Origin of the sequence: Streptomyces racemochromogenes (assembly GCF_044129415.1) — a bacterium.
In the GTDB taxonomy this organism is placed as follows: domain Bacteria; phylum Actinomycetota; class Actinomycetes; order Streptomycetales; family Streptomycetaceae; genus Streptomyces; species Streptomyces racemochromogenes_A.
This window is the reverse complement of the sequence record NZ_JBBDHD010000059.1, coordinates 1-44,179: the sequence shown is the minus strand read 5'-3', so window position 1 is coordinate 44,179 and position 44,179 is coordinate 1. Positions and strand designations below refer to the sequence as shown.

The 44,179-nt window shown below is 73.6% G+C and carries 40 protein-coding genes; 20 read left to right on the top strand and 20 right to left on the bottom strand.

Annotated features, from left to right (window positions below; genetic code table 11):
• Positions 1-107: 107 nt before the first annotated feature.
• Positions 108-623, top strand: coding sequence for a VWA domain-containing protein (locus tag WDV06_RS21830; protein ID WP_395511450.1), 516 nt, complete (start codon positions 108-110; stop codon positions 621-623).
• A gap of 72 nt (positions 624-695) precedes the next feature.
• Here the strand turns inward: WDV06_RS21830 and aspS are convergent, their stop codons facing one another.
• Positions 696-2,513, bottom strand: a complete 1,818-nt coding sequence (gene aspS / locus WDV06_RS21825) for an aspartate--tRNA ligase (RefSeq protein ID WP_395511449.1) — start codon at positions 2,511-2,513, stop codon at positions 696-698.
• Positions 2,514-2,660: 147 nt separating this feature from the next.
• Here aspS and WDV06_RS21820 point away from each other — a divergent pair, with 147 nt between their 5' ends.
• Positions 2,661-4,895 carry a SpoIIE family protein phosphatase gene (locus tag WDV06_RS21820; RefSeq protein ID WP_395511452.1) on the top strand — a complete coding sequence of 745 codons (2,235 nt, stop codon included), beginning with the start codon at positions 2,661-2,663 and terminating at the stop codon, positions 4,893-4,895.
• Positions 4,896-4,945: 50 nt separating this feature from the next.
• Positions 4,946-6,022, top strand: coding sequence for an AI-2E family transporter (locus WDV06_RS21815; protein ID WP_395511448.1), 1,077 nt, complete (start codon positions 4,946-4,948; stop codon positions 6,020-6,022).
• 39 nt (positions 6,023-6,061) lie between these two features.
• Here the strand turns inward: WDV06_RS21815 and WDV06_RS21810 are convergent, their stop codons facing one another.
• From WDV06_RS21810 to WDV06_RS21800, 3 genes are all read right to left on the bottom strand, one after another.
• Complete coding sequence (locus WDV06_RS21810; RefSeq protein WP_395511447.1) at positions 6,062-7,069, bottom strand: pirin family protein; 1,008 nt, start codon at positions 7,067-7,069, stop codon at positions 6,062-6,064.
• 169 nt (positions 7,070-7,238) lie between these two features.
• Positions 7,239-7,493 (bottom strand): hypothetical protein, encoded by a 255-nt coding sequence (locus WDV06_RS21805; protein WP_395511446.1) that lies wholly within the window; start codon positions 7,491-7,493, stop codon positions 7,239-7,241.
• Positions 7,494-7,775: 282 nt separating this feature from the next.
• A complete protein-coding gene (locus tag WDV06_RS21800; RefSeq protein ID WP_042815576.1) occupies positions 7,776-8,237 on the bottom strand; it encodes an SseB family protein in 462 nt (153 codons plus the stop codon).
• A gap of 176 nt (positions 8,238-8,413) precedes the next feature.
• Between WDV06_RS21800 and WDV06_RS21795 the strand changes: the two genes are divergently transcribed.
• From WDV06_RS21795 to WDV06_RS21785, 3 genes are all read left to right on the top strand, one after another.
• Complete coding sequence (locus WDV06_RS21795; protein WP_395511451.1) at positions 8,414-10,240, top strand: acyl-CoA dehydrogenase; 1,827 nt, start codon at positions 8,414-8,416, stop codon at positions 10,238-10,240.
• Between the two features lie 150 nt (positions 10,241-10,390).
• A complete protein-coding gene (locus WDV06_RS21790; RefSeq protein ID WP_395511445.1) occupies positions 10,391-11,125 on the top strand; it encodes a hypothetical protein in 735 nt (244 codons plus the stop codon).
• Positions 11,126-11,227: 102 nt separating this feature from the next.
• Positions 11,228-12,520 (top strand): M18 family aminopeptidase, encoded by a 1,293-nt coding sequence (locus tag WDV06_RS21785; protein WP_395511444.1) that lies wholly within the window; start codon positions 11,228-11,230, stop codon positions 12,518-12,520.
• Positions 12,521-12,562: 42 nt separating this feature from the next.
• Here WDV06_RS21785 and WDV06_RS21780 read toward each other — a convergent pair whose 3' ends face one another.
• Entirely contained in the window at positions 12,563-14,401 is a 1,839-nt protein-coding gene (locus WDV06_RS21780) for an NHL domain-containing thioredoxin family protein (RefSeq protein WP_395511443.1), read from the bottom strand.
• Positions 14,402-14,459: 58 nt separating this feature from the next.
• Here WDV06_RS21780 and WDV06_RS21775 point away from each other — a divergent pair, with 58 nt between their 5' ends.
• Positions 14,460-15,608: an acyltransferase family protein gene (locus tag WDV06_RS21775; protein WP_395511442.1), complete on the top strand. Its 1,149-nt coding sequence runs from the start codon at positions 14,460-14,462 to the stop codon at positions 15,606-15,608.
• Here WDV06_RS21775 and WDV06_RS21770 read toward each other — a convergent pair.
• Complete coding sequence (locus WDV06_RS21770; protein ID WP_395511441.1) at positions 15,571-16,380, bottom strand: hypothetical protein; 810 nt, start codon at positions 16,378-16,380, stop codon at positions 15,571-15,573. The genes WDV06_RS21775 and WDV06_RS21770 overlap by 38 nt on opposite strands.
• Before the next feature lie 31 nt (positions 16,381-16,411).
• On the opposite strand from WDV06_RS21770, the gene WDV06_RS21765 reads away from it, so the two are divergent.
• A complete protein-coding gene (locus WDV06_RS21765) occupies positions 16,412-16,930 on the top strand; it encodes an LURP-one-related/scramblase family protein (RefSeq protein WP_395511440.1) in 519 nt (172 codons plus the stop codon).
• A gap of 233 nt (positions 16,931-17,163) precedes the next feature.
• Here WDV06_RS21765 and WDV06_RS21760 read toward each other — a convergent pair whose 3' ends face one another.
• On the bottom strand, positions 17,164-17,955 hold the full coding sequence (locus WDV06_RS21760; protein WP_395511439.1) for a carbon-nitrogen family hydrolase: 792 nt from the start codon (positions 17,953-17,955) through the stop codon (positions 17,164-17,166).
• A gap of 139 nt (positions 17,956-18,094) precedes the next feature.
• On the opposite strand from WDV06_RS21760, the gene WDV06_RS21755 reads away from it, so the two are divergent.
• Positions 18,095-18,922, top strand: coding sequence for a maleylpyruvate isomerase family mycothiol-dependent enzyme (locus WDV06_RS21755; RefSeq protein WP_395511438.1), 828 nt, complete (start codon positions 18,095-18,097; stop codon positions 18,920-18,922).
• A 66-nt stretch (positions 18,923-18,988) separates the two neighbouring features.
• Here the strand turns inward: WDV06_RS21755 and WDV06_RS21750 are convergent, their stop codons facing one another.
• On the bottom strand, positions 18,989-20,350 hold the full coding sequence (locus tag WDV06_RS21750; RefSeq protein WP_395511437.1) for an MFS transporter: 1,362 nt from the start codon (positions 20,348-20,350) through the stop codon (positions 18,989-18,991).
• Positions 20,347-21,009 (bottom strand): GntR family transcriptional regulator, encoded by a 663-nt coding sequence (locus tag WDV06_RS21745; RefSeq protein ID WP_395511436.1) that lies wholly within the window; start codon positions 21,007-21,009, stop codon positions 20,347-20,349. Before WDV06_RS21745 ends, WDV06_RS21750 begins: the two co-directional genes overlap by 4 nt.
• A gap of 164 nt (positions 21,010-21,173) precedes the next feature.
• Between WDV06_RS21745 and WDV06_RS21740 the strand changes: the two genes are divergently transcribed.
• A complete protein-coding gene (locus WDV06_RS21740) occupies positions 21,174-22,349 on the top strand; it encodes a DUF418 domain-containing protein (RefSeq protein ID WP_395511435.1) in 1,176 nt (391 codons plus the stop codon).
• Here the strand turns inward: WDV06_RS21740 and WDV06_RS21735 are convergent.
• The 3 genes from WDV06_RS21735 to WDV06_RS21725 form a co-directional block, all read right to left on the bottom strand.
• Complete coding sequence (locus WDV06_RS21735; protein ID WP_395511434.1) at positions 22,333-22,674, bottom strand: protease inhibitor I42 family protein; 342 nt, start codon at positions 22,672-22,674, stop codon at positions 22,333-22,335. The genes WDV06_RS21740 and WDV06_RS21735 overlap by 17 nt on opposite strands.
• Before the next feature lie 19 nt (positions 22,675-22,693).
• Entirely contained in the window at positions 22,694-24,577 is a 1,884-nt protein-coding gene (locus WDV06_RS21730) for a C1 family peptidase (RefSeq protein WP_395511433.1), read from the bottom strand.
• Between the two features lie 132 nt (positions 24,578-24,709).
• Positions 24,710-25,924, bottom strand: coding sequence for an FAD-dependent monooxygenase (locus tag WDV06_RS21725; protein ID WP_395511432.1), 1,215 nt, complete (start codon positions 25,922-25,924; stop codon positions 24,710-24,712).
• A 167-nt stretch (positions 25,925-26,091) separates the two neighbouring features.
• Between WDV06_RS21725 and WDV06_RS21720 the strand changes: the two genes are divergently transcribed.
• The 4 genes from WDV06_RS21720 to WDV06_RS21705 all read left to right on the top strand — a co-directional run bounded on the left by WDV06_RS21720 (position 26,092) and on the right by WDV06_RS21705 (position 29,497).
• Positions 26,092-26,403 carry a hypothetical protein gene (locus WDV06_RS21720; RefSeq protein ID WP_395511431.1) on the top strand — a complete coding sequence of 104 codons (312 nt, stop codon included), beginning with the start codon at positions 26,092-26,094 and terminating at the stop codon, positions 26,401-26,403.
• A gap of 116 nt (positions 26,404-26,519) precedes the next feature.
• Positions 26,520-27,725, top strand: a complete 1,206-nt coding sequence (locus WDV06_RS21715; RefSeq protein ID WP_395511430.1) for a DUF1266 domain-containing protein — start codon at positions 26,520-26,522, stop codon at positions 27,723-27,725.
• A gap of 75 nt (positions 27,726-27,800) precedes the next feature.
• Positions 27,801-28,214: a PPOX class F420-dependent oxidoreductase gene (locus WDV06_RS21710; RefSeq protein WP_395511429.1), complete on the top strand. Its 414-nt coding sequence runs from the start codon at positions 27,801-27,803 to the stop codon at positions 28,212-28,214.
• Positions 28,215-28,354: 140 nt separating this feature from the next.
• Positions 28,355-29,497 (top strand): Vgb family protein, encoded by a 1,143-nt coding sequence (locus WDV06_RS21705; RefSeq protein WP_395511428.1) that lies wholly within the window; start codon positions 28,355-28,357, stop codon positions 29,495-29,497.
• A 6-nt stretch (positions 29,498-29,503) separates the two neighbouring features.
• Here the strand turns inward: WDV06_RS21705 and WDV06_RS21700 are convergent, their stop codons facing one another.
• Positions 29,504-30,916, bottom strand: coding sequence for a DHA2 family efflux MFS transporter permease subunit (locus WDV06_RS21700; protein WP_395511427.1), 1,413 nt, complete (start codon positions 30,914-30,916; stop codon positions 29,504-29,506).
• A gap of 13 nt (positions 30,917-30,929) precedes the next feature.
• A complete protein-coding gene (locus tag WDV06_RS21695) occupies positions 30,930-31,541 on the bottom strand; it encodes an NADPH-dependent FMN reductase (RefSeq protein ID WP_395511426.1) in 612 nt (203 codons plus the stop codon).
• A gap of 133 nt (positions 31,542-31,674) precedes the next feature.
• Between WDV06_RS21695 and WDV06_RS21690 the strand changes: the two genes are divergently transcribed.
• Positions 31,675-32,364, top strand: a complete 690-nt coding sequence (locus WDV06_RS21690) for a TetR/AcrR family transcriptional regulator C-terminal domain-containing protein (RefSeq protein WP_395511425.1) — start codon at positions 31,675-31,677, stop codon at positions 32,362-32,364.
• Positions 32,365-32,371: 7 nt separating this feature from the next.
• On the opposite strand, the gene WDV06_RS21685 is transcribed toward WDV06_RS21690, so the two are convergent.
• From WDV06_RS21685 to pdhA, 5 genes are all read right to left on the bottom strand, one after another.
• The gene (locus WDV06_RS21685; RefSeq protein ID WP_395511424.1) at positions 32,372-33,136 is read right to left on the bottom strand and encodes a hypothetical protein; all 765 of its coding nucleotides are present in this window, start codon (positions 33,134-33,136) and stop codon (positions 32,372-32,374) included.
• Between the two features lie 10 nt (positions 33,137-33,146).
• Positions 33,147-34,094, bottom strand: a complete 948-nt coding sequence (locus tag WDV06_RS21680) for a GNAT family N-acetyltransferase (RefSeq protein WP_395511423.1) — start codon at positions 34,092-34,094, stop codon at positions 33,147-33,149.
• Between the two features lie 121 nt (positions 34,095-34,215).
• Positions 34,216-35,673: a dihydrolipoamide acetyltransferase family protein gene (locus WDV06_RS21675; protein WP_395511422.1), complete on the bottom strand. Its 1,458-nt coding sequence runs from the start codon at positions 35,671-35,673 to the stop codon at positions 34,216-34,218.
• Between the two features lie 13 nt (positions 35,674-35,686).
• A complete protein-coding gene (locus WDV06_RS21670; RefSeq protein WP_395511421.1) occupies positions 35,687-36,667 on the bottom strand; it encodes an alpha-ketoacid dehydrogenase subunit beta in 981 nt (326 codons plus the stop codon).
• Positions 36,667-37,884 (bottom strand): pyruvate dehydrogenase (acetyl-transferring) E1 component subunit alpha, encoded by a 1,218-nt coding sequence (gene pdhA / locus WDV06_RS21665; protein ID WP_395511420.1) that lies wholly within the window; start codon positions 37,882-37,884, stop codon positions 36,667-36,669. The genes WDV06_RS21670 and pdhA overlap by 1 nt, the downstream gene beginning before the upstream one ends.
• 325 nt (positions 37,885-38,209) lie before the next feature.
• On the opposite strand from pdhA, the gene WDV06_RS21660 reads away from it, so the two are divergent.
• Together WDV06_RS21660 and WDV06_RS21655 are read left to right on the top strand one after the other, a co-directional pair.
• Entirely contained in the window at positions 38,210-38,869 is a 660-nt protein-coding gene (locus WDV06_RS21660; protein ID WP_395511419.1) for a response regulator, read from the top strand.
• A gap of 294 nt (positions 38,870-39,163) precedes the next feature.
• Positions 39,164-39,592: a pyridoxamine 5'-phosphate oxidase family protein gene (locus WDV06_RS21655; RefSeq protein ID WP_395511418.1), complete on the top strand. Its 429-nt coding sequence runs from the start codon at positions 39,164-39,166 to the stop codon at positions 39,590-39,592.
• 78 nt (positions 39,593-39,670) lie between these two features.
• Here the strand turns inward: WDV06_RS21655 and WDV06_RS21650 are convergent, their stop codons facing one another.
• On the bottom strand, positions 39,671-41,284 hold the full coding sequence (locus tag WDV06_RS21650; RefSeq protein WP_395511417.1) for a protein kinase domain-containing protein: 1,614 nt from the start codon (positions 41,282-41,284) through the stop codon (positions 39,671-39,673).
• A gap of 225 nt (positions 41,285-41,509) precedes the next feature.
• On the opposite strand from WDV06_RS21650, the gene WDV06_RS21645 reads away from it, so the two are divergent.
• The 3 genes from WDV06_RS21645 to WDV06_RS21635 all read left to right on the top strand — a co-directional run.
• Positions 41,510-43,177 carry a protein kinase domain-containing protein gene (locus WDV06_RS21645; RefSeq protein WP_395511416.1) on the top strand — a complete coding sequence of 556 codons (1,668 nt, stop codon included), beginning with the start codon at positions 41,510-41,512 and terminating at the stop codon, positions 43,175-43,177.
• 140 nt (positions 43,178-43,317) lie between these two features.
• On the top strand, positions 43,318-43,851 hold the full coding sequence (locus WDV06_RS21640) for a hypothetical protein (protein WP_395511415.1): 534 nt from the start codon (positions 43,318-43,320) through the stop codon (positions 43,849-43,851).
• A gap of 63 nt (positions 43,852-43,914) precedes the next feature.
• On the top strand, positions 43,915-44,179 hold a 265-nt coding region (locus tag WDV06_RS21635; RefSeq protein ID WP_395511414.1), incomplete at its 3' end, for a PadR family transcriptional regulator.

The window sequence follows — 44,179 nt, the reverse complement described above, 5'->3', positions numbered from 1 at the left end:
AGCCCGGCGGGCCGAAGGGGTCGAGGGGAAAGCGCTCGGCGGTCAGCGCGGGGCGCCGCAGGTAGCCGCGGGCCAGGGTGTACCTGGTCCTCGACCGGTCCGGTTCCATGCGCGGGTTCTACAAGGACGGCAGCGTCCAGTACCTCGCCGACCACGCCCTCGCCCTCGCCGCGCACCTGGACGAGGAGGCCACCGTCCACACGGTGTTCTTCTCCACCGAGCTCGACGGCACCGCCGAGCTGACCCTCGACCACCACGACGACGGCTGGGTCGAGGCCCGCCACGCGGAGCTCGGCCGGATGGGCCGCACCAGCTACCACGTCGCCGTCGAGGCCGTCGTCGAGCGGTACCTGAAGGACGGCGGCACGGGCCCGGCCCTGGTCGTCTTCCAGACGGACGGCGCCCCCGACAACGTCCGCCCCGCCCGACAGGCGATCGCGGACGCCGCCGCCACCGCCCCCGGCATCCACTGGCAGTTCGTCGCGTTCGGCGACCACGACGCCAAGGCCTTCGACTTCCTGCGCAAGCTGGACGCCGAGAACGCCGGCTTCTTCCACGCCGGCCCCGCCCCCGCGGAGCTGACCTCGTCCGCCCTCCTCAAGGGCCTCCTCGACCGGTTCTGACGGCAGACGGACACACGAAGGGCCCGGGATCCCCAAGGATCCCGGGCCCTTCCCGTCACAGGAGCGGCAGCGTTACCGCGCGGCGTCCGGGTGGACGGCCTCGGCGACCGGCTTCGCGTCCGCCGCCTTCGTCTCGACCGGCTTGCGCAGGGCGATGTTCAGCTCGCGCAGGCGGCTCTCCTCCAGCACCGTCGGCGCGCCCATCATCAGGTCCTGGGCGTTGCCGTTCAGCGGGAAGGCGATGGTCTCGCGGATGTTCGGCTCGTCGGCCAGCAGCATCACGATGCGGTCCACACCCGGGGCGATGCCACCGTGCGGCGGGGCGCCCAGGCGGAACGCGCGCAGCATGCCCGCGAACTCGCGCTCGACCGTCTCGGCCTCGTAACCGGCGATCTCGAAGGCCTTCAGCATGACCTCGGGCTCGTGGTTGCGGATGGCGCCGGAGGACAGCTCGATGCCGTTGCAGACGATGTCGTACTGCCAGGCCAGGATGTCGAGCGGGTCCTTCTCCTCCAGGTCCTTCATGCCGCCCTGCGGCATGGAGAACGGGTTGTGGGAGAAGTCGATCTTGCCGGTCTCCTCGTCCTTCTCGTACATCGGGAAGTCGACGATCCAGCAGAAGCGGAAGACGTTCTCCTCGAAGTGGCCGGCGCGCTTGGCGGCCTCGACCCGGACCGGGCCCATGATCTTCGAGACCTCGTCGAACTCGCCCGCGCCGAAGAACACGGCGTGCCCGGCGGCCAGGCCCAGACGCTCGGTGAGGACCTTGACGTTGTCCTCGGTGAGGAACTTGGCGATCGGACCGGTCAGCGCGCCGTCCTCGCCGACGCGCACCCACGCCAGGCCCTTCGCGCCCAGCGAGACCGCGTAGTCGCCGAGGCCGTCGAAGAACTTGCGCGGCTGGTCGGCGGTGTCCGGCACGGCCAGCGCACGCACGTGCTTGCCGGCGAACGCCTTGAACTCCGAGCCCTCGAAGACGTCGGTGATGTCGACGAGCTCCAGCTTGGCGCGCAGGTCGGGCTTGTCGTTGCCGTACTTGAGCATCGACTCGCGGAACGGGATCCGCGGGAACGGGGAGGTGACCTCGCGGCCGTTGCCGAACTCGGTGAAGAGCTCGGTCATCAGCTTCTCGATCGGCTGGAAGACGTCCTCCTGCTCGACGAAGGACATCTCGACGTCGAGCTGGTAGAACTCGCCCGGCGAACGGTCGGCGCGGGCGTCCTCGTCGCGGAAGCAGGGCGCGATCTGGAAGTACCGGTCGAAGCCGGAGATCATCAGCAGCTGCTTGAACTGCTGCGGGGCCTGCGGCAGGGCGTAGAACTTGCCCGGGTTCAGGCGGGACGGGACGACGAAGTCACGGGCGCCCTCGGGGGAGGTCGCGGTGAGGATCGGGGTCGCCATCTCGTTGAAGCCGAGGGCCACCATCTTCGAGCGGATCGAGGCGATCACGGCCGAGCGCAGCATGATGTTGCGGTGCATGCGCTCGCGGCGCAGGTCGAGGAAGCGGTACTCCAGGCGCCGCTCCTCGTTCACACCGTCGTCGGTGTTGATCGTGAAGGGCAGCGGGGCGGAGGCGCCGAGCACCTCGACCTCGGAGACCTCGATCTCGATCTCGCCGGTGGCGAGCTCGGGGTTCACGTTGTCGGCACCGCGGGAGACGACCTTGCCGTCGACACGGACGACGGTCTCCTTGGTGACGCTGCTGAGGGCCTCGTTCGCCGCGGTACCGGGGCGGGCCACGAGCTGCGTGATGCCGTAGTGGTCACGCAGATCGATGAAGAGGATGCCGCCCAGGTCTCGACGGTTGTGCACCCAGCCGCTCAGCCGGACGTCGGATGCGACGTCGGAGGCACGAAGCTCGCCGCACGTGTGGGACCTGTACCGATGCATCAGTCATCCAGTTCTACGCGATTTCAAGGTGGACTCAACCGTCCCAAGGTTACCGTCCGGGAGCAAGCCTCACCGGGCGCGCCCGGAGCGCGGCCGCGGACGGCGCCGGACGGGCGCCGTGGCCGCATGACCTGTAAAGATGGCCGGGTGCGCACCGAGGACGTCCTGACCGCCATCGCGACCGGCCTGTGGCGGTGGGACAACGCGTCCGGAACGGTCACCCTCGACGGCGAGGCCGCCCGGCTGCTCGGGCTGCCCGCGGAACCCGTGGTCCTGCCCGAGGCGGCCGCCCGCGCGCGGTTCCACCCCGTGGACTGGAACGAGATCAACGGCATCGTGAACCTCGCCGTGGCCGAGGGGACGCTCGCCGAGGCCCGGCTGCGGATCATGGACGAGGACGGACGGGTGCTGCGCACGGTCCGCAGCCGCTCCAAGCCGCTGGAGAACCGGACCGCCGACGGCCGCGTCGACTACGAGCTGATCGGCACCATCCAGGAGATCGCCGAGCCGCAGCCCGGCACCACGGCCGCGCACACCCCGATCACCGGCGACTGGCGGCGCTCCCGCGAGGCCTTCCTGCTGGACGCGGGCCGGGCGCTGGCCGAGGCCCGCTCGACGGCCGAGGTGCTGCGGGTGGCGGCCTCGCTGTCCATGCCCGGCTTCAGCCCCGACGGGCTGGCCGTCTTCGGGACGGAGGGCGAGCGGCTGTCGGTCATCGGCCACCACGGGCACGCCCCGGGCGACGAGGGACCCTTCTCGGACATGCCCCTGGACACGGACTACCCGGCGGCCGAGGTCGTCCGGACCGGCCGGGCGATCTACCTGCCCACGCCGGAGGAGTACAAGCGGCGCTTCCCGGTCACCTGGCCGCTCGCCCGGGACTTCGGCCGGGCCTCCTGGGCCTTCCTGCCGCTGATCGTGGCCGGCCGGACGCTGGGGGCCTGGATGGCCGCGTTCAAGCACCCGGTGAGCTTCTCCCCGGACGAGCGGTCGGTGCTGACGACGGTGGCCCGGATGCTGGCCCAGGCACTCCAGCGGGCCGGGGTGGCCGAGTCGGAGCGGGAGCTGACCACCGGCCTCCAGCGGTCGATGATGCCCCAGCTCGGCCCCGACATCCCCGGCATGACCATCGCCGCCCGCTACGTCCCCACCGGCGGCGGGCTCCAGGTCGGCGGCGACTGGTACGACGTGATCCCGCTGCCCTCGGGCCGGTTCGCCCTGGTCATCGGCGACGTCCAGGGGCACGACGTACGGGCCGCGGGACTGATGGGCCAGCTGAGGATCGCCGTACGGGCGTACGCCTCCGAGGGTCACCGGCCCGACGCGGTGCTCTCCCGCGCCTCCCGCTTCCTGGCCGGGCTGTGTTCCGCTCCCGCCGCGGACGAGGACCCCGCCGCCGGACCCGGCGACGGACCCGACGACGACTTCGGCAGCCCGCGCTTCGCGACCTGCCTGTACGTGGAGTGCGACCCGCGGACCGGCACGCTGGAGATCGCCCGGGCCGGGCACCCGGACCCGGTGGTGCGGATGGCCGACGGCACGGTGCTGATGCGGCCGACGGCCGGCGGGCTGCCGCTCGGCATCGTCCCCGACACCGACTACCCCACGACCCGGTTCGCGCTGGAGCCCGGCGAGACGCTGATGCTGTGCACCGACGGGCTCATCGAGACCGGCGGGCACGACCTCGACACGGGCTGGGCCCGGCTGCGCGCCATCCTGGAGACCGACGCGCACGACCGCACCGCCGCCGCCGCGGGCGGCGGGGACGCGGAAAACCACCTCGAACGCCTCGCCGACCTGCTGGTCCAGGCCGTGCACGGGCCGTCCTCGCACCACACCACCGGGCCACTGGCCGACCGCCGCGAGGACGACATCGCCGTGGTGCTGCTGTGCCGCGAGAGCCCGAGCTGCGGCTGCGGGACCGTCGCGGCGCATCCCGTACGGCCCGTCCGGCGCACGGTGCTGACCGTGGCCCAGGCCGAGCCGGCCCGGATCGCCGGCGCCCGCCGGCAGGTCCGCGAGCTGCTGCACGACTGGGCGGACCCGGAGCAGGTGGACTCGGCGGTGCTGATGGTCTCCGAGATGGTGACGAACGTCCTGGTCCACACCGACGGCGACGCGCTGCTGGTCGTGGAGGCGGCGGGCGAGCCGGGAGCGCGGCGGCTGCGCGTGGAGGTGGCCGACGCGAGCGACGAGCTGCCGCACAAGCGCCACCCCGGTGAGATGGCCTCAAGCGGGCGGGGCGTCCTGCTGATGGAGATGCTGGCCGACGTCTGGGGAGTGGACCCGCGCGGCGAGGGCAAGTCGATCTGGTTCGAGCTGTACGAACGGTCCAAACCGAAGGGCGACGAGGACCGGGAGTCACCCCGGCCCGCCACCTGACCACCCGCCCCGGGCCTCCGGGGCCGCGCCACCGAAAGGCGGACCGGGTCATGCCGAACCCGACGACCCCTCTCCTCCCCGAACCGGTCCGGCGGCTGGCCGCCTGGTGCGCCGTGGTCCTGCTGGCGGCCGGCGTGGTCGGGATCGGCGTCTGGCTCTGCGTGGTGTTCAGGACGGCCGTCACTCCGGTCCTGCTCGCCCTGCTGGGGACCGCCCTGCTCGGCCCGCTGCACCGGCGGCTGGTCCGGATGGGGATGCGGCGCTCCCTCGCCGCCGTACTGACCTGCCTGGCCGTGGTGGTCGTCGCCGGCGGGGCCGCGTACATCGTGGCGACCGCGCTGGTCAAAACCGGCGACCAGATCCTCGGCGCCCTCAAGCAGGCCGGCGAGGAGCTCGCCGAGCGCTTCGGGGCCGCCGGAGCCTCCGTGCGGGACCTGGCCGCACACGCCCAGGGGTTTCTCGCCGACCTCGGCGGTACGGTTGCCTCCGGTTTCCTCGGCGGCCTCGGGGCCGTCGGCGCGATGACCGCGACCTCGGTGCTCGCGCTCCTGCTGATGTTCTTCTTCCTGCGGGACTCCGACCGCGCCGCGGACGCCCTGCGCTCCCTCGCCCCGCGCTCCGCCGGGGACGTCGTCGAGGCCATGGCCCGCCGTGCCTACGGGGCCGTCGAGGGGTTCATGCGCGGCACGACCTTCATCGCCGCGATCGACGCGGTCTGCATCACCGCGGGGCTGCTGGTGCTGCGCGTACCGGGCGCGGTCGGGCTGGGCGCCCTGGTGTTCGTGGGGGCGTACATCCCGTACCTGGGGGCCTTCGTCTCCGGCTCCGTCGCCGTGCTGGTGGCCCTCGCCGACCGGGGGTGGGCCGTGGCGCTCTGGACGCTGGGCGTGGTGCTGGCCGTGCAGATGCTGGAGGGGCACGTCCTGTTGCCCATGGTCCAGAGCCGGACGGTACAGATGCACCCGGCCACGGTGATGGTGGCGATCACCGCCGGGGCGGGCGTCGCCGGGGTCCTCGGGATGCTGTTCGCCGTGCCGCTGACGGCCGCGGTGTCCGGCGTCGTGTCGGAGATCCGGGCCCGGTACGCCGAGCCGGCCGCGGGGCCCGGGCCCGGGAGCCCCGCGTGAGGGGTGCGCCGGGCCCGGTGTTCCGGGCCCTCGGGCCGGTCAGGCCGTCTCCTCCGGGTCGGCCTGCCCGGCGCCGCGGTGGCCGAGGCCGGTCACGTCGGTGCTGGGGATGACGCCCAGGCGGCCCGCCTGGAAGTCGTCGAAGGCCTGCTGGAGTTCCGCGTGGCTGTTCATGACGAACGGCCCGTAGTGCGCCATCGGCTCGCGGATCGGGAGACCGCCGAGGATGACCACTTCGAAGGTCTCGCTGCGCGAGTCCTGCGCGGCGTCCGCCCGGACCGTCAGCTCGTCGCCGGAGCCGAAGACCACGGTCTGGCCCATCCGGAACGGGCGGCGCTCGGAGCCCGCCGCACCGCTGCCGGCGAGGCCGTAGGCGAGGGCGTTGAAGTCGGGCCGCCAGGGCAGCGTGACCTCGGCGCCGGGGCTGACCGTCAGGTGGATCATCGTGATCGGCGTGTGCGTGGCGCCCGGGCCGGCGTGGCCCGCGAGGTCGCCCGCGATCAGGCGGATCAGGGCGCCGCCGTCCTGAGAGGCGAGCAGCTTCACGGTGCCGCCGCGGATGTCCTGGTACTTGGGCGCCAGCATCTTGTCCTTGGCGGGCAGGTTCACCCACAGCTGGAGGCCGTGGAAGAGGCCGCCGGACATGACGAGTTCCTCGGGCGGGGTCTCGATGTGCAGCAGGCCCGAGCCCGCCGTCATCCACTGGGTGTCGCCGTTGGTGATGACTCCGCCGCCGCCGTGGGAGTCACGGTGGATGAAGGTGCCGTCGATGATGTACGTGACGGTCTCGAAGCCGCGGTGCGGGTGCCAGGGGGTGCCCTTGGGCTCTCCGGCCGCGTAGTCCACCTCGCCCATCTGGTCCATCATGATGAACGGGTCGAGGTACTCGTACTTGATCCCGGCGAACGCGCGGCGCACCGGGAAGCCCTCGCCCTCGAACCCGGAGGGCGCGTCCACCACCCCGAGCACGGGTCGGGCCTGGGCGCCTTCGGCGGGGGTGATGACGCGCGGGAGCGCGAGCGGGTTCTGAGCAGTCACTGCGGGCATGGTCAGGACCTCCTTCTTGCGAGAAGTTTAGTTGAATCTCGAACTTCCTGCCACCCGCACAGAACGGAAGGGGCCCCGGAGTAATTCCCCCGGGGCCCACGACCCTCTCGGACCACCCCCCGTCCGGGCGCCCCGACGGCACCTCCCCGCCGTCCCGGCGGCGTGGCGATCAGGACCGCCGCGCGCTGCCGCACCGGCAGCCGGAGGCCGGCCACCCGGGCCCGCCGGCGGAAGGGGCGGCGCGGGCGGGGTGGACCGGGACGTGCGAGCGGTCGGGGCGCCCGGCGAGCAGCGGGCACTCGAAGCCCGGCGGCCCGCCCCGCCACGGAGGCCGTCCCGGCCAGAAGGCGTCCGGGAGGAGGGCGGCGAGGATCGCCTTGATGCCGGGCGCGGCCACCATCCGGGCGGGCCGGGCGACGGCCACATGGAAGCACCGCCGCACGGGCGGCCGTACGCCGAGCGGAGGGCGCCGTCCGGGCGGCCCCACGTCTCACGGTCCCGGCGTCTCGGCGCACGGCCGGGAGTCCGGCCCGGGGCCCGGGCGGCGGGGCCGCGGGGTCCCGCGCGGTCCCTCAGCGGGCTCGGCGAACGGCGCCACGTCGCCGTCGGGGCGCGGCGGGCCGAACGGCGGCCGGGCCGCGGGCGAAAGCTCCCGCAGGGCCCGCGCGATGCCGGCGCCCGACGCCCGCCCGCGCGGCGAGGAGGTCTAGCCGTACATGCGGCGCATCGCGAAGTCGACCATCTGCTCGACCGCCTTCGCGTCGAAGACCATCCGGTGGTCGCCCTCCATGTCCAGGACGAAGCCGTAGCCGGTCGGCAGCAGGTCGATCACCTCGGCGCCGGTGATCACGAAGTACTTGGACTCCTTGCCGGCGTACCGGCGCAGCTCCTTGAGGGTGGTGAACATCGGGATGACCGGCTGCTGCGTGTTGTGCAGGGCCAGGAACCCGGGGGTCTCGCCGCGCGGGCAGTAGACCTTCGAGGTGGCGAAGATCTGCTGGAAGTCCTCGGCGGACAGCGACCCGGTGGTGAAGGCCCGTACCGCGTCGGCGAGCGACGGCGGCGAGGGCTCGGGGTAGAGCGGCTGCTCGCCGTACCCGCCGGCCATCTGCTGCGGTGCGGCGTACTGCTGCTGTCCCGCGCTCACGTTCTGGTCGTAGCCGTACATGGGCCGAAGCCTACCGAGCGGCCCCGGCCCCCAGGCACCCTCCAGCGGGACCCGCTTGACGCTGGTCACAGTCGCCGCAGAAGGGTTGCGTCTTATTACTGGTGGGTAGCATCATGAGGTTACCGATTGGTATGTACGAGGAACCTGTCTCCCCGAGCCTTAACGGAGCCGTCGCCATGGGGCACTACAAGTCGAATCTCCGCGACATCGAGTTCAACCTCTTCGAGGTGCTCGGCCGCGAAAAGCTGTACGGCACCGGCCCGTTCGGCGAGATGGACACCGAGACCGCCAAGAGCATCCTGTCCGAGCTGACCCGCCTCGCGGAGAACGAGCTCGCGGAGTCCTTCGCGGACGCCGACCGCAACCCCCCGGTCTTCGACCCGGCCACCAACACCGCCCCGGTCCCGGCCTCCTTCAAGAAGTCCTACGAGGCCTTCATGGACTCGGAGTACTGGCGCCTGGGCCTGCCCGAGGAGATCGGCGGCACCACCTCCCCGCGCTCCCTGATCTGGGCCTACGCGGAGCTGCTGCTCGGCTCGAACCCGGCCATCTGGATGTACTCCTCCGGCCCGGCGTTCGCCGGCATCCTGCACGCCGAGGGCAACGAGGCGCAGAAGAAGATCGCCCAGATCGCGGTCGAGAAGCGCTGGGGCTCCACCATGGTCCTCACCGAGCCCGACGCCGGCTCGGACGTCGGCGCCGGCCGCACCAAGGCCGTCCAGCAGGAGGACGGCTCCTGGCACATCGAGGGCGTGAAGCGCTTCATCACCTCCGGTGAGCACGACATGGAGGAGAACATCCTCCACTACGTCCTCGCCCGCCCCGAGGGCCACGGCCCGGGCACCAAGGGCCTGTCCCTCTTCCTCGTCCCGAAGTTCCACTTCGACTGGGAGACCGGCGAGCTGGGCGAGCGCAACGGCGTCTACGCGACGAACGTCGAGCACAAGATGGGCCTCAAGGCCTCCAACACGTGCGAGATGACCTTCGGCGACCGGCACCCCGCCAAGGGCTGGCTGATCGGCGACAAGCACGACGGCATCCGCCAGATGTTCATGATCATCGAGTTCGCCCGCATGATGGTCGGCACGAAGGCCATCGCCACCCTCTCCACCGGCTACCTCAACGCACTGGAGTACGCCAAGGAGCGCGTGCAGGGCCCGGACCTGGCCAACTTCATGGACAAGACCGCGCCCAAGGTCACCATCACGCACCACCCCGACGTGCGCCGCTCGCTCATGACGCAGAAGGCCTACGCCGAGGGCATGCGCGCCCTCGTGCTGTACACCGCCTCCGTCCAGGACGCGATCCAGCTCAAGGAGGCCGCCGGCGAGGACGCCTCCGCCGAGATCGGCCTCAACGACCTGCTCCTGCCGATCGTCAAGGGCTACGGCTCGGAGAAGTCGTACGCGCTGCTCGCCGAGTCCCTGCAGACCTTCGGCGGTTCCGGTTACCTCCAGGAATACCCGATCGAGCAGTACATCCGGGACGCCAAGATCGACACCCTCTACGAGGGCACCACGGCCATCCAGGGCCAGGACTTCTTCTTCCGCAAGATCGTCCGCGACCAGGGCGCCTCGCTGAACGTCCTCTCCGAGACGATCAAGAAGTTCCTCGCCGAGGGCGTGGGCGGCGAGGAGCTGGCCCCGGCCCGCGACGCGCTGGCCAAGGCCGCCGTCGACCTGGAGGCCATCGTCGGCCAGATGATCGTCGACCTCACCGCCACCGGCGAGGACGTCAAGAACATCTACAAGGTCGGCCAGAACACCACCCGCCTGCTGATGGCCTCCGGTGACGTCGTCGTCGGATACCTGCTGCTCAAGGGCGCCGCCGTGGCCGCCGAGAAGCTTCCGACCGCCTCCGCCAAGGACGTGCCCTTCTACACCGGCAAGATCGCCGCCGCGAAGTTCTTCGCCGCCCAGGTCCTGCCGGGCGTCTCGGTCCAGCGCGCGCTGGCCGAGGCCGTCGACAACTCCCTCATGGAGCTCGACGAGGCCGCCTTCTGAGGCAGCCCCCCTGCTGTACGCGGTGTACGTACGCACCGGTGGCCGGACCCCTCCTGTCGAGGGTCCGGCCGCCGGTGCGTCCGGGGCCGCCGGCGACCGCGCGGCGGCCGGGTTCCCCGGTTGTCGGTGGTTCGTGGGACGCTCGTAGGCATGAGTCCACAGGAGCAGCACAGCGGCAGGGGGTACACGGTCCCCACCGGGCGCCCGTACGCCCTCAAGGAGCTCCAGGCCAACGTGGGCGCCCTCGGCGACCGGATCAAGGACCTCTACGAAGGGGCCCACCCCGCCGAGTACGACCCCGTGGCCGACGCCCTCTACGTGGCCTTCCAGACGGCCGCCGGCCTCGCCCCCGCCAAGAGCTACACCGGCTGCCCCGAGCACCCCAACGGCGCCCTCGACCCCGAGGCACCCGAGGGCTGGGGCCGCTGCCTCATCTGCAACGACCGCCGCCGCCTCGGCCGGCGCCTGCGCGGCGGACCCCCGGCCGCCCCCGCCGCCCCCGTGGAGCAGCGGCGCCTGGGCTACCCCGTCCCCGATCCCCCGTACACCCTCGACGTGCTGCGGCGGTACCTGCGCGGCATCGACGAGCAGCGCTTCCACCTCACGCTCGGCTCCCCCGACCAGGACTTCGTACGCCTCGCCGACGACCTCCACCGGGCGTTCATCGTGGCCCGCGAGCTCTCGCGCCCGCGCAACGCCTCGGGCTGCTCCGAGCACCCCGGCGCGCCGATCGACCCCGATGCCCCGCCCGGCGAGGCCTGTATCTTCTGCGCCGGACGCAAAAGACGTGCTCAGCGCCCGCCGCAGACCCCCGAGATGCTCCCGCGCATCCGGCGGGGCGAGCGCCGGCAGCTGCAGCGCCGATTCGAGCGTCCGCCGGGCTGAGACCGACCGGACCGCGGGCCACGCACCCCTCGGCCCTCCGACCCCTCGGCTATCCGCCGCAGTCCGGCCATGGCGAACACGACCGTCGTTAAGGTGAACCACATGAGCTCTCCCGCCCGCTTCGACCGCGGCCACACCGACGATCTGATGACCTTCCTGACGGCCAGTCCGTCGCCGTACCACGCCGTGGCCAACGCGGCCGAGCGGCTGGAAAAGGCAGGCTTCAGGCAGTTGTCGGAATCGGACGCCTGGGACTCGGGCACGGGAGGCCGGTTCGTCCTGCGCGGCGGCGCGCTCATCGCCTGGTACGTGCCCGAGGGCGCGGCCGCGCACACCCCCTTCCGCATCATCGGCGCGCACACCGACTCCCCCAACCTGCGCGTCAAGCCCGTCCCGGACACGGGCTCGCAGGGCTGGCGGCAGGTCGCCGTCGAGATCTACGGCGGCACCCTCCTCAACACCTGGCTCGACCGCGACCTGGGCCTCGCCGGCCGGCTCTCGCTGCGCGACGGCACCGACCGGCTGGTCAACGTGGACCGCCCGCTGCTGCGCGTCCCGCAGCTCGCCGTGCACCTGGACCGCTCGGTCAACTCCGACGGCCTCAAGCTCGACAAGCAGCGCCACATGCAGCCGATCTGGGGCCTGGGCGACGCCCGCGAGGGCGACCTGATCGCCTTCCTGGAGGAGGAAGAGGGCCTGCCCCAGGGCTCGGTGGCCGGATGGGACCTGATGGTCCACTCGATCGAGCCGCCCGCCTACCTCGGCCGCGACCGCGAACTCCTCGCCGGCCCCCGCATGGACAACCTCCTGTCGGTGCACGCGGGCGTCGCGGCGCTCGCCGCCGTCTCCGCGTCCGGCAAGCCGGACCACATCCCCGTGCTGGCCGCCTTCGACCACGAGGAGAACGGCTCCCAGTCCGACACCGGCGCCGACGGGCCGCTCCTGGGCAACGTGCTGGAACGTTCAGTCTTCTCCCGCGGCGGCACCTACGAGGACAAGGCCCGCGCCTTCGCCGGCACCATCTGCCTCTCCTCGGACACCGGGCACGCGGTCCACCCCAACTATGCGGAACGCCACGACCCTTCACACCACCCGCGCGCCAACGGCGGCCCCATCCTGAAGGTCAACGTCAACCAGCGCTACGCCACCGACGGCAGCGGCCGCGCCGTCTTCGCCGCGGCCTGCGAGCGGGCCGGGGTGCCGTGGCAGACGTTCGTCTCCAACAACTCGATGCCGTGCGGCACGACGATCGGCCCGATCACCGCGGCCCGCCACGGCATCCAGACGGTCGACATCGGCGTGGCGATCCTCTCGATGCACTCGGCCCGCGAACTCTGCGGTTCCGACGACCCGTTCCTCCTCGCGAACGCCCTCCTGTCCTTCCTGGAGGGCTGACCCCCCGGGAAGGACAGGAGCCCTCCGGCCCTGCGGCCCCGGTCAGCCGTCCATGCCCGCCAGCACCAGCGGCAGGCGGGCGGCGCCGCCGGCGGCGACGACGACGACCGGGACGCCCCAGTCCTGCTGGTGGACGTGGCAGGCCGGGTACTCGTTCGCCGGGTCGTCGTCGCAGGACGCGGCCATCGCCGAGACGTGCAGGACCCCTTCGGTGACGTCGGGGTTCAGCACCAGCTCCCGGAAGAGGTCCGTGCCCGCGCCCTCGCCCGCCGCGAGGAGCTCCGGCGGGGTGGAGGAGACCAGCAGGCGGGTGGAGGGCCCGTACCGGGTGTCGAGCTTCTGGCCCTGGGGCGCCTGGAAGACCACGTCCAGCCGGAGCGTGCCCGGAGCCACCTCGGTGGCGGCCCGCTGGGTGCGGTGGGCGACCGCGTCGACCCGTACGGCCTCCTCCGGCAGCCGCAGCCGGGTCAGCCGGTGCCGGGCGGACTCCACGACCACGATGTCCTCGCCCACCAGCACCGCGTCGCTGGGCTCGCGCAGGTCGGTGGCGAGGGTGGTGACCTGGCCCGTGGCCGGGTCGAAGCGCCTCAGGGCGTGGTTGTACGTGTCGCAGACCGCGACCGAGCCGTCCGGCAGGGCCGTCACCCCGAGGGGGTGCTGGAGCAGCGCCTGGGCGGCGTCCCCGTCCCGGTGCCCGAAGTCGAACAGCCCCGTCCCGACGGCGGACCGGACGGCGTACCCGTCCCCGTCCGGCTCCACGTACCGCAGGGCGCTGGTCTCCGAGTCGGCGATCCACAGCCGGTCGCCGGCGGCCGCGAGACCGGACGGCTGCGCGAACCAGGCCTCGGCGGCGGGCCCGTCGACCAGGCCCTCGTTCGTGGTCCCGGCGGCCACCCGGACGGTGCCGTCCTCCGGGTCCCAGGTCCACAGCTGGTGCACGCCGGCCATGGCGATCCACACCCGGCCCTGCCACCAGGCCACGTCCCACGGCGAGGACAGGTCCACCTCCAGGGCCGGCCCGGACGTCGGGGACCCCTGCCACCACTGCCGCCCGGTCCCGGCGACGGTCTCCACCGCCCCCGTGGCGGGGTCGAAGACCCGCAGCGCGTGGTTGACGGTGTCGGCCACCACGACCCGCCCGTCGGGCAGCAGCGCCAGCCCCTGAGGCTCGCTGAAGGCCTCCGGCCCGAAGCCGCGCTCCCCGCTGCCGATCCGCCGCACGACGCTCTCCCCGTCGGCGGCGAGCTCCACCAGCTGGTGCCGCGTGGAGTCGGACACGAGCAGGTTCCCGGACGGCAGCACCACCGCCTTCCCGGGGAACCGCAGGTCGGTCGCGACGGGCTCGGGCGCCACGTAGGGCCCGTCCCCGCGCCGCAGCGTCCCCTTGGCCGCGTGCTCGGCCTCCAGCTCCTCCACGAGCCGCTCGATGGCGTGCGCGTGCCCCTCACCGGCGTGCTGCGCGACGACGTACCCCTCGGGGTCGATCACCACGAGCGTGGGCCAGGCCCGCACGGCGTACTGCTTCCAGGTGGCCAGCTCGGGGTCGTCGAGCACGGGGTGGTGCACCTCGTACCGCTCGACGGCGTCGACGACGGCGGCGTGCTCGGCCTCGTGCACGAACTTCGGCGAGTGCACCCCGACGATCACCACGGTGTCCCGGTGCTTCTCCTCCAGCTCCCGCAGCTCGTCGAGGACGTGCAGGCAGTTGATGCAGCAGAAGGTCCAGAAGTCCAGGATGACAATGCGTCCCCGCAGATCGGCGAGGGTGAGCTCCTTGCCTCCGGTGTTGAGCCAGCCCCCCTTGCCGATCAGCTCGGGGGCACGGACACGGGCACGGCGGGGTGCGGGCGCGGGGGTGGGCGCCGGGGCAGCATCGTTCATCCTTCAAGCTTGCCATTGGCTCAATCGATCAAGAATCGCGCGTGTTACGTTGCCGCGCATGTCGACGGCAGCGGTCATATCCAGGAGTGAAGGCGCGAAGACGTGCGGGGGCGCCGACGGGCGGCCCGTCGGGCTGCCCTCACTGACCGGGCTGCGGTGGACCGCCGCGCTGATGGTGTTCCTCTACCACGTGTACGTCGTGGAGTACTTCGGCGGGCGGGCTCAGGGGCTGGTGGGCGCCGCCTTCGGGGCGGGGAACACCGGCGTCTCGTTCTTCTTCGTCCTCTCCGGCTTCGTCCTCGCCTGGTCGACCGCGCGGACGCCCACCGGGCGGGGGATCGTGCGGTTCTGGCGGCGACGGTTCGCCCGCGTGTATCCGCTGCACCTGGTGACGGCCGGCGCGGCGCTGCTGCTGCTGTGGCTGCCGGGGGCCGGGGAGAAGCCGTCGGCCGGGCCGGTCGCCGCCAATCTGGCGCTGGTGCAGTCCTGGGTGCCGCAGGTGCGCTACTTCCAGGGGCTCAACCCCGTCAGCTGGTCGCTCGCCGCCGAGGCCTTCTTCTACCTCGCGTTCCCGCTGCTCGTGCGGCCGCTGCGGCGTACGGGGTGGCGGGGGAGCGCGGTGGTCGCCGTGGTGTGCCTGGCCGTCGTGATGGCCGTGCCCGCCTGGATGGAGCTCAGCGGGCTGCCCGACGGGACGATCTGGTCGAACTACTTCTTCCCGCTGTACCGGCTCCCCGAGTTCGTGCTCGGGATCGCCTGCGCCGAGCTGGTGCGGGCCGGCCGCTGGCGCGGGCCCGGGCTGACCGTGGCGGTGGCGGTGACCCTGGGCGGGTACTTCCTCGGCTCCCAGACCGACTACGCGTTCCACGCGGCCGCCTGCACGGTCGTCGGTTACACCACCCTCATCGCCGCCGCCGCGCAGGCGGACCTGCGCGGTGAGCCCTCGCCGTGGCGCGGGCGGCTCAGCGTCAGACTCGGCGAGGTCTCCTTCGCCTTCTACATGGTCCACATCCTGGTGATCCGGGCCGGCGAGAGCCTGTTCGGCGGACATCCGAAGCTGGGCCTGACGAACGGCGGACCGCTCGTGCTCGCCGCCTCCTTCTGCGTGTCGCTGGCCCTCGCCTGGGCCCTGCACGTCTGGGTGGAGGTGCCCGGGCGGCGGCTGCTGCTCAGGTCCCGGCGGCGAGGAACGACGTCAGTGAGCTGACCAGGGCTTCGACGAAGGAGTCCTGGACGGGGGTCGGGAGGAGGTCCAGGGAGAGGTACGGGTTGAGGTCCTCCAGTTCCACCAGGAGGAGTTCGCCCGACGGGGCCCGGCAGGCGTCCACGCGCTGGATGCCGTGGTCGAGGGTGTTCCAGTCGATGAAGCGGCGCGCGAAGGCCAGGTCCGCGGGGGTGGGCTCGTACGGGACGAGTTCCCAGCGGCGGGCCGGGTCGGGGGCGTGGAGGGCGTACTGGAAGGCGTCGTCCACGAAGTAGAAGGAGACCTCGTACGCGAAGTCGATCCGGGGCTGGATGAGGGCCTCGCCGGGGCGGGTGGCGGGGGCCCCGGTGAAGGTCAGGCCTATGGAGTCGGCGCCCTGCTTGGGCTTGACGGCGTACAGGTCCGTCGGGGGCAGGAGGCCGAGGTCCGCCGGGTCGTCGACGGTCGGGATGACGGGGAACCCGGCGGCCGTCAGGTCGAGGAGGTACTGCTTGCCCGCCATGTCGCCGCGGCCGGTGAGCGGGTTGTAGACGCGGGCCCCGGTGGCGAGGGCGGCCGCGCGGAAGGCTTCGTAGGCCTCCTGGTAGTGCAGCACGGGACCGCTGTTGCGGACGATCACCGCGTCGAAGCCGGGCATCAGGGCCCGCGCGTCCAGCGGATGGCACAGGGCGAGCGGGAAGTGCTCGCGCAGCCGGGCGGTGAGGAGGACGTCCTCGTCGCCGTAGCGGCGGCCGCGCGCCGGGTAGGCCAGGTCGGTCACGTAGAGAAGGGGCATGGCGGCAACCTATCCCGGGCAACGATCCCGCATGAAATACCTTGTTCGGGACAAACTGCTGGCCCTTGGGGACGACTACTGGATCGAGGACGAGGACGGCCGGCACGCCTTCCTCGTCGACGGGAAGGCGCTGCGGCTGCGCGACACCCTGGAGCTGGAGGATCCGGCCGGGCGGGTCCTGATCACGCTGCGGGAGCGGCTCTTCGGCGGGCTCGGGCTGCCGGGCCTGCGGGACGCGATGACCCTGGAGCGGGACGGGAAGCGGCTCGCGGTGATCCGCCGCAAGCGCTTGTCGCTGCTGCGCAACCACTTCCGCGTGACGATGTCCGAGGGGACGGAGCTCGACGTCAGCGGGCGGATCCTGGACCGGGAGTTCAAGGTCGAGTACGAGGGCGAGCTGCTCGCCCTCGTCTCCCGGCAGTGGTACCGGATCCGCGAGACGTACGCGGTGGACGTGGTCCGGGAGGAGGCGGACGCGGCGCTGATGGTCGCGGTCGCGGTGTGCGTGATCCGCATGGCGGAGCGGGAGCGGGAGGAAGACGACGCCTGAGGGGACCGCCGGCAGCCCGGGGGCGGCGGATGGGCCCGGGTCGGCGGCGGGCCCGGGTCGGCGGTGGGCCTGGCTCGGTCGGTGGGCCCGGGCCGGCTGGGGCCGGGGGCCGGCGGGTGGGCCGGGGTCGGTGGGGGCCGCTGTGCGGAGCGGCCCCCGGCTGCGGGTCGGCGCGACGGGGGGCGCCGTGCGACGCGGCCCCCGGGGGCGGGTCGGGGGGCGGAGGGGGGCGGTCAGCGGCCCGGTCGGCGGCCCAGGGTGCGGTCCTTCAGGGCCGGGAACTGCTCCCGGGTCTCGGCCACCTTCGCCGGGTCCAGGTCCACCGTCAGGACGGTCTCGCCCGGCCCCGCCTCCGCCAGGACCTCGCCCCAGGGGTCCACCACCAGGCTGTGCCCGGACTGTTCGACGCCGGCGTGGGTGCCCGCGGTCGCACAGGCCAGGACGTACGCCTGGTCCTCCACCGCCCGCGCCCGGTTGAGCAGGGTCCAGTGCTCGCGCCTCCGGGCGGGCCAGCCGGCCGAGACGACCATCGTCGTGGCCCCCGCGTCGACCAGGCCCCGGAACAGCTCGGGGAAGCGCAGGTCGTAGCAGGTGGCGAGGCCCAGGGTCTGCTCGGGCAGGGTCACGGTGGTCAGGGTGTCGCCGGCGGACATCAGCACCGCCTCGCCCTGGTCGAAGCCGAACCGGTGGATCTTGCGGTAGGTCGCGGCGAGTTCGCCCGCGGGGGAGAGGACGAGCGCGGTGTTGTAGAGCGAGCCGTCGCCCGCGCGCTCCACGACCGAGCCGGCGTGCAGCCAGACCCCGGCGTCGCGCGCGGCCTTGGACATGGCCTCGAACGTCGGCCCGTCCAGCGGCTCGGCCTCCGTCTCGAACTGCTCGTAGGCGAAGGCGCCCACCGTCCACAGTTCGGGCAGCACGACGAGGTCGGAGCCGCTCTGCTCCCGTACGAGTTCGGCGGCGCGGGTCCGCCGGGAAGCCACCGACTCCCCCTCATTCACCGCGATTTGGATCAGCGAGGCGCGCACGTTACCACCGTCCTGGCATGTCAGCCGGTCAACTCAAGGCCTACGATCGTCACACGAAAGCGCTGTCGGGGTGCTCATCGGCAGCGTAGTTTTGGGAATAGTCCACAACGCGCCACTGAACAGCCAGCGAGGGGTCCCGTTGACCGTCCATCCCACCCTTGAGCCCTACGTCGACGCGTGGACACACTCGATCGAGGCGATAACCGAGCTGGTCCTCCCCCTGACGGAGGGCCAGTGGAACCTGCCGACGCCGTGCCCGGGCTGGTCCGTCCGCGACGTGGTCTCCCACGTCATCGGCCTGGAGCTGGAGCAGCTCGGCGACCCGAGGCCGATCCACACGCTGCCGCGCGACCTGCGGCACGTGGTGGACGAGTTCACCCGCTACATGGAGGTTCCGGTTGACGTCCGCCGGCACCACACCGCCCTTGAGATGACCTCCGAGCTGGAGTACACCGTCATCCGCCGCCAGCGCCAGCTGCGCAATGACAAGCGGGATCCGGCCACGACGCTGGTGCGCGGGCCGAAGGGCGACCAGATCCCGCTGGAGCTGTCGCTGCGGCTGCGGGCGTTCGACGTGTGGATCCACGAGCAGGACCTGCGGGCGGCGCTGGGCGCGCCGGGCAACTGGGACGCCCCGGGGGCGCACGTGGCGCGGGACATCCTGCTGTCCGGGCTGCCGAAGGTGGTGGCGAAGGGCGCGGGCGCGCCGCCGCACACGGCGGTGGTGCTGGACGTGCACGGCGAGCTGGAGTTCCTGCGGACGGTACGGGTGGACGCGGCGGGGCGGGCCACCCTCGACGCGACACCCTCGCTGGGCCCGGCGGTGTCGCTGTCGCTGGACTGGCCGACGTACGTCCGTCTCGCGGCGGGGCGGGTGCGGCCGCGCACGGTCGCGGACCGGGTGAAGGTGGACGGCGACGCGGAGCTGGCGGACGCGATCCTGGCGAACTTCGCCGTCACGCCGTAGCCCGGAGCCGGAGCCCCGGGCCCGGAGCCCGCGGGCGCGCCGCGGCCGCCCCGTGGGGCCGCCGGGTCAGCGCGGTGCCGAGGGGGCGGCCTTCCGGGGGCCTCCCCCGGCCGCGGCGGCGGGGACCGGGCACGCACGCTCCCGTTCGCGGGCGAGGGCCTCGGGGCGGAGGCGGAGGATCTGGGTGAGGCCCAGGAGCTCCACGGCGAACACCGAGGCGAAGGCGATCCGGTAGTCGTCGCCGGTGGCGTCCAGCAGGACGCCGACCGACAGCAGGGTGGTCATCGAGGCGAGGAACCCGCCCATGTTGGTGATTCCGGACGCGGTCCCCTGCCGTTCGGCGGGGTTGGCCGGGCGGGCGAAGTCGAAGCCGATCATCGAGGCCGGCCCGCAGGTTCCCAGCACCACGCACAGGGTGCCCAGCAGCCACATCGGGGCGTGCCGGCCCGGGTAGAGCAGGACCGAGGCCCACAGCAGTGCGGTGACCCCGACGGTGCCCAGCGCCAGCGGCAGCCGCGCGCCCTGGCGGCGGCCGATGACCTGCCCGTAGACCAGGCCCCAGCCCATGTTCGCGGCGACGATCAGGGTGAGCAGCCCGGCGGCGGCCGTCCGGTCCAGTCCCTGTGCCTCGACCAGGAACGGCATGCCCCACAGGAGCAGGAACACCATCGCCGGGAACTGGGTCGTGAAGTGGACCCACAGGCCCAGGCGGGTGCCGGGCTCGCGCCAGGAGTCGCGTATCTGGCGGCGTACGAACCCGCCCCCGCCCCTGGGCGCGGGCGGCAGGGCGTGCCCCTCGGGGTGGTCGCGCAGGAACAGGGTGAGCGGGACCAGGACGACCAGCCCGGCCAGCGCGCTGCCCGCGAAGGCCGGTACCCAGCCGGCGCCGTGCAGCACGGGCGCGAGGACCAGCGTGGAGACGAGGTTCCCCGCCATCCCCACCAGCCCGGCCAGCTGCGCCATCAGCGGTCCGCGCCGGGCGGGGAACCAGCGGGTGCCGAGCCGCAGGACGGAGATGAACGTCATCGCGTCCCCGCAGCCCAGCAGGGCGCGGGCGGCCAGCGCCATCGCGTAGGTCGGCGAGAGCGCGAAGCCGATCTGGCCGGCGGTGAACAGTACGGCGCCGAGCGTCAGCACCTTCTTGGTGCCGAGGCGGTCGACCATCAGCCCGACGGGTACCTGCATGCCGGCGTAGACGAGGAGCTGGAGGAGGGAGAACGTCGACAGGGCGGAGGCGTTCACGTGGAAGCGGTCGGCGGCCTCCAGCCCGGCCACGCCCAGGCTGGTACGGAAGATCACCGCGACGAAGTAGACGGCGACGCCGATGGACCAGACGGCCACGGCCCGCCGCCCGCCGGGCGGGTCCTGGAGGGCAGCGGCCGGCGGCGCCGCGGGGACGGCCGAGGGCACGGGCACGGCCGCGCTCATCGGTCCGCCCCCCGCACCAGCGCCTCGACCCTTCCGACGTGCCCGCGCACGGCGGCCGCGGCGGCCTCCCGGTCGCCGGCGCGCAGCGCGTCCAGGATCTCGGCGTGCTCGGCGAGGGTGCGCTCCACCCGCTCGGGGTGCGCGTGCAGCAGGGCCACGCCCATGCGCAGCTGGCGGTCGCGCAGCTGGTCGTAGAGGCGGGAGAGGATCTGGTTGCCGGCGTGCCGGACGATCTCGGCGTGGAAGCACCGGTCGGCGGCCGTCATCGCGGCGAGGTCGCCGCGGGCCGCGCAGCGTCTGAGCTCCTCCAGGAGCTGCGCGAGCCGCTCCAGCAGTGCGGGCGGCGCCGGGACGGCCTTGCGCACGGTGAACTCCTCCACCAGCAGCCGGGTCTCGACGACGTCGGCGATCTCCTGCGCGGAGACCGGCAGCACCAGTGCGCCCTTCTTCGGGTAGAGCTTCAGCAGCCCCTCGGTCTCCAGCCGCAGCAGGGCCTCGCGGACCGGGGTCCGGGAGACCCCGACGGCGACGGCGAGTTCGCCCTCGGTGAGCAGCACCCCACCCTCGTAGAGGCGGTCGAGCACGCCCTGCTTGACGTGCCGGTAGACGCGCTCGGCGGCGGTGGGAGGGGGCGTGGCGGCGGCGGTGGCGGGCGACATGCGCACAGGATAGATACATGAGGGATACACGCGTTCTCCTCGTCCGGGATGTGGACCTCGCCCCTGCCGTGGAGCGCACGCTCCCGGCGCTCCGCCGAAGGATGTAGCGCGACTTCGTCCGGCGGCAGGAGGTTCCGGGCCGGGACCGCCGGGAGGCTGGGGGAATGGCCCACACCACCCTCGTCGCCCCCGGGGTGACCGCGACCCGGCTCCCGCTCCTCGACGTCCTGCGCGGCGCCGCCATCCTCGGCACGCTGATGACCAACGTCTGGATCTTCACCTCGCCGGGCTCGGAGTGGAGCGTGCTCCAGGGCGGCCTCGGCTCACCCGACCCGCTCGCCGGCCCCTCGGCCGCAACCATCGCCGAGGCCCTGTTCCGCTTCCTGGCCGACGGGAAGTTCCTCTCCCTGCTCACCGTCCTGTTCGGGGTGGGCCTGGCCATCCAGTACGACTCCGCCGCCCGCCGGGGCGAGCGGTGGCCCGGCCGCTACCCGCGGCGGGCCGCGTTCCTCTTCCTGGAGGGCACCCTCCACTTCGTCCTCCTCTTCGCCTGGGACGTGCTGATGGGGTACGCCGTCACCGCCCTGCTGACGGCCTGGCTGCTGGCCCGCTCCGAGCGGGTGCGGCGGGCTGTCATGTGGGTCGCGGGCGGACTGCACCTGACCCTGATCGGCCTGGTCACCGTCGGCGGCCTGGTCACTCCCGACCCCGGGCCCCGAGCGCCCGACCCGGAGGCGGTCAGGCTGTACGCGCACGGAGGCTGGGGCGAGCAGATCGCCTTCCGGCTCGACCACGCCCTCGCCCTGCGCGTCGAACCGGTCTTCACCTTCGGCCTGCTGGTCTTCCTCTTCCTCCTCGGCGTCCGCCTCCACCGGGCCGGGGCCTTCGGCCCGACCACCGCCGGGCGCCGCATCCGCGTCCGGCTGGCGGCCTGGGGGCTCGGCCTGGGCCTGCCGCTCGGCGCGGCCGCGGCGCTCGGCGGCGACGACTTCTTCCTCCTCGGCCGCTACGTGCTCGCCCCGCTGATCGCCCTCGGCTACGCCGGGCTGATCGGGTGCGTCCTGGACCGCCGCACCGTCCCCGCGGCGGGCGCGCTGGCCTCCGTCGGGCGCACCGCCCTGACCTGCTACGTCGGCCAGAACCTGCTGTGCGTGCTGCTCTGCTACGGGATCGGGCTCGGCCTCGCCGAGCGGCTGGACGGGTCCGGGCCCTGGTGGGTGATGGGCCTGTGGGCGGCGGTGTCCCTGACCCTGGTGGCCGCGTCGACGCTGTGGCTGCGCCGCTTCGAGCGGGGCCCGCTGGAGACCGTGCAGCACCGGGTGCTCAGGCCCCGCCGGTGACCGCCTGCGCGGACTCCGCGCCCTGCGACACCTCCACGTCCACCACGGCCTCGTCGTACGGGGCCTCCTGCGGGTAGGGCGGCCGGACCTGCGCGAACCGGATCCGGGCCCGCCCGCCGGGGCGCAGGCCCCGGACCACGTACGTCCGCTCCACCGGCTCCCCCGGCACCGCGCGCCCCGCCCGGCCGGGCGGGGCCTCGCTCACGGAGACGGCGTCGGCGTCCCCCGAGATCTGCCAGGTCCACACGTACCCGCGCGCCCCGCGCCCGGTCAGCCGCAGCTCGTACGACTCGCCGGCGCCGAGGACGACGCCGCGCACCTCCACCCGCTGCCTCCCTCACGGTTCACGCCGGGCCGATGACCGCCCCTTCGTGCCATCCCGCGCCGTCGCGCCAGTAGTGCTGGAGCAGGCGGTCGGTGCGCAGGACGACGACTTCCAGGTTGAACCCGAAGCTGCCCTGGAGCATCCCGGTGACGGCGAGCACGTCGTGCCCGAAGACGGCGCCGCGGGTCCAGGGGGCGCCGGCGGCGTTCCCCCGCCACCAGTGCTCGATCCGCCCGCCGGCGACGGCCACGCACAGCTCGTAGTTCCCGGCGGTGTCCTCGTCCGCGGCCCCGTACTGTCCCTCGATCATGCAGGGCGCGGAGGTCGCCCCGCTGCCGAAGACCTCACCGGCCTTCCAGGCGAAGCCGTTGGCGTCGTCGCGCCACCACAGTTGCATGCGGCCGTCGGTGCGGGCGGCGACGAGGTCGAGGGTGCGGGCGCGGGTCTGGACGAGGGCGGGGCCGTAGTGGGCGATGCCGGAGCCGAAACGGCCGCCGTCGTTCCAGGTCCAGGGGGCGCCGTTGATCCGCCACCAGTGGTTGAGGCGGCCGTCGGCGGTGCGGACGACCACCTCGAAGTTGCCCGGCTTGCCGTAGTCGCTCTGGATGAAGGCGGGGGTCGATCCGATGGCGGCGTCGCCGGGGCCGAAGGCGCCGCCGTCGCGCCAGACGCCGACGGCCTGCTCGTAGTACCAGTGGCGCAGCCGGCCGCCGGTGGTGACGTGCAGGGTCTCCATGTTCCGGTTGTAGGTGGTGCCGGTGAAGGCGGGCTGGCCGGAGGCATCGTGGGCGAAGGTCTCGGCGCGGGACCAGGCGTGGGGGGCGTCGCCCTCGCGCCACCAGTGCTGGAGGCGGCCGCCGCCGGTGGTCGCGGCCATCTCGAAGTTGCGGTGGGCGCGGCCGTTGCCGCTCTCGTAGACGCTGCCGGCGTGCAGGCGGCGCTTGCTCCACGGGTCGATGTTGGTGCCGTGCAGGCCGCATTTGGCCCAGTAGTCGATGTTGACCTCGCCGTAGGCGATCCGGCCGTAGCCGCCGACGTGGTAGCCGGTGCCCCACGAGTTCTTGAACAGCCAGCAGCCCGCGGCGTCGTCGTAGCCGACCACCAGCACGCAGTGGCCGCCGGCGAGCCGGTCGCTGGTGCGGTGGTAGACCCCGGCGCCGAGTGCGAAGAAGTCGTCGTAGACGTCGAAGCAGGCGGTCAGCGGGCCGACGGTGTCCAGCCACACCTTCTGCTGCTCGACGTCGCCGAGCCGGACGTAGTCGGTGATCCGCACGGTCCGTCCCGAACGGTCCCAGCTCGGCGTGTACTCGGCCCGCCAGGCGTCGCGCCGCTCGGCGGGCAGACCGGGGGGCGGGGTGCTGTACGGCCAGCAGCCGGGGTCGGCGAGGCCGCCGTTGTCCCTGATCCAGTCCAGGGCGGTCTCGGGGTTCCCGCCCTGTCCGCAAGGGCACTTCAGCCCGTCGTGGACGTCCCCCTCGGAGCGGACCGCCCACACGTCGTGCTCGATCCGGGCCATCGACTCCACCAGCCCGGCCGCGCCGAACGCCCAGCAGGCCCCGCACGGGTTCTGGTCCTTGACCCGGGTCAGCCAGGGCCACCCCCACCGGCCGCGCCAGTCCACGGCGGCGGGCCGTCCGGCGCCCGCGACCGTCCCCGGCAGCAGCCCGTGGGCGGCCCGGCGCCTGCTGAGGTCCGGGTTCCCGCTCTCCCTCCCCACGAGCGCCCGCAGGTCCACCGTCCCCGCCTCGGCGGCGGGCGTCAGGTTCGGCCCCGGCTCCAGGCCGAGCGAGGCCCTCGGCAGGGGCTCCTCGTCGGCGAGGTGCTCGCTGACCGACCACCGCGCCCCGCGCGCCGCGAGCCGCGCCCGCAGTTCCCCCACCGTCTGGACCGACTCCTCCGGCATAACAGCCCCCCAGCTGCCCTCGGTTGTGAGCCCCGGGAGCGTCTCCCCGGAGCTGGGGACCGTCAAGGGGGTCCGTGCGGTCGCGCGGACGCACGGGGGTCGTACGGTTCCCCGGGCCGGCCGGCGGCGCCGCTACGAGGACAGGGCCTGCCCGCCGATGCCGGCCGCCCCCGCCAGCTGCGCCTGCCACCATCGCGCCACCTCGTCGGGACTCATCCGCGCCCACACCGGCGTCTCCTCCACCTGCGCCCGGCCCAGCCGCCGCGCCAGCGCGACCAGCTCGCGCCCGGCGCCGCCCCGCGCCGCCTCGTAGCCGGCGACGAGGTCCTCCCAGGAGCCCGCCCGCGCCCAGGCCGCGCCGAAGGCGGTGGCGTCCTGGAGGGCCTTCGCCGCCCCGCTCGTGTTGTGCGGCCGCACCACGCTCGCCGCGTCTCCGGCCAGCAGCAGCCGGCCCGCCGCCGCGGGTTCCGTCACCAGGTCGTAGATGGGCTGGACGAAGGTGTCCGCGGGCGCCGTCAGCGCCAGGGCCCGCCCCCAGTACTCCGGGAACTCCCGCTCCAGCAGCGCCCGCAGGTGGCCCGCGAGCTCCTCCCCCAGCGCGCCCGGCGGGAAGCTGGTCGGATCGTCGAAGCGCAGCCCCCCGTCGGCGGGCGGCGCCGCGTACAGCACCCAGTTCACCCGCAGCCCCTCCGGGCCGGGGATCCGGTAGATCACGCAGCTCCCGCCGGGGAAGCACACCGTGGTCACCGCCTCGGGATACGAGGGGGCGCCCCCGAGCCCGTCCAGCAGCCCGGCGTCGAAGTTCCCGCGCCAGCAGACGTACCCGGCGTAGTGCGGGACCGCCCCCGGGCTCACCGCCTCCCGCACCACCGACCGGTAGCCGTCGGCCCCGACGGCGAGGTCGAACCGCTCGGCGCCCCCGTCCGCGAACCGCACCCGGACCCCGTCCCCGGCCCCCTCCACCGCCTCGGCGGCCCGGCCCTGCCGGTAGTCCACCGACCCCGGCACCGCCTCCCGCAGCCCCCGCCACAGCAGCCCCCAGTGGTACGAGTGGAACGGGAACGGCTGCTCCCAGATCAGCCGTCCGCCCGCGCCCGCCGCGGCGTCCCGCACCACCCACCGGCGCCGCTCCAGCCGGTGCGCCGCGATCCCCGGCGGCAGCGCCCCGGCCGCCACCAGCTCCGCGGCCCGGTCGTCGTGCACGCACAGCCCGACCCCCCGGTCCGCGAGCCGTCCCCGGGTCCGCTCCAGGACGACGACCTCCCCGGCCCCCGCCCGCACCGCGGCCGAGGCGAACGCGCACCCGGCGATGCTGCCCCCGACCACCACGACCGTCCCACCACGCACAACGCCCTCCGCCCGCCGCCCGGTTGTCCGACCGGCCAGCCTACTGACGCGGCGGCCCCGGACCCGGCCGACGGGGCGGATCCGGCCACCACCCGCCGGCCCCGCGGGCCGGGGAGCCGACCCGGCGCCCCGCGCGTAGCGTGGGAGGGGGCGAGGAGGTGAGGACCGTGACCGGACAGGTACTGAGCGAGGTCAGCGGGGTCGTCGCGGCGGGCCGCGAGGACGGCCTCGTGGCCGCCTACCGCGAGCTCCTGGCCGGCCCGCTGCCCGACGGGCTGGTCCGCACGGAGCTGCTGGGCGGCCAGGACGGGCACTGGCGCATCCAGAGCCTGTGGCGGGACCGGGCCGCCCTGGAGGCCGTGCGCGCGGTTCCGGGCGGCGCCCCGGCCCCCCGCCTCTTCCGCGAGGCGGGCGCCGAACCGGCCCTGGCGGTGTTCGAGGTCGCGGTACGGCTCACGGCCCAGGTGGGCCCGGACTGACCGGCGCCCCGCCCCAGGGCGGCCCCGGCAGCTCCCGCACCGCCGGCGCCCCGGGCCGGGTGCGCCCCGCCCGGGCCCGTCCGGGGGTCCGCCCGGACCCCGTATAGGGTCCCCGTGTGGACGAGTGGACGGCGCCGAGTGCGATCGAGCGCGAGCTGTACGGCGCGAAGGCGCGCGGGGACTGGGGCGCCTACCTGGACGCCCTCGCCCGCGCCGAGCTGTTCCTCCCGCAGCCCCGCGCCCAGGTCGACGCCGACCCCCGCACGGCCCGGTTCCACCCGGCCGGCGACCACACCCTCGCGGTCTACACGCGGGGCATGCTGCCCGCCCCCGACGAGCACACCGTCTACCTCCGCCAGAGCCTCGCCTGGTTCGCCAACGCCTGGGACGCGCGGGACCCCTCCCACCTCGCCGTGAACCCCGGCAGCCCCGTCGAGGCGTACCTCTCCACCACCCCCGCCGACCTCGCCCGCTGGCGCGCCCACTGGGACGCGGCCGACTCCTGGGGGCTGGCACCCGGCGCCGTGCACGCCCTGCACACCGGCGGCCCGCTGCACGGCCCGGTGGCCCGGGGCCTGGCCGTCGGGGCCCATCTGGCGGTCTCCAACGGGGAGTTCTGGAACGCCCTCGCCTACCACGGCAACGGCTACACCCGTGAACGCGAGCGGCTGCGCTCGATGTGGGACATCACCGACACCGCCGGCTGGTTCGACGTGCTCCAGCGGATGCTGGAGGCCGACATCGTCAGTCCCGTCTGGGAGTTCGCGCTCCGCCTGCGCCGCGTCCTCGCCTCCGAGTTGGCCGGCCCGGTGGACGTCGAGCACTGGCGCCACGCCGCCGAGGCCGGACTGCGGCACAGCGCCGAGCTGGCCGCCCAGCCGCGGCTGACCCCCGACGGGGTCACCGTCGCCCGGCCGCGTCCGGCGGCCGAGGTGGAGGGCGAGATCGCCGGCGTCCGGCGGCTCATCGGCCGGATCACCCGCTACGAGCAGCGCTTCCGCGCCGACGGACTGCTCCCCGAGGACGGCTGGGTCCGCTCGGTGGTGGCGTGGGACCACGGGCGGGCCTCCCAGATGGCCCGCTGGGGCGTCGCCACCCGTTACGGCACCCTCCAGGACGCCGAGCGGGCCGTGCTCCGGGCGGGCGAGCAGGCCCGGGGGGCGTACGGCTCGTGGGCGGAGTTCTCCGCCGGGTACGCGCTCGCCCGCTGCCTGCACTTCGACGAGGAGGAGTTCGGCAGCTGGTACGCGTCCTCCCTCGCCACCCACCTGACCCTGACCACGGACCCGGCCAGCCCCTTCCTGAACCTTCCCTGGGAGTGACCGACTTCGGGTAGTAGGGGCCCGGCCTCCCCGGATCCGGCGGGACGGCCCGGGGCACGAACTAGCCTTCTGCGCATGACGATTGTGCTGAACGACGCCGTGCGACAGCTGCTCGACTTCCCCCACCCCGCCGTGCTCTCCACCCTCAACCCCGACGGCAGCCCCCAGAGCTCCGTGGTCTGGGTGACCCGCGACGGCGACGACGTCCTGGTCTCCACGGAGCGCGGCCGCCGCAAGGAGCGGAACCTGGCGCGCGACGGGCGGGTCGGGCTGACCGTGTTCGACCTGGCCAACCCCTACCTGTACGCCGAGATCCGCGGCACCGCCACCATCAGCGAGGACACCGGCCGGGCGGTGGCCGTCCGGATCGCCGAGGAGTACCTGGGGCCGGGCGCCGGCAAGGAGTACGGGAACGCCGCCGACGGGGCGGTACGGGTCGTGCTGCGGATCACCCCGTCCAAGGTGCTCGGCAACGCCGCCAAGGCGTAGGCCGCCCGGCGGGCACCGCGGTACGGCAGGCGGGCGGTTCCCGGGCGAGCCGGGCGGGCTGTGCGGCCGGACCGGGACCGGAATCTGATATTCCGCCCTGTGTCGCCCGTCTGCCGCCCACCCGAGAGGGACCCCGGCCCATGCCGTACCCGCCGAAGATCCGACGACGCCTGCGCACGCTGCTCACCGCCTCCCTGGGAGCCCTGCTCGCCTTCACCGCCGCCACCGCCCCGGCCCACGCCGGGGCGGCCCGGGTGGGGGAGGTGAAGGAGTTCCCGCTCACCACCCCCGACAGCTACCCCGCGGGCATCACGACGGGCCCGGACCGGGCCCTGTGGGTCGCCGAGTCCGGGGCCAACCGGATCGCCCGGGTGACGACGGGCGGCGCCGTCACCGAGTACCCGCTGCCGACCGCCGACAGCTTCCCCCAGGGCATCACCCAGGGCCCCGGCCGCGCCCTGTGGTTCACCGAGGGGTTCACCGACAGGATCGGCCGGATCACGACGACGGGCGCGATCACCGAGTTCGCGCTGCCCGGCACGGGCCGCCTCCCCCTGGGCATCGCGGTCGGCGGCGACCACGCCCTGTGGTTCACCGAGCCGGGGACGAACTCGATCGGACGGATGACGGCCGACGGCAGGGTGACCGAGTACCCGGTCCCCACCCCGGACAGCGTCCCCTACTCCATGGCCGCAGCGGCCGACGGCTCCCTGTGGTTCACCGAGCTGTACGCCGGCAAGATCGCCCGGATCAGCCTGGCCGGGCAGGTCACCGAGTACTCCCTGGGCAGCGACTCCTCCTACCCCTCCGGCATCGCGGCCGGGCCCGGCGGGATCTGGTTCGCCGCCGGCGGGCTGAACGCGGTCGGGCGCATCGGCCCGCGCGGTGCGATCGAACTCTTCCCGGTGCCCGTCCCCGACTACCAGGTCTACGACATCACCCGCGGCCCGGACGGCGCGATGTGGTACACCGAGCAGTCGGGCCGTATCGGCCGGGTCAGCCAGAGCGGTGCGATCACCGAGTACGAGGTCCCGGGCGGGGCCGACAAGGTGCCCTTCGACATCACCGCCGGTCCCGACCGGAACATCTGGTTCACGGAGCTGCTGGCGAGCGCCGTCGGGCGCGTCCGGGCCCTCCCGGGCCGGGGCTCGGACCACGTGACGCTCCCCGCCCCCGCGAAGACGCTCCCCGCTCCCGCCCGGCAGACGGCGCCCGCCACCGGACACCGCCCCCGCCTCACCCCCGCCCTGGAGCGGCTGCTCCGGAAGAAGGGCCGCCCGTAGCGCGCCCTACCCCCGCCGGTTTCCCGGCAGCCGCAGGGCCGGGAGCAGGGCCAGGGCGATCAGGGCCGCCGCCACCGCGTACGCGGTGCGGAAGCCGGCCGGGGTGGTGCCGGACGCGCCGAGGACCACCGAGGTCAGGGCCGTGCCGACCGAGGCACACAGCTGGGAGTTGATGCTGAGGGCCGTGCTCGCCGCCGCCATGCGGGCGGCGGGCAGGTCCCGGCCGGCGGTGGTCATCGTCGGCATCAGCACCATCCCGGCGCCGACGCCCATCACCATCAGGGACCCCACCGCCTGCCAGGCCGGCACCCCGGGGGCGCCGGTCCGCAGGCCGGCGAGCAGCATGCCGAGCGCCGCCACCGCCACCCCGGCGGGGATCATGCGGCGCGGGGCCACCCGGTCCACCCGGCGGGAGGCGATCTGCATCGTGGTCCCGACCGCGAGGCCCACCGGCGCCACCAGCAGCCCCGCCGCGGTCGCACTCAGCCCGCGGGCCTGCTGCCAGTACACCGGTGCCAGCAGCATCGAGCCGAAGTAGCCGCAGGTGAAGGGCGCGAGCGTGCCGATGGCGGCGGCGAACGTCCGGTCGCGCAGGAGCCGCAGGTCGAGCAGCGGCTCCGGGACGCGCAGTGCCCGCCGCACGAAGGCCGCGACGAGGACGGCGCCGCCCAGCAGGGGGAGCAGCACCCCGGCCGAGCCGAAGTCGCCGCCCTCCCCGCCCCGGGACAGCCCGTACAGCAGCAGCGCGAGGCCCGGGGAGAGGCTCAGCAGCCCCGGGAGGTCGAGCCGCGGCGAAGGCGCCGTGCCCGGGGGGGAATCCGGGCGCAGCAGCTTCGCCGCGAGTATCAGGGCGGCCGCCCCGACGGGCAGGTTGACCAGGAAGATCCACTGCCAGGAGGCGGCGTCGATCAGCCAGCCGCCCAGCATCGGTCCGGCCACCGGGCCGACGAGCACGGGCAGGCCCAGCAGGGCCATGGCCCGCCCGAGCCGGTCGCGGTCGGCGGCCCGCATCACCATCGTCATGCCGACCGGCATCAGCAGCCCGCCGCCCAGTCCCTGGACGGCGCGGAAGGCGATCAGGCTGCCGGCGCTCCACGCGCAGGCGGCGAGCAGGGAGCCGAGGGTGAACAGGGACAGGGCGGTGAGGTAGGTGCGTTTGGCGCCGACGCGCCCCATCGCCCAGGCCGCCGCGGGGATGACGGCGGCCAGGGCGAGGGTGTAGGCGGTGGCGGTCCACTGGATGGTCTCCAGCGGGGCGTCGAAGGACTCGGAGAGCCTGCCGAGCGCCACGTTGACGATCGTCATGTCGAGGACCGACATGACGGCGCCGGTGATCACGACGGTGAGGATGCGCCCGAGCTGGCCGGGCGCGGCCCCTAACGCCGCCGGTGCGTCCTCCGCGGTGGGTGCGGTCGCCATCGCGCTACGGCCCTCAGGCCTCGTACGGGTGGACCGTCCGGGCCGTGCGCAGGGCGCGGCCCCACCAGTCGAGCTGGCCCAGGAGGTTCTTCACGGCGCTGTCGACGACCACCGTCTCGCGGGGCTCACCGTCCGGGCCGAGGCCGTTCCACGGGCCGTGCAGGCTCACGGAGTCGCGTACCGTCACGGCGTGCATCTCGGCGAAGACCAGCCGGAGCTGCTCGACGGCGCGCAGGCCGCCGCTGACGCCGCCGTACGAGACGAAGCCGACGGGCTTGGCCTGCCACTGCGGGCGGTGCCAGTCGACGAGGTTCTTCACCGAGGCCGGGTAGCTGTGGTTGTACTCGGGGGTGACGACCACGTACGCGTCGGCGTCGGCCAGGCGCGGGGTGACCCGCTCCAGCACGGCGGCGGTCTCGGCGTCGGGGGAGCTGCCCCAGTCGGGCAGGGTGAGCGGGAGGGTGACGTCGGCGAGGTCGATCACGTCGAACTCCAGGCCGGTGTACCCCTCGGCGGCGCGCAGGAACCACTCGGTGACGGCGGGCCCCCGCCGGTTCTCGCGAACGCTGCCGATGATGACGGCGACGCGCAGCGGTGCCGCGGTGGTGGTTTCGGCGACAGACATGGCTGGCCCCCTCTGATGACCGGATGGTGGGTTCGTATCCCTGGCTCTCCGGTAAACTACAACGAGCGTTGTAAGAAGCACAACGGTCGTTGTAGAGAACTGCTTGAGCGGCGATGGAGAAGGTGGAGGCGTGATGGAGGAGGAGACCCCGGGCGGGGTGCCGGCGGGGACGGCGGACGCGCTCCCGCCCCGCAAGCAGGCCAAGCGGATCGCCATCGCGCGCGCCGCCTGCGCGGTGTTCGGCCGCGAGGGATACGCGCGCGCCTCCGTCGACGCCCTCGCCGCCGCGGCCGGCGTCTCGACGCGCACGCTCTACAACCACTTCCCCGGCGGCAAGTCGGAGCTCTTCCGGGCCGTCGTCACCTGGAGCTCGGCCGAGGTCCGCGACGCCCATGTGGCCACCGTGCGCGCCCTGGTGGACCCGGAGCGGCCGCCCCACCCGGACAACCTGGAACGGGACCTGACCGCACTGGCCCGGGCGCTGATCGACGTGATGGTGGAGCACCCCGACCACTTCGCCCTCGTGCGCCACATCCACGCCGAGGCCGACCACGTGCCGCCCGAGGTGCTGGCCGCCTGGAAGGCGGCGGGTCCCGGCCCGGTCGCCGACGCCCTCGCCGATGCCCTGACGGGCCTGGAGAAGGCCGGGCTGCTCGACCTGCACGGCGATCCGGAGCTGGCCGGCGGGCACTTCACGGCCCTGTCCTCCACCTCCGTCGCGCAACTGTCCCACTACGGGGTCCTGCCGCTGTCGGAGGCCCGGACCGACCGCCTCGTCCGGGGCGGCGTCGCCGCCTTCCTGCGCGCCTACCGGGCCGGCTGACACCCCCTCACGGCAGCCGGCGGCCCACCTGTGACCAGGTCTCCAGCGCCACCGCCAGCGGATCGCCGGGGGCCAGGTACGGCCGGGCGGCGCCCGCCCACCGCAGGAGGTTCCTGATCAGCCGCAGGTGCACGATCCGCTCCCGGGGCAGCTCGCGCCACACCCGGGCCCACGCGGCCGCCTCCGCCGGGGTGAGGTCGATCAGCGCGAGCGCCTCCCGGCCCAGGGCGGCCGGGTCGCCGCCCCGGCCGGGCCCGAACTCCCGCAGCAGGTAGGCCCGTACGAAGGCCAGCTCGATCCCCCGCACCAGCTCGGACGCCCCCTCGGCCGCCGCGCAGCGGTACGCCGCCGCCTGCGCCACCCGGCCCCAGCGCAGCCGGACCGCGTCCGCCAGCCGCTCGTCCTGCATCCCGCCGACCGCGAGGGCGCGCAGGGCCCGCGGCAGGGGCTCGTCCCCGAGCGGAGGGCCCGTGGCCAGCCAGGCCTCCAGTTCCGCGAGCCCGTGCCCGTCGGGCGGTACGGAGGTCAGCACCTGGCCCCGGCTGAGCAGCGCGACCACCGCCCCGGCGAGGCGGACCCGGGCGGTGTGGCCGGCGCCGAAGGTGTCGACCGCGCGCCCGGACCGCTCCGCCCCGCGCAGCCAGACCCGCGCCTCCCCCGCCGCGTACACCTGCCCTGCCCGGGCGGTGCCGCCGACGCAGCGCACGAGGCACACCCCTCCGGTGACGTCGGCCTCCTCCACGGAACACACCTGCAACTCGGCGATGGGCATGGCCGGGAGGCTACCCGCCCCGGCCGGCCGGCGGGGCCTCCAGGACGAGACGGATCCCGGTGACCTCGTAGCCGGCCCGGTCGAAGGCCGCGGCCATCGGGAGGTTGACGGTGTCGGTGGTCGCGGTGATCCGCTCGGCGCCCGCGGCCGCGTGGAAGCGGGTGATCTCGGCGAGGACCTCGTCGATCAGCCCCTTGCCGCGCTGCTCGGGGACCACGCCCAGGTAGCCGACGTTGCGGTGGTACGGGGTCGCCGAGGGGATCGCCATCCCCGCGAGGGTGCCGTCGGGGAGGTGGGCGAGCCGCCACCAGGAGCGCTCGCCCGGGCAGTCGCGGTAGAAGGCGAGGTCCGCGCGGGCGAGTTCCTCCTCGTCCGTCGTCTCCAGCTCGTAGCGGGTGGCCAGATCGAGGCTGCCGCGCGAGAGCCGGACGAAGGCGTCGAGGAACTCCTCGTCGGTGCCCTCCCGGAAGACGAGCCCGCCGGCGGGTGCGGCGGTACCGGCGGCCGGGGTCCACTCGTAGCGCAGGCGCTCGATCCCCCGGGTCAGGCCGGCCCGCGCGGCGGCCTCCCGGCGCCAGGCGACCGCCCCGGCGAGGGCGGGGTCCGCGCGCCAGCCGCGGGGCAGGGAGAGGTCGTAGCCGGGGCGCGTGCCGAAGGCGGCGTGGCCGGCCCCCAGCAGAGCGGCGGCCAGGGCGGCCGGGTCGTCGACGCAGGAGCGGACCTGGAGGCAGTCGAGGGCGACCGGCCGCACGCTGTCGGCGCGCCCCCACCACAGGGCTCGGGCCAGCACCCGCCCGTCCGCGTCCTCGGCGAACCAGGTCCACTCGGGGCGCAGCCGGTGAGCGGCGAACTCCTCGCGGACGCGGTCGGCGGGGAGGGCGGCGACGGGGCCGTCGGCCGGGTAGGCCAGGGCGCGGTCGAGGGCGGCGGGGTCTTCGAGGACGGCGCGGAATCTCATCACGGCGATGATCACCCCTCGGCGGCGGCTCCGGCCAGCGGATTTCCCGTGCCGGAACGCCGATGGCCGGCCCTCCCGCGAGGGGGGACCGGCCATCGGGGGGCGTCGGCCGCCGGAGCGGCTACGACCAGGTGACCAGCCGGCGCGGGTGCTCCAGTACCGCGGCGATGTCCGCGAGGAACTTGGAGCCCAGCTCGCCGTCGATCAGACGGTGGTCGAACGACAGCGCGAGGGTGGTGACCTGGCGCGGCTTGACCTTGCCCTTGTGGACCCACGGCTGGAGCTTGATCGCGCCGACCGCGAGGATCGCGGACTCGCCGGGGTTCAGGATGGGCGTCCCGGTGTCGACGCCGAAGACGCCGACGTTGGTGATGGTGATGGTGCCGTTCTGCATGTCGGCCGGGGAGGTCTTGCCCTCGCGGGCCGTGGCCACCAGGTCCGACAGCGAGGTCGACAGCTCCGCCAGGGTCTTGGCGTGGGCGTCCTTGATGTTCGGGACGATCAGGCCGCGCGGGGTGGCCGCCGCGATCCCCAGGTTGACGTAGTGCTTGAGCACGATCTCCTGGGCCGCCTCGTCCCAGGACGCGTTGACGTCCGGGTTGCGGCGGATGGCGACGAGGACCGCCTTGGCGATCAGGAGCAGCGGGTTGATCCGGAGCCCCGCGAGGTCCGGGTCGTCCTTGAGCTCCTGGACCAGCTTCATCGTCCGGGTCACGTCGAGGGTGATGAACTCGGTGACGTGCGGCGCGGTGAAGGCGGAGTTGACCATGGCCTGGGCGGTGACCTTGCGGACGCCCTTGACCGGGATGCGGGTCTCCCGCGCGCCCGGCGCCACGGCGACGGCCGGGACCGGCTCGGCGGCGGGCACCGCGGCGGGCGCGGGAGCCGCGGCGGGGGCCGCCGGGGCCTGGACGGCGGGGGCCTGCGGGGCGAGCGCGGCCGCGGCGGCGGCGTGCACGTCCTCGCGGGTCACGACACCGCCGTCACCGGTGGGGACCACCGAGGCCAGGTCGATGCCGAGGTCCTTGGCGAGCTTGCGCACGGGCGGCTTGGCCAGCGGCCGCTCGGCGGCCGGCTGCGCCGTGCCGTTGGCGGCCGGGGCGGCCTGCGCGACCGGGCCGGCCGACTGCGCCGGGAGCGCGGCCGGGGCCGTCGGCGCCGCGACGGCGGACGCCGGGGCTCCGGCCCCCGCCTTGCGCGGGCGGCGCTTCGTCGAGGCCTGGGAGACCCCGTAGCCCACCAGCACGGGCTGGCGGCCCTCGGGAGCCGCCTCCTCGGCGGCCTCGGCGGCCGCCGGAGTGGCGGCGGCGGCCGCGGGGGCCTCCGCGGCGTCGGCCCCGCCGGTCTGGACGGAGATGATGACCTGGCCCACGTCGACCGTCACGCCCTCTTCGAAGAGCAGCGCGTGCACCACTCCGTCGAAGGGGATCGGCAGCTCGACGGCGGCCTTCGCCGTCTCGACCTCGCAGACGACCTGGCCGTCGGTGACCGTGTCACCCGGCTGGACGTACCACTTGAGGATCTCGGCCTCGGTCAGGCCCTCGCCCACGTCGGGCATCTTGAATTCGCGGATCGTCATGACGCGGCTCTCCTCAGAACGCCAGCGAGCGGTCGACGGCGTCGAGCACGCGGTCCAGGCCCGGCAGGTACTCGTCCTCCAGGCGGGCCGGGGGGTACGGGGCGTGGAAGCCGCCGACGCGCAGCACCGGGGCCTCCAGGTGGTAGAAGCACCGCTCCGTGATGCGGGCGGCGATCTCGGAGCCGGTGCCGAGGAAGACCGGGGCCTCGTGGACCACGACCAGCCGGCGGGTCTTCTCCACCGACGCCTGGATCCCGTCGAAGTCGATCGGGGACATCGAGCGCAGATCCAGGACCTCGACCGACTTGCCCTCCTCGGCGGCCGCGGCGGCCGCCTCCAGGCAGACCTTCACCATCGGGCCGTACGCGGCCAGGGTCAGGTCGGCGCCCTCGCGGACCACCCGCGCCTTGTGGAGCTCGCCCGGGATGGCGTCGACGTCGACGTCGCCCTTGTCCCAGTAGCGGCGCTTCGGCTCGAAGAAGATCACCGGGTCGTCGCTGAGGATGGCCTGCTGGAGCATCCAGTACGCGTCGGCGGCGTTGGACGGGGAGACCACCTTCAGGCCCGGGACGTGCGCGAACAGCGCCTCGGGGGACTCGCTGTGGTGCTCGACCGCGCCGATGGCGCCGCCGTAGGGGATGCGGACGACGACCGGCAGCTTGATCTTGCCGAGGGCGCGCGCGTGCATCTTCGCCAGCTGCGTGACGATCTGGTCGTACGCGGGGAAGACGAACCCGTCGAACTGGATCTCCACGACCGGCCGGTAGCCGCGCAGGGCCAGGCCGATGGCGGTGCCGACGATGCCCGACTCGGCCAGCGGGGTGTCGATGACCCGCTCCTCGCCGAAGTCCTTCTGGAGCCCGTCGGTGATGCGGAAGACACCGCCCAGCTTGCCGACGTCCTCACCCATGATCAGGACCTTGGGGTCGGTCTCCATGGCCTTGCGCAGGGACTCGTTGAGCGCCTTCGCGATCGACATCTTCAGGGCAGCCATCAGTGACCCTCCTCGGCCGGCTCGAAGGAAGCGAGGTAGGCCGCGAACTGGGCGCGCTCCTCGTCGACGAGCGCGTGCCCGTCCGCGTAGACGTTCTCGAAGATCGCCATGGTGTCGGGGTCGGGCATGGCGCGCACGACCTCGCGGACCCGCTTGCCGAGGGCCTCGCTCTCCGCCTCCAGCTCCTCGAAGAACGCCTCGTCGGCGCCGCCGGAGGCCAGCAGGTGGGCCTTCAGGCGCAGGATCGGGTCCTTCGCCTCCCAGGCGGCCGTCTCCTCGTCCGCGCGGTACTTCGTCGGGTCGTCGGAGGTGGTGTGGGCGCCCATGCGGTACGTGAACGCCTCGATCAGGGCCGGGCCCTCGCCGCGGCGGGCGCGGTCCAGCGCCCAGCGGGTGACCGCGAGGCAGGCCAGGACGTCGTTGCCGTCGACGCGGATGCCGGGGAAGCCGAAGCCCTGGGCGCGCTGGTAGAGCGGCACGCGCATCTGGCGCTCGGTCGGCTCGGAGATCGCCCACTGGTTGTTCTGGCAGAAGAACACCACGGGGGAGTTGTAGACGGCGGAGAAGTTGAAGGCCTCCATCACGTCGCCCTGGCTGGAGGCGCCGTCGCCGAAGTAGGCGATGACGGCGGAGTCGGCGCCGTCCTTGGCCACACCCATGGCGTAACCGGTCGCGTGCAGCGTCTGCGAGCCGATGACGATCGTGTAGAGGTGGAAGTTGTTGGTGTTCGGGTCCCAGCCGCCGTGGTTCACGCCGCGGAACATGCCGAGCAGGTTCGTCGGGTCGACGCCCCGGCACCAGGCCACGCCGTGCTCGCGGTAGGTCGGGAAGACGTAGTCGTCGTCGCGGAGCGCCCGGCCGGAGCCGATCTGGGCGGCCTCCTGGCCCAGCAGCGAGGCCCACAGGCCGAGCTCGCCCTGGCGCTGGAGGGCGGTCGCCTCGCCGTCGAAGCGGCGGGTGAGGACCATGTCGCGGTAGAGACCGCGCAGGTCATCGGTGGTGATGTCCGCGACGAAGGCCGCGAATTCCGCCACGTCGGGGTGGTTGTCGACCTCGACCCGTTCACCCTCGGGCGTCAGCAGTTGTACGAGCTGAGGCTCGGCGTCGTGCGGCTGTGCGGTGGCAGCGGCGGTCTTGCGGGCGCTCGCCGCGCCTGCCGCCCGCTTGGTGCCGCTGCTGCGTCGCGGCTTGCGCGCGGCAGTGCTCTCCACGGTCACGTGTGCTCCTCCGTCGGTCCGGCACCCGGGTTCTCCGGGGACCAGTGCGGCTCACCTGTATCCGTACCCGCACACGGGGTGGGTGCACGGCGCGATTCGGATTCAGGCGTGACAGGTGCCCCGGCGAGTGCCCTGCGCACAGCACGTTACCCAGTGCGACGCATAACTGCGAAACCCCGTTTGACCTGCGATTTTGCTTGGATATCCAAGTAAATCGGCCGCTGCGGGAACAACCACTGGTCACAGCCTTGCAGGCGGCCGGAACAACGGCACGTTATCCCGGGTAACTCCGCCAGGGAAGAGGCGAGTGTGTGAAGATGAGCTTGTGCGCGAAAACGGAAAAATCAAGGTATTTCTCCTGGACGACCACGAAGTAGTACGTCGGGGTGTTCATGAGCTTTTGTCGGTCGAAGAGGACATCGAGATCGTCGGCGAGGCCGGTACCGCCGCGGACGCCCTGGTCCGCATCCCGGCGACCCGCCCCGACGTGGCCGTCCTGGACGTGCGCCTGCCCGACGGCAGCGGGGTCGAGGTGTGCCGCGAGGTCCGTTCGCAGGACGATGACATCAAGTGCCTGATGCTCACCTCGTTCGCCGACGACGAGGCCCTGTTCGACGCCATCATGGCGGGTGCCTCCGGCTACGTGCTCAAGGCCATCCGGGGGAACGAGCTGCTCAGCGCGGTGCGGGACGTGGCCGCCGGCAAGTCGCTGCTGGACCCGGTGGCGACCGCGCGGGTGCTGGAGCGGCTGCGCGACGGCAAGAACGGCAAGGGCGACGACCGGCTCGCGAACCTCACCGAGCAGGAGCGCAAGATCCTCGACCTGATCGGCGAGGGCCTGACGAACCGGGTCATCGGCGAGCGGCTGCACCTGGCCGAGAAGACCATCAAGAACTACGTCTCCAGCCTGCTGTCGAAGCTGGGGATGGAGCGCCGTTCCCAGGCCGCCGCCTACGTGGCGCGGCTGCAGGCGCAGAAGCGCTGACCCGCGGCCCCGTACGGCTCCACCCGGCCCCGGAGGCCGCACCAGGCACGCTCGACCCCGCCGCGAGGCCGCACCAGGCCCGCTCGACCCCGCGCCGAGCGGGACGCAACCCCGTTCGAGCGGGTCCCGAGGAGGACCCGAGTGGACGCGGCCGGCCCCCGGGCGGCCTTCGGACGTGACGCCGCGTCGCCGCGTGATGCCCCGGGGCACACCGTTCGACGCGGGACCAACGTCCTTCGTCCTGGGGGCGGGCTCCTCTTCCCCGGACGGCTGTCGGGACCCGAGAGTGGTCCCATGTCACCGGAGGAAATGCAGTCCGTCGAAATGCTGCGCCGCGTCCCGTACGGCCGGGTCGCCACCAGCATGCGCGCGCTTCCCTTCCTCGCCGTCGCCCGCCACATCGTGGTGGGCGGCCGGATCGTCCTGAGAATGCACGCCGGTTTCGGCTATCACCGCGCCTGTAACGGGAGCGTGGTCTCGTACGGCGCCGACAACGTCAATTCGGGGGCCTCCCGGCTGTGGTCGGTGCAGGTCACGGGCACGGCGCAGCTCGCCGAGCCGACCACGGCGGAGCTGGAACTATTCGGTCCGGGGCCGCATTTCGTGGACGGTCAGGTCTTCGACCCGGTCTACATGCGCATCGAACCGCAGCTCGTCACCGTGCACACCCTCGGGGCGGGAAATGCCGACCGGTCCGACCGGTGCCATCAGCACGCCCTCTGACGCGGGAAAAGCGGGAGCGGAAGAGGAAAGAGGCCCGGCGGAATGGGAATTCCGCCGGGCCTCCGCCCGTGTGCTCCGCTAATCGGCGGCCTCGGCGCCCGCCGGGCTGCCGCCGCCCCCGCTGGGCGGCGTCGGGTTCTTCGTGGGCGGCTCCACCGGGGTGGTCTTCGGCGGCGGGGTCGTCGGGTTCTTGGTCTCCGGCGAGGACGATCCACCCTGGGACGCCGACGGGGTCGTGCTCGGCGTGTACTTGGTGCGGCTCGGGGCGGGCGTGAAGGTGTCCTCGTCGTGCGAACGGCCCGTCTCGGGGCTCGGAGAGGTCTGCGGGGTCTCCTGCGAGCCCGCGCTGCTCTGTCCGGGGCCGGGGGTGGTCACGCTGGTCTTGGGCTTGTTCCCGCCGCCCGCGCCGAGGCTGCCGGTCTTGATCGCGTACGCGGCACCGCCGGCGATGGCCAGCACCGCGAGCAGGACGAAGAGCCAGACCCTCCACTTCCCGCCGCCCGAGCGGTTGTCGTAGTCGTAGCCGTCATAGCCGTCGTACCCGCCGTGGCCGCCGGGTGCGCCGCCGTGGCCGCCGCCGGGGAAGGCCGTGCCGTCGTCCGGGTTCAGCGGGGGCACCATCGGCTGCTGGAACTGCGAGGTCGTGGCGTGCGAGGGGTATCCGGGGCGGGGGCCGCCGCCCGGGGCCGCCGGCATCACCGAGGTGTTCGCGCCGCCCGGCTGACCGTGCGGGAGCGCCATGCCGACCGGGCCGGTGTTCCAGGTGCCGGTGTTCGGGCCCTGGTCCTGGAGCATCTGGAGCGCGTACTGGACCAGCCCGCGCATCTCCTCGGCGCTCTGGAACCGGTCGTCGGGGTCCTTGGCGAGGGACCGCATGACGAGGCCGTCGAGCTCCTGCGGGATGTGGTGCCCCTCGGGCAGCTGCGAGGGCGGGACGGGGGCGTCCTGGACGTGCTGGTAGACCACCGACAGCGGGGTCTCGCCCGTGAAGGGGGGCCGCAGCGCGAGCAGTTCGTAGAGCAGGCAGCCGGTCGCGTACAGGTCGCTGCGGTGGTCCACGGCCTTGCCGAGGGCCTGTTCCGGCGACAGGTACTGCGGGGTGCCCATGACCATGCCGGTCTGGGTCATCGTGGACTGCGCGCCGTGCAGGGCGCGGGCGATGCCGAAGTCCATCACCTTCACCGCGCCAGTGTTGGTGATGATCACGTTGGCGGGCTTGATGTCGCGGTGCACGATGCCGTGCTGGTGCGAGTAGGCCAGCGCCTCCAGGACGCCCGAAACGATGATGAGCGCCTGCTCGGGCCCCGGGGCCTCGGCGCTGAGCAGCAGCTCGCGGATGGTGCGGCCCTCGACCAGCTCCATCACGATGTACGGGACCACGTTCGGGCCGACCCGGTCCTCGCCCGAGTCGTAGACGGCGACCACGGCGTGGTGGTTGAGGCCGGCCACGGACTGTGCCTCACGGGTGAAGCGGGCCTTGGAGACCGGGTCCTCGGCCAGGTCGGCACGGAGCAGCTTCACGGCCACGGTGCGGCCCAGCCGGACGTCCTCGGCCGCGAAGACCTCGGCCATGCCGCCGCGGCCCAGGCGGTGGGTCAGCCGGTAGCGGCCGTCCCCCACGAGGCCGCCCGCGCCCCAGTGCTCAGGACCGTCGGCCATCCCGGCGCCGTTTCCCTCGGGTTCGGGTGCCATCAGTCCTCGCCGTCGTCTCTCTCGTCCGCTCTAGCGGTGGGCCTCTTCGGGTGCTCCGGTGAACGCTACAGCCTCTGAACCCGTCACCGTTCGGCTACAGACACCGCGTAGGCCCGCGGTCACGCAGCGGGCACCGGCTTGACGTGTGCTTGCCCTCCGGCAGACTGGGCGCGACATGCGCTCAGCCAGACGCGTAGCAACACAGCCCGAGGGGAAGCAACAGTCATGAGCCAGGACGGCACACAGGGCCGGTACGCAGGCGGCTCCCTGGCCGGTGGCCGTTACCAGCTAAGGGATTTGCTGGGCGAGGGGGGCATGGCCTCGGTCTACCTCGCGTACGACTCCGCGCTCGACCGCCAGGTCGCCATCAAGACGCTCCACAGCGAGCTGGGGCGCGAGGCGTCCTTCCGCGAGCGGTTCCGGCGCGAGGCGCAGGCTGTTGCGAAACTGTCGCACACCAACATCGTCTCGGTCTTCGACACGGGCGAGGGAACCGTCACCTTCGGTGCCGGCGGCGGCGACGAGGCGGTCATGCCGTACATCGTCATGGAGTACGTCGAGGGCCAGCCGCTCGGCTCGGTCCTCGACGCGGACGTACGCCAGTACGGCGCCATGCCGGCGGACAAGGCCCTGAAGGTGACGGCCGACGTGCTGGCCGCGCTGGAGACCAGCCACGAGATGGGCCTGGTCCACCGCGACATCAAGCCGGGCAACGTGATGATGACCAAGCGCGGCGTGGTCAAGGTCATGGACTTCGGCATCGCCCGGGCCATGCAGTCGGGGGTCACCTCGATGACGCAGACCGGCATGGTCGTCGGCACCCCGCAGTACCTGTCGCCGGAGCAGGCCCTGGGGCGCGGCGTGGACGCCCGCTCCGACCTGTACTCGGTCGGCATCATGCTGTTCCAGCTGCTGACGGGCCGTATCCCCTTCGATGCCGACTCCCCGCTGGCGATCGCGTACGCGCACGTCCAGGAGGAGCCGGTGGCCCCGTCCTCCATCAACCGCTCCCTCACCCCGGCGATGGACGCGCTGGTGGCGCGGGCGCTGAAGAAGAACCCGAACGAGCGCTTCCCGACGGCCGCGGCCATGCGGGACGAGATCATGCGGATCATGTCGGCCGGGCACGCCGGCGCCCCGGCCATCGTCCCGGGCGCGGCCACGGGCGGCAGCGGCGCGGGCGTCGGCTCGACGGTGTTCCCGCCGGTGGACGCGGGCTTCCAGGCGCCGCCGCCGCACGCCCTCCAGCAGCCGTACCAGGCCCCGCAGACCCCGCCCCCGTCCCCGTACGCCCAGCCGGCGCCCACGCAGCAGCAGCCGGGCGGCTACGCGTACCCCCAGACGGCGCAGGCGCCTCAGCAGCAGTACGCGCCGCAGACCCCGCCGCCGTTCACCATCTCGCCCAGCCAGACGCCAGCTCCGTCGGCCTCCTCGGGCGGCGGGAAGAAGAACACGCCGGTGGTGGTCGGCGCGATCGCGGTGGCCCTGCTGGCCATCGGCGGGCTCATCGCCGTGCTGAACATGGGCGGCGACGACGACAACACCAACACGGCAGGCCCCTCCGCCTCGACGGCCGCCTCGGCGTCGGCCTCGGCCAAGGCGGGGCACAAGGGGCCGGACACCTCGCGCACGATCGACGTGGAGAAGTGCAAGAGCCCGACGAAGTCCTACAAGGACGCGACGAAGGTCGTGGCCCCGGACTTCCGGTACAAGAACCTGATGTCGATCAAGCAGTGCATCCAGGCGGCCGGCTGGAGGTACAAGATCACGGAGCGCGACGAGACCGTCTACGGCCAGGACACGGTGCTGGAACAGCTGCCCGAGTCCGGGACCGACGTGGCCAAGGAGGGCACGGAGTTCACACTGGTCGTCTCGACCGGCAATCCGTCGTAGCCGACGGCGCTCTGACGCCCGGGCACCCCGGGGCACCCTGACGGGTGTCCCGGGGTGCCCGTTTTGTCCCCCTGTGCCAATCTGAGTGCGGCGCCTCGGATCCCCGGCGTCCCGGCCGCACGGAACGGGAGGGGCACCCCGTGAGACGACGCCTCCGCGTTCCGCACCGGACGGCCGGAGCCGCGCTGGCCGCCGCGCTGCTGACCACCGCACCCGTGGGCACGGCCCCCGACCGCACCCCCGCCGCGGCGGTACGGGCCCACCACGCCCCCTCCGCCGCCGCCCGGGCCCCCCAGCCCCTGGCGCCCGCAGCGGACGAGGAGGTCCCCGAAGAGGCCTACGAGGAGCTCGCGGGGAGCGCCGGAGGGGTCGGACGGGAGCACCCGGGCAGGCCCGCGGACGCGCCGGCCGACCCCGGACTCACCTCGGCCTCCCGGCCCCTGCACCCGGTCCGGCCGCCTCCGCGCCCGGAGCGCGAGCACCCCGCGAACCAACGTCCCGCCAGCCCGCCGAGCCCCTCGCCGAGCGGCACCGCCCCGCCCTCGGCGCTGGGAACCGAGCCGAACGAGCGGATCGCCGACCTGGCGGCCCATCTGCTCCCCCTGGGCACCGGCCTGGCCCTCATGGGCATGGGTCTGGGGTACATGGGCGTCCGGCTGCGACGGAGCCGGTAACCCCGGCGGGCCACGACCATACTCGGTATACATACTCGGTATGCCCGTGTATACATACTGAGTATGTCGATCCGCCACGGCCTGCTGGCGCTGCTGGAACGGGGCCCCCGTTACGGCTCCCAGCTGCGCACCGAATTCGAATCCCGCACCGGCTCCACCTGGCCCCTCAACGTCGGGCAGGTGTACACCACCCTGGCCCGCCTGGAGCGCGACGGGCTCGTCGCGGGCGGCGGGGGGGGCGCCCCCCGGCCCCCCCCCCCCCCCCACAACCCCCCCCCCCCCCCCGCCCCGCGCCCCCGGGCCCCCCCCCCCGGGGCCCGCCCCAACC

What these genes read in the sequence shown, in the direction of transcription:
- WDV06_RS21830 (WP_395511450.1), top strand. Translation starts at nt 108, where the DNA reads ATGCGCGGGTTCTACAAGGACGGCAGCGTCCAGTACCTCGCCGACCAC.
- aspS (WP_395511449.1), bottom strand. Translation starts at nt 2,513, where the DNA reads ATGCATCGGTACAGGTCCCACACGTGCGGCGAGCTTCGTGCCTCCGAC.
- WDV06_RS21815 (WP_395511448.1), top strand. Translation starts at nt 4,946, where the DNA reads ATGCCGAACCCGACGACCCCTCTCCTCCCCGAACCGGTCCGGCGGCTG.
- WDV06_RS21810 (WP_395511447.1), bottom strand. Translation starts at nt 7,069, where the DNA reads ATGCCCGCAGTGACTGCTCAGAACCCGCTCGCGCTCCCGCGCGTCATC.
- WDV06_RS21800 (WP_042815576.1), bottom strand. Translation starts at nt 8,237, where the DNA reads ATGTACGGCTACGACCAGAACGTGAGCGCGGGACAGCAGCAGTACGCC.
- WDV06_RS21795 (WP_395511451.1), top strand. Translation starts at nt 8,414, where the DNA reads ATGGGGCACTACAAGTCGAATCTCCGCGACATCGAGTTCAACCTCTTC.
- WDV06_RS21790 (WP_395511445.1), top strand. Translation starts at nt 10,391, where the DNA reads ATGAGTCCACAGGAGCAGCACAGCGGCAGGGGGTACACGGTCCCCACC.
- WDV06_RS21785 (WP_395511444.1), top strand. Translation starts at nt 11,228, where the DNA reads ATGAGCTCTCCCGCCCGCTTCGACCGCGGCCACACCGACGATCTGATG.
- WDV06_RS21780 (WP_395511443.1), bottom strand. Translation starts at nt 14,401, where the DNA reads ATGAACGATGCTGCCCCGGCGCCCACCCCCGCGCCCGCACCCCGCCGT.
- WDV06_RS21775 (WP_395511442.1), top strand. Translation starts at nt 14,460, where the DNA reads ATGTCGACGGCAGCGGTCATATCCAGGAGTGAAGGCGCGAAGACGTGC.
- WDV06_RS21770 (WP_395511441.1), bottom strand. Translation starts at nt 16,380, where the DNA reads ATGCCCCTTCTCTACGTGACCGACCTGGCCTACCCGGCGCGCGGCCGC.
- WDV06_RS21765 (WP_395511440.1), top strand. Translation starts at nt 16,412, where the DNA reads ATGAAATACCTTGTTCGGGACAAACTGCTGGCCCTTGGGGACGACTAC.
- WDV06_RS21750 (WP_395511437.1), bottom strand. Translation starts at nt 20,350, where the DNA reads ATGAGCGCGGCCGTGCCCGTGCCCTCGGCCGTCCCCGCGGCGCCGCCG.
- WDV06_RS21745 (WP_395511436.1), bottom strand. Translation starts at nt 21,009, where the DNA reads ATGTCGCCCGCCACCGCCGCCGCCACGCCCCCTCCCACCGCCGCCGAG.
- WDV06_RS21740 (WP_395511435.1), top strand. Translation starts at nt 21,174, where the DNA reads ATGGCCCACACCACCCTCGTCGCCCCCGGGGTGACCGCGACCCGGCTC.
- WDV06_RS21730 (WP_395511433.1), bottom strand. Translation starts at nt 24,577, where the DNA reads ATGCCGGAGGAGTCGGTCCAGACGGTGGGGGAACTGCGGGCGCGGCTC.
- WDV06_RS21710 (WP_395511429.1), top strand. Translation starts at nt 27,801, where the DNA reads ATGACGATTGTGCTGAACGACGCCGTGCGACAGCTGCTCGACTTCCCC.
- WDV06_RS21705 (WP_395511428.1), top strand. Translation starts at nt 28,355, where the DNA reads ATGCCGTACCCGCCGAAGATCCGACGACGCCTGCGCACGCTGCTCACC.
- WDV06_RS21700 (WP_395511427.1), bottom strand. Translation starts at nt 30,916, where the DNA reads ATGGCGACCGCACCCACCGCGGAGGACGCACCGGCGGCGTTAGGGGCC.
- WDV06_RS21695 (WP_395511426.1), bottom strand. Translation starts at nt 31,541, where the DNA reads ATGTCTGTCGCCGAAACCACCACCGCGGCACCGCTGCGCGTCGCCGTC.
- WDV06_RS21690 (WP_395511425.1), top strand. Translation starts at nt 31,675, where the DNA reads ATGGAGGAGGAGACCCCGGGCGGGGTGCCGGCGGGGACGGCGGACGCG.
- WDV06_RS21685 (WP_395511424.1), bottom strand. Translation starts at nt 33,136, where the DNA reads ATGCCCATCGCCGAGTTGCAGGTGTGTTCCGTGGAGGAGGCCGACGTC.
- WDV06_RS21680 (WP_395511423.1), bottom strand. Translation starts at nt 34,094, where the DNA reads ATGAGATTCCGCGCCGTCCTCGAAGACCCCGCCGCCCTCGACCGCGCC.
- WDV06_RS21675 (WP_395511422.1), bottom strand. Translation starts at nt 35,673, where the DNA reads ATGACGATCCGCGAATTCAAGATGCCCGACGTGGGCGAGGGCCTGACC.
- WDV06_RS21670 (WP_395511421.1), bottom strand. Translation starts at nt 36,667, where the DNA reads ATGGCTGCCCTGAAGATGTCGATCGCGAAGGCGCTCAACGAGTCCCTG.
- WDV06_RS21655 (WP_395511418.1), top strand. Translation starts at nt 39,164, where the DNA reads ATGTCACCGGAGGAAATGCAGTCCGTCGAAATGCTGCGCCGCGTCCCG.
- WDV06_RS21650 (WP_395511417.1), bottom strand. Translation starts at nt 41,284, where the DNA reads ATGGCACCCGAACCCGAGGGAAACGGCGCCGGGATGGCCGACGGTCCT.
- WDV06_RS21645 (WP_395511416.1), top strand. Translation starts at nt 41,510, where the DNA reads ATGAGCCAGGACGGCACACAGGGCCGGTACGCAGGCGGCTCCCTGGCC.